This is a genomic window from Shewanella sp. Shew256 (assembly GCF_002196695.1).
Classification (GTDB): domain Bacteria; phylum Pseudomonadota; class Gammaproteobacteria; order Enterobacterales; family Shewanellaceae; genus Shewanella; species Shewanella mangrovisoli.
Window position 1 is genome coordinate 173,015 of the sequence record NZ_NAJR01000001.1, and the last position, 57,671, is coordinate 230,685.

General features: G+C 48.2%; 44 protein-coding genes and 1 pseudogene (2 of these 45 running past the window's edge). 29 read left to right on the plus strand and 16 right to left on the minus strand.

Annotation, left to right across the window (positions count from 1 at the left end; all coding sequences use genetic code 11):
- Positions 1-1,268: the 3' portion of a DUF4397 domain-containing protein gene (locus tag B5P39_RS00770; RefSeq protein WP_088210095.1), read on the plus strand. It extends 106 nt beyond the left edge of the window; the window shows 1,268 of its 1,374 coding nt (coding positions 107-1,374); the start codon falls outside the window, past its left edge; the stop codon is at positions 1,266-1,268.
- A 75-nt stretch (positions 1,269-1,343) separates the two neighbouring features.
- Here the strand turns inward: B5P39_RS00770 and B5P39_RS00775 are convergent, their stop codons facing one another.
- Positions 1,344-2,768, minus strand: coding sequence for a LysM peptidoglycan-binding domain-containing protein (locus B5P39_RS00775; RefSeq protein ID WP_088210096.1), 1,425 nt, complete (start codon positions 2,766-2,768; stop codon positions 1,344-1,346).
- Between the two features lie 168 nt (positions 2,769-2,936).
- Between B5P39_RS00775 and B5P39_RS00780 the strand changes: the two genes are divergently transcribed.
- From B5P39_RS00780 to B5P39_RS00795, 4 genes are all read left to right on the plus strand, one after another.
- On the plus strand, positions 2,937-4,295 hold the full coding sequence (locus B5P39_RS00780; protein WP_088210097.1) for a leucine-rich repeat-containing protein kinase family protein: 1,359 nt from the start codon (positions 2,937-2,939) through the stop codon (positions 4,293-4,295).
- Between the two features lie 93 nt (positions 4,296-4,388).
- The gene (locus B5P39_RS00785) at positions 4,389-6,161 is read left to right on the plus strand and encodes a sel1 repeat family protein (protein ID WP_088210098.1); all 1,773 of its coding nucleotides are present in this window, start codon (positions 4,389-4,391) and stop codon (positions 6,159-6,161) included.
- Between the two features lie 175 nt (positions 6,162-6,336).
- Positions 6,337-7,335, plus strand: a complete 999-nt coding sequence (locus B5P39_RS00790; protein WP_088210099.1) for an NAD(P)H-quinone oxidoreductase — start codon at positions 6,337-6,339, stop codon at positions 7,333-7,335.
- A gap of 321 nt (positions 7,336-7,656) precedes the next feature.
- The gene (locus tag B5P39_RS00795) at positions 7,657-8,061 is read left to right on the plus strand and encodes a hypothetical protein (protein WP_088210100.1); all 405 of its coding nucleotides are present in this window, start codon (positions 7,657-7,659) and stop codon (positions 8,059-8,061) included.
- A 101-nt stretch (positions 8,062-8,162) separates the two neighbouring features.
- On the opposite strand, the gene B5P39_RS00800 is transcribed toward B5P39_RS00795, so the two are convergent.
- From B5P39_RS00800 to cutA, 5 genes are all read right to left on the minus strand, one after another.
- The gene (locus B5P39_RS00800; RefSeq protein WP_055647538.1) at positions 8,163-9,194 is read right to left on the minus strand and encodes an aldose epimerase family protein; all 1,032 of its coding nucleotides are present in this window, start codon (positions 9,192-9,194) and stop codon (positions 8,163-8,165) included.
- Positions 9,195-9,316: 122 nt separating this feature from the next.
- Positions 9,317-10,462: a galactokinase gene (gene galK, locus B5P39_RS00805; RefSeq protein WP_055647537.1), complete on the minus strand. Its 1,146-nt coding sequence runs from the start codon at positions 10,460-10,462 to the stop codon at positions 9,317-9,319.
- 298 nt (positions 10,463-10,760) lie between these two features.
- The gene (locus B5P39_RS00810) at positions 10,761-12,401 is read right to left on the minus strand and encodes a cation:proton antiporter family protein (protein WP_088210101.1); all 1,641 of its coding nucleotides are present in this window, start codon (positions 12,399-12,401) and stop codon (positions 10,761-10,763) included.
- A gap of 151 nt (positions 12,402-12,552) precedes the next feature.
- Positions 12,553-14,394: a protein-disulfide reductase DsbD gene (locus tag B5P39_RS00815; protein WP_088210102.1), complete on the minus strand. Its 1,842-nt coding sequence runs from the start codon at positions 14,392-14,394 to the stop codon at positions 12,553-12,555.
- Positions 14,391-14,714 (minus strand): divalent-cation tolerance protein CutA, encoded by a 324-nt coding sequence (gene cutA, locus B5P39_RS00820; RefSeq protein WP_088210103.1) that lies wholly within the window; start codon positions 14,712-14,714, stop codon positions 14,391-14,393. The genes B5P39_RS00815 and cutA overlap by 4 nt, the downstream gene beginning before the upstream one ends.
- Before the next feature lie 223 nt (positions 14,715-14,937).
- Here cutA and B5P39_RS00825 point away from each other — a divergent pair, with 223 nt between their 5' ends.
- Both B5P39_RS00825 and B5P39_RS00830 read left to right on the plus strand, forming a co-directional pair.
- The gene (locus B5P39_RS00825; RefSeq protein WP_088210104.1) at positions 14,938-15,558 is read left to right on the plus strand and encodes an FxsA family protein; all 621 of its coding nucleotides are present in this window, start codon (positions 14,938-14,940) and stop codon (positions 15,556-15,558) included.
- Between the two features lie 187 nt (positions 15,559-15,745).
- Positions 15,746-16,141: a hypothetical protein gene (locus B5P39_RS00830; RefSeq protein ID WP_088210105.1), complete on the plus strand. Its 396-nt coding sequence runs from the start codon at positions 15,746-15,748 to the stop codon at positions 16,139-16,141.
- Positions 16,142-16,316: 175 nt separating this feature from the next.
- Here B5P39_RS00830 and B5P39_RS00835 read toward each other — a convergent pair whose 3' ends face one another.
- Both B5P39_RS00835 and B5P39_RS00840 read right to left on the minus strand, forming a co-directional pair.
- Positions 16,317-19,397, minus strand: coding sequence for an efflux RND transporter permease subunit (locus B5P39_RS00835; RefSeq protein ID WP_088210106.1), 3,081 nt, complete (start codon positions 19,395-19,397; stop codon positions 16,317-16,319).
- Positions 19,398-19,400: 3 nt separating this feature from the next.
- Positions 19,401-20,483: an efflux RND transporter periplasmic adaptor subunit gene (locus tag B5P39_RS00840; RefSeq protein WP_086902162.1), complete on the minus strand. Its 1,083-nt coding sequence runs from the start codon at positions 20,481-20,483 to the stop codon at positions 19,401-19,403.
- 129 nt (positions 20,484-20,612) lie between these two features.
- Between B5P39_RS00840 and B5P39_RS00845 the strand changes: the two genes are divergently transcribed.
- Positions 20,613-21,608, plus strand: a complete 996-nt coding sequence (locus B5P39_RS00845) for a LysR family transcriptional regulator (RefSeq protein WP_086902161.1) — start codon at positions 20,613-20,615, stop codon at positions 21,606-21,608.
- Positions 21,609-21,826: 218 nt separating this feature from the next.
- Here the strand turns inward: B5P39_RS00845 and B5P39_RS00850 are convergent, their stop codons facing one another.
- On the minus strand, positions 21,827-23,185 hold the full coding sequence (locus B5P39_RS00850; protein WP_086902160.1) for an MATE family efflux transporter: 1,359 nt from the start codon (positions 23,183-23,185) through the stop codon (positions 21,827-21,829).
- Positions 23,186-23,412: 227 nt separating this feature from the next.
- Here B5P39_RS00850 and B5P39_RS00855 point away from each other — a divergent pair, with 227 nt between their 5' ends.
- The 4 genes from B5P39_RS00855 (at position 23,413) to B5P39_RS00875 (ending at position 30,424) form a co-directional block, all read left to right on the plus strand.
- Complete coding sequence (locus B5P39_RS00855) at positions 23,413-23,703, plus strand: co-chaperone GroES (protein WP_011071021.1); 291 nt, start codon at positions 23,413-23,415, stop codon at positions 23,701-23,703.
- A 57-nt stretch (positions 23,704-23,760) separates the two neighbouring features.
- Complete coding sequence (gene groL, locus B5P39_RS00860; RefSeq protein ID WP_011718348.1) at positions 23,761-25,398, plus strand: chaperonin GroEL; 1,638 nt, start codon at positions 23,761-23,763, stop codon at positions 25,396-25,398.
- 785 nt (positions 25,399-26,183) lie between these two features.
- Positions 26,184-26,780: a hypothetical protein gene (locus B5P39_RS00870; protein ID WP_088210108.1), complete on the plus strand. Its 597-nt coding sequence runs from the start codon at positions 26,184-26,186 to the stop codon at positions 26,778-26,780.
- Positions 26,777-30,424 carry an Ig-like domain-containing protein gene (locus tag B5P39_RS00875; protein ID WP_088210109.1) on the plus strand — a complete coding sequence of 1,216 codons (3,648 nt, stop codon included), beginning with the start codon at positions 26,777-26,779 and terminating at the stop codon, positions 30,422-30,424. Before B5P39_RS00870 ends, B5P39_RS00875 begins: the two co-directional genes overlap by 4 nt.
- A gap of 161 nt (positions 30,425-30,585) precedes the next feature.
- On the opposite strand, the gene B5P39_RS00880 is transcribed toward B5P39_RS00875, so the two are convergent.
- On the minus strand, positions 30,586-31,431 hold the full coding sequence (locus B5P39_RS00880) for a LysR family transcriptional regulator (protein ID WP_088210110.1): 846 nt from the start codon (positions 31,429-31,431) through the stop codon (positions 30,586-30,588).
- A gap of 158 nt (positions 31,432-31,589) precedes the next feature.
- On the opposite strand from B5P39_RS00880, the pseudogene B5P39_RS00885 reads away from it, so the two are divergent.
- From B5P39_RS00885 to B5P39_RS00930, 10 genes and pseudogenes are all read left to right on the plus strand, one after another.
- Positions 31,590-33,115: pseudogene (locus tag B5P39_RS00885) on the plus strand (arylsulfatase).
- Positions 33,116-33,174: 59 nt separating this feature from the next.
- Positions 33,175-34,485, plus strand: coding sequence for an anaerobic sulfatase maturase (locus B5P39_RS00890; RefSeq protein ID WP_088210111.1), 1,311 nt, complete (start codon positions 33,175-33,177; stop codon positions 34,483-34,485).
- Positions 34,469-35,470 carry an AAA family ATPase gene (locus tag B5P39_RS00895; RefSeq protein WP_088210112.1) on the plus strand — a complete coding sequence of 334 codons (1,002 nt, stop codon included), beginning with the start codon at positions 34,469-34,471 and terminating at the stop codon, positions 35,468-35,470. The genes B5P39_RS00890 and B5P39_RS00895 overlap by 17 nt, the downstream gene beginning before the upstream one ends.
- 5 nt (positions 35,471-35,475) lie before the next feature.
- On the plus strand, positions 35,476-36,468 hold the full coding sequence (locus B5P39_RS00900; protein WP_088210113.1) for a DUF58 domain-containing protein: 993 nt from the start codon (positions 35,476-35,478) through the stop codon (positions 36,466-36,468).
- Positions 36,465-36,983 carry a DUF4381 domain-containing protein gene (locus B5P39_RS00905; RefSeq protein ID WP_088210114.1) on the plus strand — a complete coding sequence of 173 codons (519 nt, stop codon included), beginning with the start codon at positions 36,465-36,467 and terminating at the stop codon, positions 36,981-36,983. Before B5P39_RS00900 ends, B5P39_RS00905 begins: the two co-directional genes overlap by 4 nt.
- Positions 36,970-37,977 (plus strand): VWA domain-containing protein, encoded by a 1,008-nt coding sequence (locus tag B5P39_RS00910; protein WP_088210115.1) that lies wholly within the window; start codon positions 36,970-36,972, stop codon positions 37,975-37,977. The genes B5P39_RS00905 and B5P39_RS00910 overlap by 14 nt, the downstream gene beginning before the upstream one ends.
- Positions 37,970-39,691 carry a VWA domain-containing protein gene (locus B5P39_RS00915; RefSeq protein ID WP_088210116.1) on the plus strand — a complete coding sequence of 574 codons (1,722 nt, stop codon included), beginning with the start codon at positions 37,970-37,972 and terminating at the stop codon, positions 39,689-39,691. Before B5P39_RS00910 ends, B5P39_RS00915 begins: the two co-directional genes overlap by 8 nt.
- Complete coding sequence (locus tag B5P39_RS00920) at positions 39,688-41,112, plus strand: BatD family protein (RefSeq protein ID WP_088210117.1); 1,425 nt, start codon at positions 39,688-39,690, stop codon at positions 41,110-41,112. The genes B5P39_RS00915 and B5P39_RS00920 overlap by 4 nt, the downstream gene beginning before the upstream one ends.
- A 34-nt stretch (positions 41,113-41,146) precedes the next feature.
- Entirely contained in the window at positions 41,147-42,130 is a 984-nt protein-coding gene (locus B5P39_RS00925) for an HAD family hydrolase (protein WP_088210118.1), read from the plus strand.
- A 195-nt stretch (positions 42,131-42,325) separates the two neighbouring features.
- Positions 42,326-42,730 (plus strand): carboxymuconolactone decarboxylase family protein, encoded by a 405-nt coding sequence (locus tag B5P39_RS00930; protein WP_088210119.1) that lies wholly within the window; start codon positions 42,326-42,328, stop codon positions 42,728-42,730.
- 178 nt (positions 42,731-42,908) lie between these two features.
- On the opposite strand, the gene B5P39_RS00935 is transcribed toward B5P39_RS00930, so the two are convergent.
- Both B5P39_RS00935 and B5P39_RS00940 read right to left on the minus strand, forming a co-directional pair.
- Positions 42,909-43,439 (minus strand): hypothetical protein, encoded by a 531-nt coding sequence (locus tag B5P39_RS00935; protein WP_088210120.1) that lies wholly within the window; start codon positions 43,437-43,439, stop codon positions 42,909-42,911.
- 169 nt (positions 43,440-43,608) lie between these two features.
- Positions 43,609-43,860: a DUF2999 family protein gene (locus B5P39_RS00940; RefSeq protein ID WP_088210121.1), complete on the minus strand. Its 252-nt coding sequence runs from the start codon at positions 43,858-43,860 to the stop codon at positions 43,609-43,611.
- Positions 43,861-44,242: 382 nt separating this feature from the next.
- Here B5P39_RS00940 and katG point away from each other — a divergent pair, with 382 nt between their 5' ends.
- From katG to B5P39_RS00965, 5 genes are all read left to right on the plus strand, one after another.
- The gene (katG, locus tag B5P39_RS00945; protein ID WP_088210122.1) at positions 44,243-46,462 is read left to right on the plus strand and encodes a catalase/peroxidase HPI; all 2,220 of its coding nucleotides are present in this window, start codon (positions 44,243-44,245) and stop codon (positions 46,460-46,462) included.
- A 204-nt stretch (positions 46,463-46,666) separates the two neighbouring features.
- Positions 46,667-47,407, plus strand: a complete 741-nt coding sequence (locus B5P39_RS00950) for an arginine N-succinyltransferase (RefSeq protein ID WP_088210123.1) — start codon at positions 46,667-46,669, stop codon at positions 47,405-47,407.
- Between the two features lie 97 nt (positions 47,408-47,504).
- On the plus strand, positions 47,505-48,995 hold the full coding sequence (locus tag B5P39_RS00955; RefSeq protein ID WP_088210124.1) for an ATP-binding cassette domain-containing protein: 1,491 nt from the start codon (positions 47,505-47,507) through the stop codon (positions 48,993-48,995).
- A 176-nt stretch (positions 48,996-49,171) separates the two neighbouring features.
- Entirely contained in the window at positions 49,172-49,468 is a 297-nt protein-coding gene (locus B5P39_RS00960) for a DUF134 domain-containing protein (protein WP_088210125.1), read from the plus strand.
- Complete coding sequence (locus B5P39_RS00965; RefSeq protein WP_088210126.1) at positions 49,465-49,977, plus strand: NifB/NifX family molybdenum-iron cluster-binding protein; 513 nt, start codon at positions 49,465-49,467, stop codon at positions 49,975-49,977. The genes B5P39_RS00960 and B5P39_RS00965 overlap by 4 nt, the downstream gene beginning before the upstream one ends.
- A gap of 7 nt (positions 49,978-49,984) precedes the next feature.
- On the opposite strand, the gene B5P39_RS00970 is transcribed toward B5P39_RS00965, so the two are convergent.
- The 4 genes from B5P39_RS00970 to B5P39_RS00985 form a co-directional block, all read right to left on the minus strand.
- On the minus strand, positions 49,985-50,338 hold the full coding sequence (locus tag B5P39_RS00970; RefSeq protein ID WP_088210127.1) for a thioredoxin family protein: 354 nt from the start codon (positions 50,336-50,338) through the stop codon (positions 49,985-49,987).
- Between the two features lie 182 nt (positions 50,339-50,520).
- Positions 50,521-51,105 (minus strand): excalibur calcium-binding domain-containing protein, encoded by a 585-nt coding sequence (locus tag B5P39_RS00975; protein ID WP_088210128.1) that lies wholly within the window; start codon positions 51,103-51,105, stop codon positions 50,521-50,523.
- A gap of 85 nt (positions 51,106-51,190) precedes the next feature.
- A complete protein-coding gene (locus B5P39_RS00980) occupies positions 51,191-53,170 on the minus strand; it encodes a sensor domain-containing diguanylate cyclase (protein ID WP_088210129.1) in 1,980 nt (659 codons plus the stop codon).
- Positions 53,171-53,415: 245 nt separating this feature from the next.
- A complete protein-coding gene (locus B5P39_RS00985; RefSeq protein ID WP_088210130.1) occupies positions 53,416-54,246 on the minus strand; it encodes a substrate-binding periplasmic protein in 831 nt (276 codons plus the stop codon).
- A 312-nt stretch (positions 54,247-54,558) separates the two neighbouring features.
- Between B5P39_RS00985 and B5P39_RS00990 the strand changes: the two genes are divergently transcribed.
- Positions 54,559-56,637, plus strand: a complete 2,079-nt coding sequence (locus B5P39_RS00990; RefSeq protein ID WP_088210131.1) for a TonB-dependent receptor domain-containing protein — start codon at positions 54,559-54,561, stop codon at positions 56,635-56,637.
- Between the two features lie 235 nt (positions 56,638-56,872).
- Positions 56,873-57,671 carry the 5' portion of an alkaline phosphatase gene (locus B5P39_RS00995; protein WP_088210392.1) on the plus strand. 698 nt of this gene lie beyond the right edge of the window, so the window shows 799 of its 1,497 coding nt (coding positions 1-799); its start codon is at positions 56,873-56,875; its stop codon lies beyond the right edge, outside the window.

The window sequence follows — 57,671 nt, forward strand, 5'->3', positions numbered from 1 at the left end:
CCGATACCTATGTGCAATTTTACAATGCTTCGGCTGGAAGTACGGCTACCGCACTGAAGATTGGTGATAAAACCTATGAGAGCGTGAGCTACGCCGATGCGATGCCAAGGTTCACTTCAACGCCAGGCGTCAGTGCCGTCGAGGTGATGGGTAAAGATGCGTCGAACAAAGATATCTCGCTCTATAAAGAGGATATCGATTTAAAAACCGCGACAGACCATTTCTTTGTCTTGCATGGGGATTTTGCCTCGCCATCGCTGCTGAATATTAATTACTCCCGCACTGAGTTAGATAAGCAAAACGCCGAAGCGGACAAGAGTAAAATGCAATTATTGATCGCCCATACGGCGATGAATGCGCCCGCCTACGATGCCTATATTGCCAAAGCCGATCAAAGCTTTGCCGATGCGGTGATGCTTGGTAGTGTCTCCTACGGTGAGGTCTCAACCCCGCAGATTTTGGACACTGGGGATTACAAGGTTTACCTCGCTCCCGCGGGAACCACTAATGTGAGCTACACCACGGCAAGCATTAACTTTAAGACTAAGGTGCCCTATAAGTTGATTTTAAGGGAAAGCTTTGGTGCTTCGAATGCCAAAATCAGCTTAGATAGCGTCGATTCGACCACCAATGTGCGTAATCATGTTGCCCTCGAAAGCAGCGTCGATTTTAGGGTATTCAATGGTTTGGCAACGCACAATGTCGATGTCAAAGTGGTGAGCAATAAACAAGAAGCCCTATTTAGCAATGTGGCACCCTTTGGCGTGACTGCTTATCAAGGCGCTGAGTTTAATGACTTTGGCGTGAGCGTTTTTGACCATACTAGCCAAGCTAAATTGCTCGACAATGTGTTGATTACCCTTAATCAGGACGATATCAAAACCATCTTCATCTATGAGCAAACTACCGAAGAAGGTAGCCAAGTGAAGGCGATGGAGATGAAGCAAACGCAAACGCCGAGTCCCTACAGCTTTAAGTTTGATATCGTCAGTTTTGCCGACAAGAGTAACCTGACGTTGTACTTCTTAAAGGCGAACGACACCATCGAAACTGCAGCCTATAAGATCAGTGCGGTTAATCCAACGGCGCCACAGTCGTTAGTGGTGCCAAAAGGTGAGTATTCTATCAAGGTGATCGCGGTGGAAAATGGCACTAAAACCGTGGTTTATGCATCAGAGATGATGGATTTTAATAACGAAGATAATGTTACTATGGTGCTGAATAAGGACGCTTCAACCAGCTTTGGCTATAACCTCGTTAAGCTTTAATCGCTTAGGCTGGGTTCAATAAATTGGGCAATAAAAAAGCACTACCTTGGTAGTGCTTTTTCGTATTATGCGGCGTTATTCCGACAGTTTTAGCTCTTGGCCAGGCTTAATAATGCTCTTGGCATTCAGTTGGTTCCACTTCATTAAATCCGCGAGTTTCACTTTGTTTTTACGCGCGATTTTATCTAACGAGTCACCGGACTTCACCTTGTATGTGCTGGCTTTCACGGCTGGCTTATCTGCGGTTTTACTGCTGGTTTTAGCCTTCGCCGATTGAGACGTTGTTTGAGCTTTGCTCTGTTTTGGTGTTTCGGTCGAGGCGTTATCTTCGCTGCTCATCGGCGTTAACAGGGTTAACTCTTGGCCGATTTTAATTCTATCGGAGCTGAGGTTGTTTGCCTGCTTTAACTCTTTGACTGAAATGTCAAATTTCGCGGCAATTGTACCTAGGCTATCGCCGGATTTCACAATATAGCTCTGGCTGTCGTAACGTTTTTGCGCGGACAGCTGGTGCTGATTCTCTTGATATTGGCCGATGTTTTCAATCGGCAGGGCGATTTGGTATTTTCCCTTACTTGGGATCACGCTTTGACGATAACCTGGGTTATAGGTTTTAAACTCCGCCTTAGTGATCCCTGCGGCATTGGCGATTTGGCTTATTTCAACGCCATTGGGAGCAGGTAAACGCTCTAGAAATGGGCGATTGGCAATCGGCATCACCTTGAGATTGTAATGGCTTGGGGCGCGGATAATTTGGATAAATGCCAGCCATTTAGGTACGGTTTGTACTTGGCGAGCTGGAATATTCAGCGACCAGAAATCCGTGGGTTTGCCCTTAGCTTTGTTTCTATCGATAGCGGCTTTGATCACTAGCTCGCCACTGTTATAACCAGCAACGGCGTTGATCCAGTCGTTACCTAAGGTGTCGTGCAAGTGCTGTAAATAGTCGAGTACGGCATCGGTCGAGGCCAGTGCATCTTTACGGCCATCGTAGGCCGAGTTGATGGTGAGACCAAAATTACGTCCCGTGGCAGGGATCATTTGCCAGAGTCCTGCTGGACCATTTGCCTGAGCAAGTGGGTTATAGCCACTTTCGACAATTGGCAGGAGTGCCAGTTCGAGTGGCATATTACGGGCTTCGAGCTGGCTGACAATATAGTATAAAAATGGCTCTGCGCGCTGGGTCACCTGAGTCATAAACTTTTGCTTATCATCGAAAAAGTTACGCTGCTTGCGGACTTCGGCATCGTCATGCACATCAATGGTGCGTGCGTGTTGGATTTTTTCCCACACATCGGTATAGCGCTCGTCGATAACGTCCTTTTCAACATGCTGAGGTTGTGTAATGTGTTCGCTATTGCCTTCGGCTTCTGGCAAGGCTGCGGCGTATTCCGTAGGCGAAGTTTGCGCCGACGTGGTTGCGCAGCCGCTGAGCTGGCCCATGAAGATGGCGACCACGAGTGCAGCTAAGGCAGTGGGTTGGCGAAAGGTTTTCCGCATGATTGTCCTGTAATCTGTGATGACTTGGTATTCCATGATTTGGCACATGCTAATCTGTTTTCGCATTTGTGAATAGCTTTGCTGGAAATTTGACCACCTAGGTCACATTTAGATTTAGCCTCAAATGGGCTAAGATAGCGGTGATTTTTCATAGCAGTGGATTACAGAGTGCAGACGTTAGCGCAGTTAAAAGCGGGACAATTACAAGGGATTACTCGTTTACAATTGGTTGAAAACTTAACCGAATTTCCGCGGGAGATCTTCGACTTAGCCGATACGCTTGAGATCCTCGACTTATCCAATAACCAGCTTAGTTCACTGCCCGAAGATTTACCTCGCTTAACCCATTTGAAGATTTTGTTTGCTTCCAATAACCGCTTTGAAGTGCTGCCAGAGGTGTTAGGCCAGTGTCCGAAACTGGAGATGATCGGCTTTAAAGCCAATCAAATTCATTCGGTACCTGAGGCCTCATTACCCTTGCATACCCGTTGGTTGATCTTAACGGATAACCAAATTACCGCCTTGCCGGAACGTATGGGGCAGTTGCATCGTCTGCAAAAATTAGCCTTAGCGGGCAATCGCTTAACTTCGCTGCCAGCATCCATGGCCCAATGCCATAACTTAGAGTTAGTGCGTTTGTCGGCAAATGCCTTAGCCGCGCTGCCGAGTTGGTTGCTTAAGCTACCCAAACTTACTTGGCTGGCGTTTGCGGGTAATCCCTTTAGTCATACGCTGGTCGATCCCCATGCCGATGTGGCCAGTGTGCCCAATGTGACGCTAGCGGACATTGAACTCGGAGAAAAACTCGGTGAAGGTGCTTCCGGTATTATTTACCAAGGACGTTGGTTAAATCCTGCAATGGTGGCTGCCACTGGGAGCGAGCATATTGCTGTTAAGTTATTTAAGGGGGAGGTGACCAGTGACGGTTATCCTGCCGATGAATTGGATTGTTGTTTAACCACGGGTGAGCATCCAAATCTTATCAAGGTCTTAGCGCATATCAGCCAACAGGATCAGCTAGGGCTAGTGATGGCGTTAATTCCCCAAGGATTTTATAACTTAGGTTTACCGCCTTCCCTTGAAACCTGCACCCGCGATACCTTTAAGGCGGGGACCGAATTCTGCCTTAAGGACATAGTTAAGATAGCCTTGCAGTTGGCCGAGACTCTCGCGCATATGCACGCCCAGCATATCAGCCATGGGGATGTGTATGCGCACAATATGATGATTAATCAACAAATGTCACTGCTGTTCGGTGACTTCGGTGCCGCCTCAAACTTAGCAAAATTATCTACATCGGAGCGTAGTGCCATGCAAGCCATTGAGGTGCGGGCCCTAGGCTGTTTGATTGATGACTTATTGCCCTTTGCTGGCGCCGATAGAGCCGATAGAGCCTACGCGCTGCGAGTTCAACTGCGGCAGTTAACAGAGCTATGTATGCAACCTGAGTTATCTTGCCGTCCAGCTTTTAGCGATATCGCGAAGTTATTAGCCAGATTGTGGCAAGCTCAAGCATGCGAAGTGTAGGAAAACTCAAGGGGTGGTTCCATTGGTGAAAACCGATGCAGGGACATTACAGCAAGAGCGACTTAATCTCATCAGCAATGGAGAGCTGGCATTATGAGTTCGATTTCAAAACTGTTTTGGCTAAGCCTATGCTTAAGCGCGTTGCTCTCTGTATCTGTTTGGTTGGGATTTTCGGATAAGTTATGGCAGCAGGAATTGCCCGCCGACCAAACTACGCCGCCCAACACAGCGCAGCGTTTCGAGTTTACAGGGACTTTACCCGCCCACACTCAGCTCGAATTAGTGGGTTATTACACTTCCTCCGTGTGTACCCGCAAAGAAATCCGTTTTCCGAGTGGTATTGCTAACCCCTATCGCGCTACGCTGAATAAGAGTTCGGTTCTGCGACAATCCCTCGATACGACCGGTAATACCAAGCTTTTCAGCCTGACTTTAGCCCTGCAAGGCGGTGGAGATTGCGATTGGCAATTGGAGGATTTAGTCCTCGACCTGACCCTGCTGCCAAGTCATCCCATCTGGCAAAAGGTTAAGTCATTAAAAGATGACTATTTACATACGTCACCGCTATTAACATCGGGCGAACCCGCGACCAAAGCCTCACCCCATGATGGGTTTTATTTGAGTCAGGAGCTGACCATCGAGCCCGTGCTTGCTGGCAGCGAAGAGGATACCAATCTGGTTGCGGGATTGCCGCTTAGCCTCAATCCCGTGTATTACCCTGTAGTGATTTACAGCCCTAAGACCGATAGCCCCTTTGAGGTGAAGCTTAAGAGTAATCTGCAGTCGAGCAGCCGTTTATGGTCGAGCACTGTGACGCAAATGGTGCGTTTCGATAAGGAGGTCGTGCTGCGGGTGCAGTTTAATCCTGAAATTCTATCTGATTATCAAGTGAATGTGTGGCGACAGCCTGAGCAGATCTCGGTTCATTATCCCGATGGCACTGAGTATCGTTATCCACGTGGGGATGTGCACCTCTATGCCTATGGTAAGCCTGAATCTATGCTCAATACCTTAAGCACAAGCACCAAGGCCGAAGATAAGCGATTGTTAGCACAAATTTATTGGGCAGGTAATGCGCTGGCGAAGGATGAAGAAAAAGCGCGCAAATTCTACCGAGAGGCGGCCGAGGGCGATGACTTGATTGCTATTCAGTGGATGCAATCACAGGCAGCCTATGCGGGCGAGGTTGAGCAGAGCCGTTATTGGCTACAACGCGCGGCAAGGCTTGGAAATATGGAAGCTAAACTGGAGCTTATTCGTCAACCACTTGAGATTATCCTGCGTGGTAAATTGAATACAGCCGAAGCAAAAAGCGCGGAAGTTAAGGCTTGGGAACAATTAAATGTATTAGTTAATCAAGGGATACCCGAGGCCATAAGTATGATGGCGCTGTACCAAGCATTGCCTTGGTCGCCCTACCATGATGCAACGGCTGCATTAACTCACTATCGTATGAGTGTGCAGGCTGATCCGGCCTTAGCCCATAGCGCGGCCAGTGATTACTATTATTTGCTCGAGGATTTTGCGCAAAGTCAGGAGTTTTGGCTGATTGCCGCCGAGCGCGATCTCTATGTCGCCGCCGAGTATGCGGATATTCTGTTGAAACCCGATACACGCGATGCGTACCAAGCGCGTATCTGGCTCGAAAAAGTGGTTTTGCAGGGTGATAAACAAGGCATGCAGCGGGACGTGTTGGGTCGTGCCTATTTTCAGCTTGCGAGCCTACTCGATGTGGGCGAAGGGGGTAGCGTTGAGCCAGAGCGTGCCCTTGCGCTCTATCAGCACAGCATTGAACTGGCCAAATCCTTTACGAATGATTACGAAGCTAAGGCCAAGGCTAGAGTACAAGCGCTTGAAAAGCTTTGAGAGTCATGTCTGTTTTAGTGTTTGAACTTGGGATAGTCTAGCACTATCGAAGCTTTGATTATCGTTTATCCCCATGTCCAGCTATGCCTGAAATGGCCGCTAACCCGTGCAATCTAGACTACTTTGTTAGCGGCAGTATTCTATTCTATCGATAAGACCCGACTAGGAGCCCGTTATGTCCGAATTACCCCATGATTACACGCATATTTATCTTGAGCAGCCCGGTGAGCCGGAGGTGATGCAGCTGACACGCTCTCCATTGCCCGTGCCGAGCGCTGGCCAAGTCTTAATTCGTAACCGCGCCGCCGGGGTGAATGGACCCGATATCAAACAAAGGATGGGAGTGTATCCGCCACCACCTGGGGCATCGCCGATTATTGGACTGGAAGTCGCAGGGGAAATCTGTGCCTTAGGCGACGGCGTGACCCAATGGCAGCTGGGGGATAAGGTTTGCGCCTTAGTGCCCGGCGGCGGCTATGGCGAGTACACTTTAACCTATGCCGAGCATTGTTTACCTATCCCACAGGGCTTTTCTGAGGTGCAAGCGGCGGCGCTGCCCGAAACCTTTTTCACCGTGTGGGGCAACCTCTTTATGCGCGCGGGACTCAAGGCGGGTGAAACCGTGTTGATCCACGGCGGTTCTGGTGGCATTGGCAGCACGGCGATTTCCCTCGCTAAGCACCTTGGTGCGACCGTGATTGCGACTACGGGACAAGATGCCAAGCGCGACTATTGCGCCGGATTAGGTGCCCATCTTGTCGTCAATTACAACACTCAGAATTTTGTCGAAGAAATCATGAGCTTTACGCAGGGTAAAGGCGTTAATGTGGTATTTGATATCGCGGGTGGCGATTTTATTAACCTCAATTTGCAAGCACTCGCGTTGGATGGACGTATGGTGTCGGTTTCAACTCAACGTAGTCCTAAAGCTGAGGTTAATATTCTCCAGCTGATGGCTAAGCGAATTGTCTGGACAGGTTCAACCCTAAGACCACAAACGGTTGAAGCCAAAGCTGAAATCGCAAGGCAATTACACGAACGTGTTTGGCCATTACTTGATAGCCAGCAAATCGTGCCACATATTTTTGCAACGTACCCATTGAACGATGCGCCTAAGGCCCATAGATTAATGCAGTCGGGCGAACATAGGGGCAAAGTGGTATTAACATTTTGAATTAACTCAGCTACAAGCTGTAACCTCTTATCGCTTCAATAATTTAATGGTTATAGGTGCATAATTAAAACTTGATGTGATGTTTTTTTAGACTAAAGTCGTTAGTGACAAATTTTTTTAGAGACTTTGGCCGAAATTAATGCGTAATAAGTGAAAATTTCATGGTTTGAGGCATTGATTATCGAAAATATTCTGTAAAAATACCCAGTTGAAAACGTCAGAGACTTTCCGGCGCTATTCGTGGATCAAAGCAAGCGTCGCTTCGCTTATTCAGACTAAAAAACTCATAGTGTATGTGTTGATTTAAGGGTATTGGCATATATGTATAACACAGCAAAGAAACAGGTTTGGTATGGTGAGCTGAGAACATCGAAGGGCAATGCGATTGTCGTCCACGACAACCAGCTGCCAGAGGCTTCCCCTGGACGAATTTACCTCTACAATACCGACCGTGATGCCATTGTTGAGTATGTAGAAGACATAGTAAAAGTGAACCTATACGACTTAGATGAGGCCGCATTAAAAGCTGCTGAGGCTAAGTTTAGCGTTGCATGGAAAGCGGCTCGCGCTCAATTTATGAGCAAGCATCAAGCTCGTATTGATCTGAACAACGTTAAGGATTCTGGCCCAGTACGTAAGGCTAAACCTGAGGTTGAGCCTGAAATCGAAACCGATGCAATTGGTGCTGATTTCGATGAAGATTGGGGCGATGATTTCGACGATTAATATCCAATTTGCTTCGGCAACATTGGATAAAGGTAAGGAATGAAACGACTTTATTCCTTACCAGCCTTTCTTTTTAATTCCTACAGATGCTCATTTCAACTTTAGTCAACAATATCAAATTGATATCGACTAATATGATGATAGATTTTCCCTGGTACTAACCAGGCATCATCACCCAATTGCGGTTGATTGGGCGAGTCAGGCAGCTTTTGCGGTTCAATACACACGCCCTGATGTTGGTGCAAACTTTGTTGGTTTCGTCCCACGGTTCCCGCTAAAAAGTTAGCGCAGTAGAGTTGTACGCTAGGCTGATTGGTAAATACCGTCATGGCGCGGCCGCTGACAGGACTGCTTAAACAACCAAAGCGGCGTAGTGAACCATCGGGGTTATCCATCAAATAGCAATGATCATAACCTTGGGTGCTTGTTAGTTCGGGAGCGTGAAGTTTTTCGCCAAGGGAAACACTTTGAGTTAAATCGAAAATACTATCTTTAACCTCAGCAATTCCTGTCGGGATGCCGACTTCATTCATCGTCAAATAGCGTGTCGCATCGATTTGCATCTGGTGCTGATAATTATTGCTCGTACCATCCAGATTAAAATAGCTGTGCTGCGTTAGGCTCACCGGACAAGGTTTATCTACGGAGGCCAGCATTTCTACATAGAGATTATTGGCGGCAAGGCGATAGTCTAATTGCACCGTGCAATTACCGGGGAAGCCCATATCGCCATCTGGACTCACTAAGGTTAATCTTACCCCATCGGGAAGCGGGCCTAAGTGCCAGTTCTTTCTGTTAAAACCTTCGCGGCCACCATGTAAGCAGTTGCTAGCCTGATTGATATCCAGTTGATAGGTTTGCCCCTGATATTGCAGCTTGCCAAGGGCGATACGATTGGCAAAGCGGCCTGCAATGGCGCCAAGGTGGGCATTTTGAGTCAGGTAATCTTCGGCACTGTCGCAGCCTAGAACGATATTGGCGCGCTCACCCTGTTTATCGGGCGTCCAAAGCGCGCGAATAATGCCGCCTAAACTGAGCACTTCCAAGGCGATGATGCCATTGTCTATCCGCACGCGTTCAATTTCGCTGCCGCGGGGATCGGTCCAAGGATCTAATACACTGAAACGCACCATTTAGTTTCCCTCATGTGTCATTTAACCGTTTGATTTTGCCTCTTAAAAATGACAAATACCACACAATTCATGGTTGAATTCGTATGGTATTAGTGGCGGAGTTAGCTGGTGCGATTAAGTGTTTAGCTGTCGATACGGCCCGCGCCAGCACTCGCTGAACAGAGATAAACGGTTGCGTCTATCCCTGTTTGCTCGAAAAATGTCTGTTCGACCGCAGAAACTACCGCATCGGTAAGCTCATGGTCGACGAGCGCGACCACGCAGCCATCGGTCATGCGTATGCCACCGCGTTCGCCAATCACTTGGCTAACAATATCCACCAAAGTGTCAAATTCCGGTAGTGTTACCTCAAAATCATCCCGCAATGATTGATGAGACTGAGCCATTAATAGGCTGAATTTAGAAATATTATTTTGCTCTAGTGCCCGAGCTGCACTCTGAGTGCGTTTATTCTCGGTGACTACGTGTTTGGCGCGGCGATAAAGGGTTTCATCCAATTTATCCTTGGCACTTTCAAGCTGACGCAGTTCAAGATGGCGCAGAGCGTCTAAACCAAAAAATTCGGCAGCTTGAGCGCATTCCTCACGTCGCTGCTGGCTAATCGCCGCTAATCGTTGTTTCTCAATATGCGCATCAATGATGATCAGGCTGAGATTCTCAGGGATTGCAATCGCTTCGCTATCAAGGTCAAGGCAGTCGATGAGCAGGGCATGATCCGGCTCGCCCATCGCGCAAACCATGTGATCCATAATGCTGCAAGCCGATGCGACGTACCGATATTCGCCACGTTGGGCCAATTGTGCCACTGCCATCGGTGAGAGATGCAATTGGCTGCTGTCACTAATGGCTGTGCCAAAGGCGACGACCAAGGCGCCAGAGGAAGATAATCCTGCTGCGAGCGGTACATCGCCTACCACGGCTAAATCTAAGCCCTTGGCAATGAGCCCTGTGTTGGCCATCGCCGCGGTGAACCCTTTTAAATAATTTACCCAACCGTCCTCGGGATGGATTTCGGTTTCTTTGCCGAAGGTCCATTCTTTAATTTGCCCGGGAAAGGCATCAGCAACGGCGCGAAACTTATTGTCTTCACGGCGTTTAACGGCAATCACCGTATGAAAATTAATGGCGGCAGGCAAAACAAAGCCGTCGTTGTAATCCGTGTATTCACCGATCAGATTTACTCGACCTGGGGCTTGATATAAATCATCGGCTTTAGTGCCAAAGGTTTGGACAAATAACTTGGTGGCGCGCTGCGCAGGGTTCGACATGCTGAGAAGACTTCCAAAAAAGCTGGGCTAATTTCGTTCTTGTCTTCGATTTATATCACGACTAAGTCGGCGATGTAACTGAGATTTTCTATGGCATTGACGATAAGCTTGTCAGAGAAAACCGATAGTCAAAAACGCCGCAATGTTTGAGCGTGTGTAAGTGCGTTAAGGTGATTGATTTTTAGTGGTTTTTATAGGTTTTATCGGGTGAGGTAATGACTCAGGTTAATCCCTTTCCTGAGTCATTTTTAGCCTAAATAGGATGAGTTTTATTCATGATAACAAACGTAAACACGCCTTAAACCGCGGCAGAATGTTGTTTGTTGTCATCGTCTACGTCGGCAACTGCCTTCATTTCAGAGTCTGGTAATAACTCATGAACTACATGGTCGACAAAACCCGCACCCGCCGCTTCGTATAGGTTGTAAACGCTATGCACACCAGAACTTCTGAGTGATGCAGCATCCTCACCATATTGTACGATTGCACTTAGTTTACCTTGATAATTCAGCTTTTTAAGTTGCTCAACGGCGAAGAGATTTCCCGCATGATGCGGCATTGCTAGCAGCACTAATTCAAGATTGGGCGCTTTATCAAGCTTCTCCCAAAAGTCGGTATCGGAAGCATCCCCTTGCACTACATTACGGCCTTTAGCGCGGTGTAAATCGACCAGGTCTTGCTTATGCTCAATCCCGAGGATCTCACCGTCGAACCGGGCACGCAGTTCATCGTAGGCTCCACTACCAATACGCCCCATCCCTAGGATTAAAAAGCGTGGATTACCAATGGCAATGGGGCGATCTTCTGGGTGCAATGGGCGTTTTTCTAACCTAACGAGTCGCTGTTGGAAGCGTTGGTAAATATTTCCGACCGTAGCATTGAGCGGCGCTGCTAATAAAAAGCTAAAGCTTAAGGCCACGGCAATAATCACCAACCATTGTGACGGTAGCCAGCCTTTGCTGGTGGCGACCGCAGCGACAATCAGACCAAACTCGGAGAAGTTACCTAGGTTAAAGGAACCTAACATCGAGGTGCGAGAACGTAATTTAAAGCGAGTAAGAATATAGACAAACAATAAGATTTTTAGCGGTACTAACAGTACTAATAATGTAGCCAGCACGATATCCGAAATCGTGGGTAAGCCATTGAGACCAATGGTTAAGAAGAAGGCGACAAGAAAGAGTTCTTTAAAATAGAACAATGATTTAGCCAGCTCAGAGGCTTTTTTATGTCCTGCGAGCAGAATACCAATAACTAATGCGCCGAGATCCGGTTTTAAGCCAACGGATTCAAATAACCAAGCGCCGACAACCAGTGCCATTACTAATCCAAATAGCACTAATAATTCACCGTGGCCAACACGGTCAAAGGCTTTATAAATCAGTGGTTTTGCCAGAGGTAATAACAATAACGCAAATGCCCACACTGAAGGCACATCGCCCTTAGAAATGGTTAAAAAGAGTACGGCAAAAATATCCTGCATAATCAGGATACCAATAGCAACACGGCCATACAGGGATTGCATATCCCCTTTATCTTCTAAGACCTTTACCGCAAAAACGGTACTGGAGAAGCTTAACGCAAATGCCAGTAAGGTTAACTGCTCAATCCCTAAACTGGTCAGTTGAGATAATCCTAATAACCCTAATATTTTGAGAATAGGGACGAATACTAGGATCGATAGCATCAAATGCACACTCGACCCCGCCCACACTTCAGCCTTAAATAGGCTACGAATATCGAGTTTTAAACCAATCGCAAACAGCAGTAGCGTAACCCCTAAATTGGCGAGTTCTTGCAGCAGTGGCAGGCTTTCTTTTTCAATACCTAATACAAAGAGTACAAAGCCCGCCACTAAGTAGCCGATGAGTGGGGGCAGTCCTATACGGCTAACGAGCATGCCGCAAATAAGGGTGATAATGAGGATAGCTGGTTCCATAATGCTCCAATCTAAAAAGTCCACGATAAACAAGGATTGTATAAGAAATCGATGACAGCGCGATAAAAAAGCGGACTTTTCATGAAAAAAGTCCGCTTTTTGTTGATTTTACGCTAAAACGCCGCAGAGGAGTGTTAGCGTTTAGTCGAGATTATTTCACCAAGTGATCTAAATGAGCTGCAAACTCCTTGGGACCCATAAAGCCGGTTACCCTTAAATCTTCTCGCTGTTCACCTTGCTCGTTAAACATCAATAATGTCGGTAAACCGAGGACATTGTATTTTTCAAGCAGAGCGACATCCACAGCATCACTCTTAGTGACATCCGCTTGCAGCAGCACGATTTTGTTCATTCGCGCTAATACTTCGGCGTCTTTAAAGGTAATGGCTTCAAACTCTTTACAAGCCACACACCAGTCAGCGTAGAGATCCAGCATCACAGGCTTACCAACTGCCGTGGCAGCAGCAATTTCGCGGTCCAAATCTTCAATGGATTTTATCCGTTTAAAGCCATGGGCTTGCTCAGTCGTTGTCGCAGTCGCAACCGGACTGTGGCTAAAGCCAAAGTGACCCATCACGGCTTGGAAGCCATAGGAGAAACTTGCCAGCAGGGTTAAGGTGAGTAGCACTGAGCGTACGGTTTGTTTCCAGTTAAAGGCGCTGAGCTTATTTTGGTGCATCAGGTAACCGGTGAAGCTAATGCCCCAAAGCGACCAAAGCACATCGGAAACCACGCCCGTCCAAATACGGCCAAGCATCACAATCGATACCGCAATCAGCAGGAAGCCAAACACAGTTTTAATGATATTCATCCAAGCGCCAGCGCGAGGCAGTAACTTACCACCCGAGGTGCCGATGATAAGTAGTGGTACGCCCATGCCCATACTCAGCACATACAGCGCGAGGAAGCCTTGTAATAAATCCCCGGTTTGCGCCACATAGACTAAGGCGCCAGAAAGTGGAGCCGTGGTGCAAGGCGAGGCGACCAATCCTGAGATCACTCCCATCAAAAATACGCCAATTAGATTGCCGCCTTTTTGATTGTTGGAAATGGAGTTCATCTTCTCCTGCCAGCTTGAAGGCAGTTTGAGATCGTACAAGCCAAACATGGATAAACTGAGTACAAAGAACAGGATAGCTAAAAAGATCAGCACGGCGGGATGCTGTAGCGCCGCTTGGTATTTCATCCCCGCAGAGGCAACCACTAGACCTAAAATCGAGTAGGTGATCGCCATACCTTGCACATAGGCCATCGACAGGGTGAAGGCCTTAGCGGTTGATAGTTTTTGCCCTTGGCCTACAATAATGCCCGATAGGATAGGGTACATAGGGAAGACGCAAGGCGTGAGCGCCAGACCAATCCCTAGGCCGAAGAAGATCACTAAGGTCCAGAGTAAACTGTCGTTAGACAGCATCTGGCTTAGGCTGTCCTGCTGAGTAATAGGTTGGCTTGGGGCGCTGCTAGTTTGCTTAGCGTCAGCAGAGGCGGCAGGTTCAGTCGTTTCGTTGCTGTCTGCGCCAGTTGCAATATTCCCATCATTGGCCGCGACAGCCTTTAGGGTCACGTCCCGCTTGGTCGGTGGATAACAGAGTTTACCCTCGGCGCAGCCCATAAAGGTCACGGTTAAGGTGCCGTTATCATCGGCTTGTTTCAGGCCAACGGGAATATCGATATAGGTGTAGTAAACCTCTTGCTCACCGAAATATTCGTCGTTGTGGGGCTTACCCTTTGGCAGGTCGATGGTGCCAAGTTCGGCGCCATTGACGCTAAATTTGAGCTTATCCCGATACATATAGTAGCCGTCGGCAATGACCCAATTGAGGGTGACCTTATTACCTTCTTGCTTAAAATCGAAGGCAAAGGCTTGATCGACAGGCATTAACTCGGGTTCGCTTTTTAGAAAACCAAAGCTATTGGCGAAGGCGTTGCCACTTAGGGTGAGAGGCGTAAAGAGCAGTAACGCGGTGAAAACAAGGCTAAGTAGTTTTTTCATGGCTGAGTGTTATCTTTTATCCAATCTAAGTAGGCTGGTAGCCCGTGAGTCACGGGTACGGCAATAATTTCAGGCACTTGATAAGGGTGGAGTTGAAGCACAAGCTGTTCTAACTCGGCATAGCGGCTTTGTAAACATTTAATGTGTAAGCTAATTTCTTGCTCCTCACAGATTTTTCCTTCCCATGCATAAATGGAGCGGATCGGCGCCGAAATATGTACACAGGCGGCGATGCGCGCTTCCACTAAGGCACGTGCAATGCGCTTTGCTTGAACTTCATCTGGGCAACTGGTGCTGACCACAAGATATTGAGCTTGCATGGTGTGAGGTATCGTCCCTTAACAATCTTAAACTTCGCTTAAGCCTATTAGGCTAAGCTACTTTACGTGTTTTTATGGTCTCATACATTAACCGGGTAATAAAAGAGTGAGCTAAATATCAGAAGTTTCACTCCCTTACCGACAGCGCCAGCCAAGAGACTTGAATTAAGACCGGATAGCCCCCATTTAGTTTTCAAGTAAGCGAGATAAATCTGAGGTCGGTATGTTTTTAATCCTGTTTTTATTATTTGTGCTGATCCCAGTTATCGAACTGTCAGTGTTAATTCGCGTGGGCGAGGTGCTCGGCACTTGGACCACTATTGGTCTGGTGTTATTTACCGCCGTGTTGGGTGTGTCCCTCGTGCGTAGCCAAGGGCTGAGCACGCTGATGCAAGTGCAGCAAAAACTCACGCGAGGCGAGGCGCCAGGGCAGGAAATTGTCGAAGGCATGATGTTAGCCATGGCGGGTGTATTGCTGGTTATCCCTGGCTTTGTGACTGATTTTATTGGCCTATTATTACTCACACCCTTAACGCGCCGCCCGATTGCCGCCTTAGTGTTTAAGCGTATGCAGCTGCGCGTGGTGTCTGGTTTACAGGGCGGAATGCGCGGCGGTTTTGGTACGGGTCCATTTGGACCTCATTCAGGCTCACAGTCGAATCCATTTGGCCAATCCCCCTTTGAGCAACATACTCACTCCGACGGCAATGTGTATGAAGGGGACTTTGAGCATAAGGCTGATCCGAGCGATAAACGCCCCGAGAGTCATCAATTGATCGACCAAGACCTTGATGCGAAAGCGAATGAGCCTAAAGACGCTCAGCCAAAAGATCCAAAACCTTAGTTACATATCCCGACAGCTAAGCTGTACTCAGGCATTATTCTGCAAGCTCCCATGGGTAACCCTCTGGGAGCTTGTTTTTATTTGGGCTTTGTCGCAATAGTCTGCGGTGGATCACTTGCCTCACCTTTGCTTCGATTTAGGGGCGTACTATAGTAAACCTCGAACATATTATTCATGGAGGTTGAATATGCACTTAACTAAGTTAAAGCTGATGTCGGGATTGTTGTCTGTCGTAACTTGCTCGCTGATCACCTATAGCGCCGTGGCAGGGCCTTTAGATCCAAATTGCGACCCTGAAAAAGTTGCCAAGAATGCCGCGGTCAAGGCTACTACTGGCGTGAGTGGTCGCTGTACTCCCGAGAAAGCCGCCGAGCGTACGGCGAAAGATGCCAAGGATGCCGTTGGGGATGCTAAGGATAAAGTGACGGATTCGGTCAGTGATAAGGTCGATGATATTAAACCCGACGATAAGCTATCCGACAAAGCCTCCGATGCGCTAAAGCAAGATAAGCACGAACACGACAAGCACGATAAGAAAGAGGGTGTCGATGCTAAGAAAGTCGTGAAAAAGGTCGTCAATTAACGCCGGGCTCGATAGTCATTCACTCTTACCGCGCCTAGATTTTATGCTAACCAAGCTGAAATCTAGGCGTTTTTGTATTCGGCTTAAGTGGATAATCAAGAGAAGGAAAGGGCCAATCGATGAGCAATACTACATCGATCGGCCACGCCGGGAAGCGTTTAGGGAGAGTGACGTGCTAGTTGGTGCTCGCCACTGCATTCGGTTTGATGTTAAAGGCCAAACTGTACATCACTGGCAGCACTATCAGGGTCAGTAATGAGGCAAAACCTAAACCAAAGATGATAGTGATCGCCATCGAGCCGAAAAAGGCGTCGGGGATCAGCGGGATCATCCCGAGCATAGTAGTGATCGCCGCCATTAATACGGGGCGCACACGACTCACACTCGAATCGACAAGGGCGGCATAGGCGGGTTTACCTTCACCGAGCTCGAGGTTGATTTGATCAACCAACACAATGCCGTTTTTAATCACCATGCCCGAGAGGCTCAGCAGGCCTAGCAGCGCCATAAAGCTAAAGGGGGCATCGAAAATCAATAATCCCGCCGAGACACCAATCAAGGCCAGTGGCACGGTAAACCAAATCACTAAGGGCTGACGCACAGAGTTAAACAGGAACACTGTGATTAAAAACATCGCCAAGTAACCCATAGGAATCGAGCTAAATACCGCGGTTTGGGCTTCGCCTGCAGTCTCATACTCGCCGCCCCATTCGAGGTGGTAACCAGCGGGAAGACTGATGGCTTCAACCTTATCCTTCACTTTACGCAGCACAGAATCGGCTGTCTCATCGCTGCCAAGCTTTGGATCGGCCAGAACCGCTAACATCCGCATCCGGTCGCGACGCTTCACCAACGGGTTTTCCCACTGGGTTTCGAACTGGCTCACCACTTGGGTGGCTGGCACGAAGGTGTTGTGCTCGGTACTCCAAATTTGCAGTTTCCACAGGCTGTCGGCCTGTAAGCGCTCTTCGGCGGGCGCACGGGCAACGATAGGCAGCAAATGGCTGGTTTCACGGTACAGGCCAATCTGTTTGCCGCTAAAGTTGATGAGCAGTGCGTTATCCAGATCTTGCTTACTGATCCCGGTTTCCCTCGCCTGAGCATTTTGCAGCTGCGGGCGGATCAGCGGCACTTGATTGCGCCAGTCATGGCGAACACCGTCCATCGTTGGTTCTGCATGGAAAATCGCTTCGGCCTGCGCGCCTAATGCACGCAGCACTTCGGGGTCATCACCGTAGAAACGAGCCTCAATCTTCGCGGCGGGAGACGGGCCGTTTTCCATATTCTTGAATCGATATTGCGCCTGCGGGAATCGTTTATTTAACTGTCCTTCTAACTCAGACATATAGACTTTGAGCGACGCTAAATCCTCCATCTCGATGATCAACTGGGCAAAGGCGGGGTAGCCTTTCTCGGGTTGATAGGGCAGGACGAAACGCTGCGCACCTTGGCCAATCACTGTGGTTAAGTGTTTTAGGCCGCTGTGTTGTTCCTCGGCTTGCTTGAGTAGCATCTGCTCAATATCGGCGGTAAAGCGTTCTGTGCCTTTGATATCCGTGCCTTCAGGCATCCAAATATCCACAAAGAAGATTGGCGTATTTGACGCTGGGAAGAACACATTTTTGATATGCCCAAAGCCAATTACCGCAGTAACGAGCATGGCACCGACCAAGAGAATACTGGTGAGCCTAAAACGCAGGGCAAAGGTTAAACTCGCGCGGTATAAGCTAAAGAACCAGCCCTTGTATGGGTCCTGTTCTTCATCGTCTGCTGGTGCATCTTTAAAGAGCAAGTGGCAGAAGAAAGGTGTCAGGGTGATCGCAGTAATCCAACTGATAAATAAGGAGATCATTAACACTTGGAACAGGGAGCGACAAAACTCACCGGCGGCATTTTGTGATAAACCAATCGGCGCAAAGGCGATAATCGCGATCACTGTGGCGCCAAGTAGCGGCCACTGGGTTTGCGACACAATTTGTTTTGCGGCTTCGAGGCGAGTCTTACCCCGGCGCAGGCCAATCAGAATACCTTCCGTCACCACAATGGCGTTATCGACCAGCATACCAAGCGCGATGATCAGGGCGCCGAGGGAGATGAGTTGCAGCTCAATGCCCAGTACTTTCATCACGATAAAAGTGCCGAGAATGGTCAGCAGCAGGATTAATCCCATCAGTAAGCCAGAGCGTAAGCCCATAAACAGCAATAGCACGGCAATAACGATGGCAATCGATTCTAATAGGTTGATTAAAAAGCCATTAACTGTGTCATCTACCGCCAGACTCTGGTTATAAACCGTGTCTAGGTTCATCCCAATCGGCCGCTGTGATTCTAGCTCGGAAAGGCGCTGGCTAACGCTTTTACCCACTTCAACCACGTTAACGCCGCTTGAGAAGGAAATCCCCAGTGATAAAGCTGTCTCGCCACGGTTGTGATAGAGCACACTCGGGGTCTCGTCGTAATCTTTCTCAATATTGGCAATATCCCCTAAATAAATGAGTTCGGTGCTACCCGGTGGGCTGACAATCAGACGCGCCAGATCCTGCACACTGCTGAATTCACCCGTAGGGTGGATACGAATGCGATTATCGCCAACGACTAAACTCCCGGCGTTGGATACTACGTTTTGGTTGTTGATAAGACCGTAGATATAGTTTTGATCTAGCCCCAGTGCCGAGAGTTTTTGCTGTGATATTTCAATCACCACTTGCTCGGTTACACTGCCCGCGACTGAGACTTTTTTCACCCCTGGCACTAGCACTAATTCGCGGCGCAAATAGTCGGCATAGTTGGTTAATTCGCGGTTGCTGTAATCCGGGCCTGAGAGGTTAAACAAAATCCCATAGACGTCGCCAAAGTCGTCATAGACCTTGGGCGAGGTGCTGCCGGGGGGCAGTTGTCCTGCGGTATCGTTAACCTTACGGCGCACTTCATCCCACACCTGTGGCAGGCTGGTTTTGTCGTAGGTTTCTTTAATCTCAATTTGGATCTGCGACAGGCCTGCACTGTTGATTGAGGTCACGTGCTTAACCGCATCGAGCTGCTGTAATGCATCTTCGAGGGGCAGGGTCACCTCCTCTTCGACTTGCTCGGGGGATGCGCCCGGGTAAGCGGTGATCACTAGGGCTTCTTTAATGGTAAATTCGGGAAATTCTAATTGCCCAAGGCCCGTAAAACTGACGCCGCCACCCACGAGTAGCAGCAACACAAACATCCAGCTGATGACTTTGTGGCGAATGGAATACTCAGCAATATTCATGAATTACACTCCGCGCTGCCAGCGTAGTGGTTTGACTTTCATCCCGTCGGATAACTGGGAAACTCCTGCACTCACAATCAAGTCGCCCTTGTTGATGCCGCCTAAGACTTCGATGCCTTGAGTAGTGACACGCCCTAAGGTGACGGCTGTGGGTTTCACTTCACCCGACTGAGACTGATACACCCACACTTGAACTTGGCCGTCTTGGTCGCGTTTATCGATGGCGGTGACTGGCACTATGGCCGACGCGGTTTGATCTGGTGTTTTTACTAAGGCGAGGGTTAACTCGGCGCTCATGCCAGGAAGTAACTGAATATCTTTAGGTTGCGGTAACGAAAACACCACTTCATAGGCCTGAGTACCCGGGGTCACTTGGGTCGAGTATTCTTTGAATTTCGCATCAAACTCCATGTCTGCTAATGCGCTAAAACGCACCTTAGCGGTAAAGTTTTGCTGCTGAATATAGTTGTTTAGGCTCGCCGCCATCGCTTCGGGGACTTGAATGCTGACATCAAGCAAACTGTTGTTTTGCAGCGTTAAAATCCCTTGGTTGGCCTGCACAATTTGGTGGTTATCCACTAAACGTTTGGCCACAGTGCCACTAAAGGGAGCGATAAGCTTGGTATAACTTAACTGGTCACGGGCGGCGGCTAAGGCGGCTTTGGCCGATTTAAGTTGCGCTTGGGCGCTATCAAACTCGGCTTGAGAGATTAATTTGCGTTTGAGGAGTTCGGTTTTACGCTGAAAATCCGCCTCTAAGAGCTCATGATCCGCTTCGCGGGTCATTAAATTGTTATAGGCATCCCTGTCATCGAGTTTAGCCAACAGGCTACCTTGACGGATCTGTTGTCCTTCCACTAATGCCAGAACCGTCAGTTCGCCGGAAATTCTAAAGGATAATTCAGCGCGGCTATTAGCACTGACGCGCGCCGGAAACGTCCTTAAATTTCCCCCTTCGAGTTGCTCAACTTCAAAGAGTTTTACTGGACGAATGGCACTCGCCTGTACCGAGCTTTCCGCTGGAGTGCAAGCTGTGAGCACGGCTGGCAATAAAGCCGCTAGGGGAAGCAGTCGATATGATTTCATGGTCAGGGAGTCCTCGATAACAATTTATCAGCATTTTAGGGACGCGAAGATAACAGCTAAATTTGTTGCAATAAACGGGATACTTTGGGATTATGAGTCCCACATAATGAGATTGAAATTAAGTTAAAAATGAAGACAGAGGACTTAGCGTTATTTCACCGCATAGCCGAAACTGGTAGTTTGATCGAAGCTGCTGATTTGCTTAACTTACCTAAATCGACCGTGAGCCGCCGTTTACAGGCGTTGGAAGATGAACTGAATATCAAGCTATTCCACCGCCAGAGTCGCTCGATGACGCTGACCTCAGCGGGAAGCCATTTTTACCATAGATCGCAAAACATTTTGGCGCAGCTCGACGAAACCCTGTTTGAGATGACTAACGAAGATGCTGAGATCAGTGGCCATCTTCGCATTCAAATGTTTCCTATCCACAGCATGAATGTACTGATGCACGCCATTTTCCGCTTTATGGATCTGCACCCTAAGTTGACCGTTGAAGTGATCAACAGCGCTGAATCCGTGGATATGGTGAAGAATAACCTCGATGTGGCCTTTGTGGTCGAGCCTGCATTGGACACCTTAGACCTAGTAGTGCGCCCCATCTTCACCACAGATCTGCGCTTTTATGCCAGTCCCCAATACCTCGCCGAGCACGGTACGCCGCGGACGCCACAGGAGATTGAGTCCCATAACGTGGCCTTGTTTAGGCTATCGAACGGCAAAATCTTCAATGAGTTATGGATTGGTGCCGAAGAAGAAGTGCGGGTCAGAGGCAATTTCTGCTCTAACAGTGTCGAAGTGGCGGTGGAGTTTGCTCTACAAGGCCGAGGCATAGTGTATGCCCCGACCGAAGTGGTGGTCGAGCATGTGTCTAACGGCCAATTAGTCACCCTGTTACCCGAGATTGACCCACATCCCGGGGAATGTTATTTGGCTTATCCTTCAAGACGTTATGTTAGTCTTGCCTGTCGCCGCTTTATCGACTTTATCATGCAAGAGTTGGCGCCAGAGGGCGTGCCGACCAATATGAGTGCCGAAGGTAATTTGGGGCGTCGCTCCTGCAAACCCTCGGAAGAACCGTTCCCGCCGAATGATGTCCGTTTTCGCCTGAAACACGCGGTGTAATCAGGCGTCTCTCAATGGCTAAGTTACCGCGGATACTGTGGCAGTGTGTGCAGTATGTGTGGCCACTTAGCCAGCGCCAGTGGCGCAGCAAATCGTCGCCGTTTGTGCCTTGATATGAGCCTGTTTTTCTTAACTTTCCTTAACGGCCGCGACCTTAGCTGCGGCCTTTTACGCTAAATCTTGCAGAGTTAGATCTTGCAGAGTTAGATCTTGCAGAGTTAGATTGCGTCGGCGGTTGTGACCTTGGTCGGCTCGCAAATACGCTGCGCAAGATAGTAACAGGCAATCCCCATCAAGAGATTCGTTATCGGCAGCGCCAGCAATAAGCCTTTCACGCCATCGATATAGGATCCCAGCGCCGCCAGTGGCAGCATCAGCAGCACTAAACGGCACAGGTTAATCACTAACGAACTCATGGGTCTGTGGTACGCATTGAGCGCCGTGGCAAAGATAATCACTATGCCCAAGGGGCCGTATGCGCAGGGCAGCACCAGAATATAAAAGCTTAACCACTCTAGTACCTGCGGATCGGTGCTGAATAAATGGGCGATAGGCTGAGCCAAAAACGCCAGCGGAATATAGAGTAAGGTTTGGAATACTAAGATAAATTTCAGCGATAACAGCAGTGCCTGTTTGGCCCTTTGCGGCTGCCCAGCACCGAGGTTTTGCGCGATAAACGGCATTAAGCTCGACGAGAGCGCCATCACTACAATCAAGAGCACCGACTCTAAGCGCGTGCCCGCACCAAAGGCAGCGACGGCGCTGTGGTCGATATGCGCCAGCATTGCCATAATCACCGCATTGGCGAGTGGATTGATTAAATTCATCAGAGCCGCTGGCTGGGCGATATGGGCGAGCTTACTCCAGTTGGCGCGCATTCTATCGATATCAAATGCCGCCCACTCCAACATATTGCGCTTAATAATCAACAAATAACCCGAGAGCGATAGGGCTACCAGCCAGGAGCACAGTGTCGCTATTGCTGCGCCTTGGATCTCTAAGCGCGGAAAAGGCCCGATACCGAAGATTAATAAAGGGTCGAGAATTAAGTTGATGATCGCCGCCAGCGCCATAATCATCGCGGGGGAGCGGGTATCTCCGGTCGAGCGTAATCCCTGATTCCCCACCATCAATAACACTAACAGTGGCGCACCCACATACCAATACACCATATAGTCGTGGATCAGCGGCAGGCTGGTGTCATTGGCGCCAAGCAAGCTAAACAGTGGCTTAATAAAAATGCTACCCAGGGCGGATAAACTGGCGATCAGGATAAAGGTCAGCAGAAGCGCATCGTGCAAAAACACTTTGGCACGTGGGGCATTGCCCGAGCCAATCAGCCTGCCAAGGTTGGTCGATACGCCAGCGCCAATCCCAATCGCAATGCTGGAAATAATCAAGGTCACTGGAAAGGTAAAACTGATCGCCGCTAAGGCTTCTGTTCCTAACTGGCTGATAAAAAAAGTGTCAGCGAGGCTAAAACCCAGAATGGTCATAATGCCAATCAAGTTAGGGAGGCTCATGTTGAGCAGTACACGACCAATTGGCGCGCTAAGCAGCCCGTGTCTGTCTTGCATGGGGAAAATAGTGCCTTGTTTGCGAGCGGAGGCCGAATTCTAGCAGGATTGTGCTCGCTTGAAAAAACTGACATCAAAAATTTGAATTTTTTTTTGTAAAGGCACTTGGATCTGACGCGGGCTAACCCCATATCACAGACATCAAAGGGGAGGGCGAAAACGCTTCCTCTTTTTCATCACAAAATCGCCTCGATTGTTGGGCATTAAATCATTAGGAGAGTTCATAGATGAATATTCGTCCATTACATGACCGCGTAATCGTTAAGCGTTTAGAAGTTGAATCAACTTCAGCGGGTGGCATTGTATTAACCGGTAGCGCCGCTGAAAAATCGACTCGCGGAGAAGTACTGGCAGTAGGCAACGGCCGTATTCTCGAAAATGGCACTGTAAGACCACTGGATGTGAAAGTAGGTGATGTAGTGATCTTCAATGAAGGTTACGGTGTGAAGAAAGAAAAAATCGACGGTCAAGAAGTCTTGATCCTGTCAGAAGCTGACCTGATGGCCATCGTAGGTTAATCCACGACATCAATTCGACATTCCAATTAATCATCAAAAATTTAAAGGATACTCAATATGGCAGCTAAAGAAGTTGTATTTGGTAATGACGCACGCGTAAAAATGCTGGCTGGTGTAAACATTCTGGCTAACGCAGTAAAAGTGACCTTAGGCCCTAAAGGCCGTAACGTGGTATTAGACAAGAGCTTTGGCTCACCACTGATCACTAAAGACGGTGTGTCTGTTGCAAAAGAAATCGAATTAGAAGACAAGTTCGAAAACATGGGCGCGCAAATGGTGAAAGAAGTTGCTTCTAAAGCCAACGACGCCGCCGGTGACGGTACCACTACTGCAACCGTTCTGGCACAAGCCATTGTGACTGAAGGTTTAAAAGCCGTTGCAGCGGGTATGAACCCAATGGATTTAAAACGCGGTATCGATAAAGCTGTTGCTGCAGCCGTTATCGAGCTGAAAAACCTTTCTCAAGATTGCGCCGACTCAAAAGCTATCGCTCAAGTAGGTACTATCTCTGCTAACTCTGACGAGTCAATCGGCCAAATCATTGCTACTGCAATGGAAAAAGTCGGTAAAGAAGGCGTGATCACCGTTGAAGAAGGTCAAGCACTGGAAAACGAACTGGACGTAGTAGAAGGTATGCAGTTCGACCGTGGTTACCTGTCTCCATACTTCATCAACAAGCCAGAAACTGGCAGCGTTGAATTAGATCACCCATTCGTGCTGTTAGTAGACAAGAAAATCTCTAACATTCGCGAACTGTTACCAATCCTTGAAGGTCTGGCAAAAACTGGTAAGCCATTACTGATCGTTGCCGAAGATGTTGAAGGCGAAGCATTAGCAACACTCGTTGTGAACAACATGCGCGGTATCGTGAAAGTAGCTGCGGTTAAAGCGCCAGGCTTTGGTGACCGTCGTAAGGCAATGCTGCAAGACGTGGCGATTTTAACTGGCGGTACTGTAATCGCTGAAGAAATCGGCTTAGAGCTTGAAAAAGCAACCTTAGAAGACTTAGGTACTGCTAAACGTGTTGTGATCACTAAAGACAACACCACCATCATCGATGGTAACGGTGAGCAAGCGCAAATCGAAGCGCGTGTTAGCCAAATCAAGCAACAAATCGAAGAATCAACTTCAGACTACGACAAAGAAAAACTGCAAGAGCGTATGGCTAAACTCGCTGGCGGTGTTGCGGTCATCAAAGTCGGTGCAGCGACCGAAGTTGAAATGAAAGAGAAAAAAGCTCGCGTAGAAGACGCGCTGCACGCAACTCGTGCTGCGGTTGAAGAAGGCGTGGTACCAGGCGGCGGTGTAGCGCTGGTACGTGTAGCTTCTAAGATTGCTGACGTTGAAGTGGCTAACGAAGACCAAAAACACGGTGTGGTTATTGCCCTACGTGCAATGGAAGCGCCACTGCGTCAAATCGCAACCAACGCAGGCGAAGAAGCCTCTGTTGTGGCTAACACTGTGAAGAACGGCAGCGGTAACTACGGTTACAACGCGGGTAACGACACCTACGGTGATATGTTAGAAATGGGTATCCTTGACCCAACTAAAGTGACCCGTAGCGCACTGCAATTCGCAGCGTCTATCGCAGGCCTGATGATCACCACCGAAGCTATGGTCGCTGAACTGCCAAAAGCTGATGCGCCAGATATGGGCGGAATGGGTGGAATGGGCGGAATGGGCGGCATGATGTGATCCTAGCTGGTTAAAATCGTTTATAGCTGCGTTACTTTGTTACTCGTGTAGAAAAACACTACACGTCGCAACAAAAAGCCTTGCTCTAAAACGATTTTTCCTGCGCTAGATTAGCAAAAGCATCTGTGGTCTTTAGCTTATCGCTTAAAACCCAAATAGTGATAAAAGAAAATGAAAACCCCGATACTGGCAACAGTATCGGGGTTTTGTTTTTGGCGCTGACAGCGTCAGAGTGCCTGATAATTTCTTTTTGTATTTGTGTTGCTAATAACGTGCAGCATCGCTGCTAAGTTCAATATTTCCTAATTGCCTGCCGCAGGCTTTTGCACTGTTACACCAGTGACACGCCGTACTGATGTTTAAACAAGAGTCTCCCTGTAGGTTCTACTAAAACATTCATGTTTTAGAAGGTCAATGGTGCAAAAATGCTATATCTGGTGCAACGGTTTAGATTAGTTTTTGCATCCGAAGCGGGGAGAAGAGTTAAATCAAAGTCGTGGGGCTTCACCCCTGATTATTTATCAAGAGTCGACCAAGGAGGACTGCTCGTCCTATCCTTCTTGCCTATTGTTTTCACATTAGCCAAGACGCAACTAGCGAAGTTACATGCAGGGCTTAGTGCTTATTCGAAAAGAGCTATATTTAGTTATCAAAAATTAATGGCGATCAAATTCTATAAATGCAAACAGCTTTAAATTTTTATGAATATGCTAAAAAACATACAAAAGTTTTTTATTTTTTGTTAGCATTGAGTGTAGATTTTTAGGACGAGTAAGTATTCACGGATGATACGAAAGATTACCCTTCTTTTGGTTATGGTGCTGTCTGTATTTTGTGGTGCAGTGCAAGCAAAAGCCATCTATAGATTTAACTCATCTTTGGATATTCAGCGTCAATACACGACTCAGATTATTCGTGAACTCAGTGAGAGTGAAATCGAAGTCATTGTATTTGATTCCAATTTGCAGCTTTTGTCACATAAGATTGTGACTGGAAATATGCCCGCAAATCTTTGTGCAGACAAGATTCTCACTGAAGACGTGACACGTTTTGGTCATGCTTATAAGTATTGGTTTAGCGAGCAGTTGCAGTACTGTGAAATTGACCCGAAAGCATTCCCCTATTCATATAATGCTGTCATTTCTGAACAAGATATTGAACCCAGCATTATTGTTTTACATATTCCAAATGATATTGCCGCAGATCTTGAATTACCTGAGGGACAACTCATTCAGTATATTTTTCAGCTAATACCTATAGCTGAATTTTCGTCTTTATACCCTGCAATTTCAACACGGTTAACGAAGAACGGAACACTCGTTGTGAAAGAGGGTAAATACACCTTCCAACTATTATTACTTTCTAAAGGAGATATGAAGTGATACAGGAAAATAAACTAAGCAAGGTCGCAATCTGTGTAGGATTCGCTTTAACATCCAGTTCTGCTATGGCTGCAAACAGCTGGTTATCACGTGTAAACACTGTTACTGAACAGCAAGAAAAATCCATTGTTTCTGCTAATCATATGCAAGCTGTTTCAGCAATGAGTTCTGATTCATCGAATGCTGTTTTCGATATTACTGTATCTTTGCACAATAATCCCAAAGGTAATGAGCAGAAGGCTTACGAAGAGATTTTAGGTTATTTTGCAGATGGGGTATGTGAGCAATCCAATGGTGAGCATAAGCTCGGAAAAATAAGTATCTTCAGAGAAAATAAGCATAGATCTAAGTCGGATATTATTTGGGGCGATCGTGAATGGCCGCGTGCCAATACAGCGGGTTTTGGCGCCAATGGTATGCATATTTGGTTTGGTGATGTGTTCCCTAATGGGGCGGGACAAGGTAAAGACCACAACATGCTCACCGATCCCCTCGGAGCTGGCTATACCTTAGCGCATGAGTGGGGACACTATGCCTACGGTGTATATGATGAATATAAAGGTAATGCTGTTTCTGGGGCGGCAAATGCAACGCTCAGCACAGATATTGCCACTGATTCCATTATGAGTAATCAATGGCAAGCGAGAAACGGTGATATGAAATGGTTGAATCATTCGACCGCCAACAATATTGGTGATGTTAACCGTACCGCACAGGGGCGAGTCTATGGAAAGAGCGCTTGGGAAGTACTCACTCAGGATGTGAAAGATGACCCTAAATCTGGTCGAAAAACAGCCCAGCCCACTCGCACTCGATACACCACGTTAGCGAATAATGCACCCGATGCTAGCAACCCAGTCAAAACTGAGTTACCTGCAGCTCAGTCTAGCTGCCGTGATCAGCTGAAGTTTGTGTGGGTGGAAGGTGATATCGATATGCAGATCGTGATGGACAGATCGGGTAGCATGTATGGTTCGCCGATTAATAACGCAATTCAAGCGGCGAAAACACTTGTAGATGCTACCGCAGAAGGCAGTACTGCGATGGGATTGGTGTCCTTCTCCAGTCGCTCAAGCGTGAAGCAAGATTTTGCTGTGCAACAAATTCCTAAGCCGGATACTGGTATTAAACAAGCTCTGAAAGCCGCAATTGATAATATCTATGCCAGCGGTTCAACTGCACTATTCGATGGTAGCTCCCTTGCTCTTGATAATTTAATGACTTACCAAACCGCTGCTGCTAGTGGTGCTCCCGGTGTTGTTTTCGTACTCGCTGATGGTGACGACAATGACTCCATCAAAACAGAAGCTTCAGTCATCACTGCCTATCAAAATGCGAATGTGCCTATCTTTAGTTTTGGTTATGGTTCAGCTTCGCCTACAGGTCCTTTAGTGACTATGGCGAATGCAACGGGTGGGAAATACTTTTCTTCACCTACGACACTTGCGGAAATTATCGATGCGTTTTTACAAGCAAATGCCATCGCCACTGATAATCAAAACTTAGTGTCATCAACGGTTAATGTGGCAAATAATGCGAGCGCTACTCAGGGGATTCATATCGATTCTGGTTTAGATAATGTGAACATTTTCGTAAACCATAAAGGTAATGCCTCAGACCTACAACTCATGCTAAAAGACGCCTCAGGCAATCATGTAGCTGGAGTGTCGTTTGAGTGCGTGACGGTATCAGGCGGACAGTCTTGTAATGTCAATGTGCCTAATAGCGTTATTGCTTCGCTCGGTCATGGTGAATGGCAACTTGAGTTGAGCAATACAAATATCAATCGTTCACTGGACGCGACAGTCAATGTGAGTGCAGAACCTAGTCTTGCGGGGAGTTATACCGTATCAGTTGAAGGTTTTGCAGGTAATGCAGTTACTTATCCAAGTCCGATGATTTTAACGACGGCGCTAACCAAGGATAAACTGATCACTGGTGCTAACGTTCTGGCGACCATCAAGGATCCGATGGGCAACACGACAAATCTGGAAATGTTTGATAATGGGCAAGGAGGTGATGCGGTCGCTGGTGACGGTATTTACTCAGCAGTTGCGCCATACAATCAGAATGGTATTTACCAAGTCGAAGTGAATGTTGATAACAAGGATAGCAAGGCGAGATATACCGCCACAGGCTTATTTACACCAACATTGGACGGCTCAGAGCCAGTCCAAGAAGCGCTACCAACCATCACAGAGAACTTTGTACGTATTGCGAAAACTTCATTAGTTGTTAGCGACGTGCCCTATTATGACAGTGATGACAGTCATCATACTGCAATAAAACTCGAGACGACGAATGCTGGCATCAATGGAGTGATTGACCGTGCTGGTGACCTTGATTTCTATGTCTTAGAAAACATCGATATGAGTAAAGATCTCGTGGTGCGCGTGACTGATGCTAGCTTAGGTATGAAGCCTAAATTAACTGTGTACAAATCAGACGCGTCTACGGCAATAGTGGATAATGTCACCCTAGCAACAAATCCATCCGCGACAAATTATGTGTTCTCAAAGTTAGCTAAGTCTGAATTGGAATCGACTCTATATGTTGTTGTTAGCCATGAAGATGACACTGCGGCTACGGGGGGATATCAAGTCAGTGCGGGTGAACCGTTAAACACTGACGTTCCGCCAAATAATGCGCCAGTGGCTAATTCAGATACAGTGACTATTTGGTCTGGCCAAAAAGTGACTATTTCACCATTGGCCAATGATACCGATGCTGATGGCGATACTGTTGTTATCGAGAGCGTGACGACGGGAGCAACTAAGGGAGCTGTTGCGATTTCAGGTAATGTTATCAACTATGACTCAGGTAGTGCTTTTGCAAATGAAACACCCGGTTCAACTGTATTAGACAGTTTTGGCTATATCATTACCGACAATAAAGGTGGCTTTGCAGAATCAACCGTTGATATCACCATCAAAATTAATACACCACCCACAGCGATGGCTGATGCTGTCAGTGTGAATGAGAATGCAACTGTTACCATCTCCCCATTAACCAATGATACTGATGCTGACGGTCATACTTTTACCCTCACAGCTAAACAAGCTAGTTTGAAAGGTAAACTGACAGATAATGGCGATGGTACGTTTGTCTATGATCCTAATGGTCAGTTTAACGGCTTGGCAAAAGGTGAAACAGCCAACGAAGTATTTAGTTACACCATCACCGATGAAATTGGTGCAACAAGCACGACGGAAGTGACCATTAGTGTTGTGGGTATTAATGAAGCACCTGTTGCTGTTGCTGACACAGCAGTAACGACTAAGTCAGGGAACATACAAATTGCCTTACTTGCAAATGACACTGATGCTGATGGGGATACGCTTACTATCACAGCAATCAATGTTGGCGCGTTAAAGGGTAAAGTTACCAATAACAATGATGGCACAGTGACTTACAGCCCTAATGGACAGTTTGGTAACTTATATCAAGGGCAATCTGCAACAGAGACTTTTACTTATACTATCTCTGATGGGGATGCTGAAATGACAGCCTCTGTAACGGTAACTATTAATGGTGAAGGCCAAGCGCCGGTAGAACCCGAAAAAGAAGGTTCATCAGGTGGTAGCTTGCCGTGGTTTGTATTACTGCTCGCCCCATTAGCATTCATGCGTCGTCGCGTTAAATAACACGTTTTAGTACGCCGTCAAAAGCAAGCTTAATCGCTTGCTTTTTTATTGCCTGAAATATGATGTTTGGGTTCGGATCTAATTTCAAACTATAGGCTGCGAGTCTCATGCCACTCGGCGTCAGAGGTTTAATCGAGCCATAGTGACTGATGATGAATACACTATTGCTGAGATAGGGCCTTTATCTTAGCTTTTATTTCTTCTCTGATTTTTTTGTGATAGGGATTTTTAATTTCCCGTTTGTGATACACCAAATGATAGGGAATAAAGTCGGTCTTAAAGGGGCAGGTTAATATTTGCAGGTTTAATTTATCGGCCCATTGCTCGGCAAATGTGCGTGCGATAACGGCGATAGAATCACTCTGAGCAATATTGAGCGCAATGCTGGCGATGGAGTGACAAATTAATGCAATTTTGCGTTCTTCAATCGGTTCATTGGCAAAGAGTTCGAAGGCGCGAATTTTATCCCAAGTACCACTATAAAGTGCATGTTCTTCGTTATAAAAAGCCTCTTTAGTAATGCTGTGCTGAATTCGTGGATGGTCACGACGGCAAATAACAACCAAGGGTTCTAAGTAAATTTCCTCCACCATAAAGGCGCTATCTCGGGTCAGAAAACTGTCGACTATGATGTCGGTTTTCTCGTGGCGCAGGTGTTCAAACAGATGGTTTTTCTCTGGTGGCGATTCTTGCAAGCTAATGTTTTCAATTGGAAATAGTGCGCTTATCAGCGACTCGTTGCAGCAAACATTAAATTGGGTACGCATGTTCATCGCATTTTCGATGATGCTGAGGGCTTGGCGAAATGCGGGGATCAATTGTTGCCCTTTACTGGAGAGTTCGATTCCTCGTCCTTGCTTGATAAAAAGGTTTTCGCCATAGCGATTTTCTAAGCGTTTAATTGCGGCGCTGATTGCGGGTTGCGTTAATTGTAAATGTTCAGCGGCTTTAGTGTAGGACTGGCATTCGGCCACGACTAAAAAGGTGCGCACTAAATTTAAATCCATAAATTTAAACCCATAATCTTCAATTCATAAATTTGATTTATGTATCTTAAAACATTTTGATGATTGTTTCTTGAACGTTTTGGGCCTAGTCTTAAAAACGATGTATTTAGTATGGATGGACATTTTCAAACCAACTAACCCGTGTTAATGGAGTCGTTATGAGTACAGGAAAGCAAAAACGTTTAAATAAGTTCATGCTAAATGCATGTACACTTGCTTTGGGGGCGGCATCCCTTTCGGCTTATGCTGCTGACAAGCCCAATATTGTTGTTATTTTGGTGATGATGTGGGTTACTGGAATCTCAGCACCTATAGTCAAGGAATGATGGGGTATAAAACTCCAAATATCGACCGTATCGCTAACGAAGGAGCGAAATTTACAGATTATTATGCACAACAGAGTTCTACTGCGGGGCGGGCGGCATTTATAACAGGACAGATGCCAGTGCGTACAGGTTTAACTAAAGTGGGGTTACCTGGTTCAGATCTTGGTATTTCTGCTGAAGATCCTACATTAGCCACTATGTTAAAGCAGTTAGGTTATGCTACTGGTCAATTTGGTAAAAACCATTTAGGAGATAAGGATGAGTTTTTACCTACGAAACATGGTTTTGATGAGTTTTTTGGTAATCTGTACCATTTAAATGCTGAAGAGCAACCGGAAAACCCTGATTGGCCAAAAGATCCTGAATTTAGCAAAAAATTTGCCCCTCGAGGTGTCATTCATTCTACTGCAGATGGAAAAGTCGAAGACACTGGTTCATTAACTCGAAAGCGTATGGAAACTGTTGATGATGAGTTTCTCGATTCTGCGATGACATTTATTGATAAAAATGTAAAAGCAGATAAACCTTTCTTCACTTGGATCAATACCACTCGGATGCATAATAAAACCCACATAGCTGATAAGTGGGTTGGTAAAACAGGGTTAGGTGATTATGCCGATGGCATGATTGAGCATGATAATCAGGTCAAACGAGTGTTAGATAAGCTTGATGAGTTAAAAATTACTGACAACACTATTGTTGTGTATACCACGGATAATGGTCCAATGGTTATGTCTTGGCCTGATGCCGGTATGACTCCCTTCCGTAGTGAAAAAAATACTGGTTGGGAAGGCGGTTTCCGTGTGCCAGCGATGATTCGTTGGCCTGGTCACATTAAGCCTGGGACAGTGGTGAATGATATTTTTGCCGGAGAAGATTGGTTCCCCACTTTACTGGGAGCTGTTGGTCAATCGAATGTCAAAGACGAATTGCTCAAAGGAAAGAAAATACAAGGGCATAATTATAAAGTGCACCTTGATGGCTACAATCAAATGCCATTCCTAACTGGTAAAGAAAACAAAGGCCGCCGCGATTGGTTTGCATACTGGAGTGACGATGGTGACTTACTTGCGGTTCGAAAAGATCGTTGGAAATTCCATTTCCAAATTCAGCAGCAAGAAACGGGATGGGGAGTTTGGGAACACCCATTTACTAAACTTCGCGTGCCTAAATTATTTGATTTAAAAATGGATCCTTTTGAGCGTGGCGATACAAGTGATTTCTATGGTCCTTGGCAATATGACCGCCAGTTTATTATTTCTGGTATAGGGGTGCCTACGGCTATGGATGTGTTATCCACCTTTAAACAATTCCCTCCGCGTCAAAAACCCGCTAGCTTTACTGTTGGCATAGAATAGAACTCTCAGAATTAAAACAGCAGAGTGTTAAGACGCTCTGTTGTTTTAGTGAGGTATAAATGGATAAAGTGAGTATTAGGGATTCTACACAAATAGAAGTTGTTCCGTTAAAGACCGCCTATAAAGATCTCAGCGATAGTAAATCAGCTTACCAACGTCGTTTCCACGTGATGGCTAAGCCCGGTGGGGCGAAATGTAACATCGATTGCCAATATTGTTTTTATCTGCATAAAGAAGGCTTATTGCATCAGCCTAAGCAACCTGAGATGGATGATGCGACCCTCGAGGCCTTTGTTAAAGGTTATATCGAAAGCCAAGATGGCGACGAAATCGTATTCTCATGGCAGGGGGGCGAGCCGACCCTGTTAGGCGTGGACTATTTTCGCAAGGTAGTTCAGCTACAGAAAAAATATCGGCCCCTAGGCGTTAAGATTGAAAACGATCTGCAAACCAACGGCATTCTATTAAACGATGAGTGGTGCCAATTTCTTGCCGAGCATAATTTCCTCGTGGGGTTATCCATCGACGGTCCCGAAGAACTCCATAACAAATATCGTGTGACCCGCAGCGGCAAGCCTACCTTTCATTTAGTGATGGCCGCGGTCGAAAAACTCAAACAATACAAGGTGCGTTTTAACGCCTTAGTGACGGTTAACCGCCACAATGTAAAGTATCCGCTCGAAGTTTACCGCTTTGTCACCAAAGAGTTGGGTGCGACCTATATCCAGTTTAATCCTGTGGTCGAACCTAGCGATTTTAAAACCACGGCGCCACAGTTTTGGAACAGCAGCATGATACCCACGGTCGGCAGTGAGCTGGCGAAACCTGGGCATCCTATGTCTGTGGTGACGGATTGGTCAGTCGATGCCGATGATTGGGGCAAGTTCCTAATCGTCACCTTTGAAGAGTGGATCAACAACGATCTTGGCAGAGTGCTGGTTAACCTGTTTGAGACGGCGGTCGCCCAAGTGATGGGTAAACCGGCGCAGCTTTGTATTACCGCTGAGTTTTGCGGTAAGGGCTTAGCCATTGAGCATAATGGCGATGTCTTTAGCTGTGACCATTATGTTTACCCCGAATATAAGATTGCCAATGTGCACGAGCGCCCCTTAAATGAAATGGCGTTCTCGACCCGACAATTAACCTTCGGCTTAGCCAAGCGAGATTCGTTACCCCAATACTGTAAGCAGTGCCCGTATTTAAAACTCTGTTGGGGCGAATGCCCTAAAAATCGCCTGCTGAAAACCCCAGATGGGGAAGAAGGGCTCAATTATCTGTGTCCAGGGATTAAAGCATTTTTCGATTATTCGTTGCCGATTCTCACGGGATTGGCCGTATTGCTAGGACAACCACATGGAACCAATGGCTAACACACAAACGCGTGCCCACGGGGATATTCTCGCCTTAATTGAACAGGTTGAATCTCAAGTCGTTGGGCAACGCACAGTGATCCGCAGTCTGATTTTAGGCTTACTGTGCAGCGGCCATGTGCTGCTCGAAGGTTTGCCCGGAACGGCAAAAACCCGCTCGGTTAAAGCCTTGGCCAATGCCTTGGCGATTTCCTTTGGCCGGATCCAGTTTACGCCGGATCTCTTGCCCTCCGATGTGACGGGCACTGAGGTGCTCCACGAGGCTGAGGGTAAATCGACACTCAGGTTTCAGCCGGGGCCAGTATTTAACCAAATTGTGCTGGCCGATGAAATTAACCGTGCCCCAGCCAAAGTGCAGGCGGCGCTGTTAGAGGCCATGGCCGAAGGCACTATTACTGTGGCAGGGCAAACCCATGTGCTGCCTGAACTCTTTATGGTACTGGCGACACAAAACCCCATTGAGCAGGAAGGCACTTATCCGCTGCCCGAAGCGCAGATGGACCGTTTCCTGATCAAAGCGTCGGTGGAATACCCCACAAAAGAAGCAGAGCGTGACATAGTACGTCTCGTCCGCAGTGAGGAAAACGGCGTGTTTAGCGCCGACAAACCCCAAACTATCACCATAGATCCCGCCAGTATTCTCAAGGCGCGGCAGCAAATTGCGGCCGTGACGCTATCGGATATGGTGGAGAACTATATTATCGATTTAGTGATGGCGACGCGCCAGCCGGAACAATATCCCCATTCCAAGTTAGCCAGTTGGCTGATGATTGGCGCCAGCCCACGGGCATCGATTGCGTTGGACAAATGTGCCCGCGCCTTGGCTTGGCTCAATGGCCGCGACCATGTGCTGGTGGACGATGTGCGTGAGGTGGCGATTTTAGTGTTGGGCCATAGGTTGAGCCTCTCCTACGAGGCATTAGCGGACGGGGTCAATCAGCGCGATCTGGTGCATGAACTGCTCGATGTGGTCAGTATTGGATAACGGCTATGGCGCTCGCATCTCTTGCCGCATCCGCTCGATCTCAGTCGTCCCTATCTTCAGCTAAGCAAGAGGATCCCCGTATCTATGCCAGTTTGCAGCAACTGGTGCGATTGCAGGGGCAGACGACGCAAATCAAACTGCTTAGCCTGCGTTACTCTCGGGCGCACCTTTCTGGGCGTTATCAATCACATCAACGGGGACGCGGGCTGAACTTTGAGGAGCTGCGCCACTACCAACTGGGTGATGATATTCGCCAAATGGATTGGAAAGTCACCCTGCGCACGGGTAAGCCCCATGTGCGCAGTTACACCGAAGAGAAAGATCGCCAAGTGATCCTCTGTGTCGACCAACGTAGCTCCATGTATTTTGGCTCGGTGAGCCATATGAAATCCGTCGTGGCCGCCGAAATTGCGGCCTTAATGGGCTGGCTCGCGCTGGCCAATAACGACAGGGTTGGGCTGTTGATATCCGCAACTCAGCAGCTGCATTGGTGCTCGGCAAAGCGTGGTACGGCACATTTTTTATTGGGATTAGATAGACTTATCCAAGCCAATCATTCCCTGAGTGCGGCGAGCCGAGATAGCAAACGGGTAAGTTTCGCCCAGTGGATGCAAATTTTAAGTCAGCGCCGACTCAAGGCCGCAACGCTAGTGATTGTCAGCGACTTTGCCGATGCCGATAACCAATCCCTCAAACAGTTAAAGTACCTGCAGCAGCATAATGATGTGCTGTGTATTTTTATTTCTGATCCGATGGAAACCCATGTGCCCGAGGACAGTGTCAGCAGCACTTGGGTGGTGGGTGATGGCCAATATCAGTTGGCATTACAGAAGGGGCAACAAACGGCCGAGGTGAATAAGGCGCTGCAAAAACAATATCTTGAAAAACAAACCCAACTCAAAAATCTGATGGCGATGCAGCGTATGCCCTTTATTGAAATCGGCACCCAAGGCGATCATCTGCTGCAACTGGCTCGTACCCTGAGTGATATCCAATGATGGAAATCTTACTGCTTGGCGCAACTCAGTCTCCTCCCAGTAGCTACATGCTGAGGGAGTTAAAAGATGTGGCTCAGCCCGATCCTGTGAGCTGGTGGCCACAGACTCTGGGCTGGCAGATATTGCTGCTGGCATTGCTGCTGTATCTGGGTTATCGCCTGTATCTCAAGGGGATTTTCTGGTGGCGAAACCGTTACCGCCAGGAGGCGATTACGGCCTTGCTGAGTCTGTCGGCGGAGGACCCACATTGGCCGACGCAGATGATGAAGATTATTAAAATCGTGATGGTCTACTTGGAGCCGAAAAACGCCTCCCTCTACGGTGCTCCCTTGCTTGAGCAGATGGGGCGCTACCATACGAAGGCTAGTCTAGCGAGCGATGAATCGTTTCAGCAGTGGCTAAAATGCCTTGAAGATCCTCATGCCACTCGTCCCGAGTTTAGCGCTGTGCGCCAAGGGCTAAGCCAGTGGTTAAGTGGGCATCAAGTGCCGGAGGCTCGCCATGGATCAGCTTGAGTTTGCCTATCCTTGGGCGTTTATCCTGTTGCCGCTGCCCGTGCTGGTGTACTGGTTTGTGCCCGCATATCGTAGCCGCGAAGATGCGATCAAAGTGCCGTTCTTTACCGAAATCCTTCGGGCATTGAACGAGACTCCCAAAGTTGCCGCTGGCCTGCTCAGCCCGAAACATTGGCAGCGGGGCATGCTGATCCTCTCTTGGCTATTGATTGTCACCGCATTGGCTAAGCCCAGTATCCTAGGTGAAGTGCAAACCCGCGAAGCCTTCGGGCGGGACGTCCTGATGTTGGTCGACTTGTCTGGCTCCATGGATGAGGCGGATTTTACCACCGCCGATGGCAATACCTTAACCCGCTTAAATGCGGCGAAAAACGTCTTAAAAACATTTATCGCCAAACGCAGTGGCGACAGGTTTGGACTGATTTTATTTGGGGATGCCGCCTTTATCCAAACGCCATTTACCGCCGATCAGCAGGTGTGGTTAAGCTTGCTAGAGGAGGCGCAAACGGGGATGGCGGGGCAGAGTACCCATCTTGGCGATGCGATTGGTCTTGGCATTAAAGTGTTCGAGCAAAATCCGCAGCCATCGGAGCAGCAGGTGATGATAGTGCTGACCGATGGTAACGATACCGGCAGTTTTGTCGAACCCGTGGATGCCGCCAAGATTGCCGCCGCTAGAGGCATCAAGATTTACACCATCGCCATGGGCGATCCAACCCATGTGGGCGAACAGCCAATGGATATGGAGGTGGTCCAAAGGGTGTCGCAGCTCACTCAGGCGCGCGCCTTTATCGCCATCGACCAAGCGGAATTGGATAAGGCGTATCAGCTGATCGATAAGCTGGAGCCACAGCAATACAGCAGTGCCAGTTTCCGCCCGAAAATTACCCTGCATTACTACCTGATTGCCATCGTACTCGCCCTGCACTTGTTGATTTTCAGTTGGATGACGCTGCGGCAAATGTTTAGCAGCGCCGAGGTGGCCAATGAATGATTGGCATTTAGAACTGCAAATGTTGGCGCAGTTTCATTTTATTCGGCCACTTTGGTTATTAACCCTCATTCCACTCGCCATTGTGCTGATGCTGCGTTGGCGCCGGGATGATGTGCAGCAGCGGCTGGTGTTTTTTCCCAATCATTTACGCAGTGCGCTCACGCTGAATCAAGGCAGTTGGCGTAGTCAGTTACCTTTGAAAATCTTAATGTTATTGCTGTTATTGGCAGTGATTATCTGTGCGGGACCGACCTGGGAGCGCGAAGCGTCGCCCTTCGGCGAGGACGATGCCGCGCTGATGGTGTTACTCGACAGCAGTGAGAGTATGAAACAGCAGGACGTGGCGCCGGATAGACTCAGCCGCGCTAAACATAAGATCTTAGATTTAATCGCGGCGCGAAGCGGCGGTAAGACGGGGTTGATGGTGTTTGCGGGCAGCGCCCATGTGGCTATGCCAGTCACCAGCGACGCTAAGGTGTTGCAGCCTTACCTTGAGGCGATCAGCCCTGAGGTGATGCCGTTATCGGGCAAGGCGGCGCAAACAGCATTGAGTCAGCTCGCTGAGCAATTACCCGCGAATGCGGGCAACAGTGTCTTACTGCTCACCGATGGCGTTGACCAACTCACTATCGATGCGTTTGAGCGGTATTTTACCGAGCAGTTTGAACAGCCTCCCTATCAACTGTTGATCTTGGCGATCGGCGATCCCGATGTTCAATCGCAGGTGCCGGTGGATTTTGACTCCCTTGCCAACTTGGCCGATAGCACGGGCGGTAGTCTGTATCGCATGACAATAGATGATGCGGATATTCAGGCGCTTGAGCGCAAAATTGAGCGCTTTAGCATGCTCAATAATGACTCCAGCATGCCTTGGTTAGATGAAGGCTATTGGTTGCTTTGGCCCTTAGCCCTGCTCAGTTTGCTGTGGTTTCGCCGGGGCTGGTTAGTGAAGTGGAGCCTAGTGTTAGCGTTAACGCTACCAAGTATTGCGCCGCAACAGGTCTATGCCGAAATCACCGTTTCTAAGGCGGCCACCGAGACCCAAGTGACACAAGTCAGCTTTGCCGAGCGGAGTTGGCAATGGTGGTTGGATCTGTGGTTAACGCCGGATCAACAGGGCGCATTCTGGTTTAATCAGGGCGAATTTGCCAAGGCGGCAGCGGCTTACCATTCGGTGCTCAACAAGGGCATCGCCTACTACTATGGCGGCGAGTATAAGCTCGCCCACTCGGCCTTTATGCAGGTCCAAACCGATCTCGGCGCCTATTACGCCGCCAGCGCATTAGCGCGGCAGCGGGAATATATCGCGGCGCGTAAGCTCTTGAGGACGCTGGCGAAAAAGCAAGATATTGCTCCCGAGCTAAAAGCCGATATCGAGCATAATCTTAAGGTTATTGAGGGGCTTATCGATGAAATCAATCAAGCGAGTGCCTCCCAAGCCAACAGTATGGACGATCAGGAAACCTCCATCGAGTTGCCGGACGATCAGCCGCAGACCGCCGAAGGCGCCGATGAACAAACCTCACAGGATAAAATGCAGTCGCAAAACCTGACGGCGGAGCAGATGTTGGGCGATCCTAAATTGGCTGAAGTCTGGCTAAAGCGAGTCGAGGCTAATCCTGAACAATTTTTACGGGCGAAGTTTCAGCTGCAAAACCTGCAACCTAAGGGCGAGCAGAGCACCGATAACGCCAAGGGAGGGTTGCAGCCATGAGTCATGCAATCAGTGCACTGCGCTGCGACAAAACACTCTTTGGCGGCAGAGTGCGAGTGCCGATAAGGCCAGTCGTCAAAGGTGCGAGATTGATGGCCAGAAGAGTTATCGCTTCGATGTTCATCAGCTTAGTATTGAATGGTTTGCTGCTCGTAACCCATGCGCAGGCGGACGATGCCCTACCAACTGAGCCCGCCACCGCGGTCAAAGTGAAGGCGTGGTTGGGTGACAAACCGGATGCAAATCCCGATGGAACTGAAAAGCTATGGGCGCCGACGGAGCAGATACTGTTGCAGATTGAGGTGTCGACCAACCGCTGGTTTACCTCGGGCACTCAGATAAAGGGCATTGAAATCCCCAATGTGTTAGTGAAGCAACGCAATACCTTTGCCGTTAACTATACCGAGCAGGAAGACGGCCAGACTTGGTCGCGGCAGCGCTGGGAAATCGCCCTCTATCCACAAACCAGCGGTGACTTTAACGTGCCAGAAGCCACAGTCATTACTCAGGTTGCTGGCGTCAATGGCGACAAACAAGCTGTCACGCTTACAACCCCTGCGATGGGATTTCGGGTGGCTCTGCCCAGTGCCGAGCTTGCCAGCACAAAGGCTTGGTTTGCGGCATCGGACGTCAAAGTGCAGCAGGAGTGGAGCCCAAATGAGGCTGAGGTGCTCAAGGTGGGGGATAGCCTAGTGCGCACCATAGACATTGAGGCCAATGATTCACTATCTGTGCTGCTGCCCAATCTTATGCTGGCGCAAGCTTCTCCCGATTGGAAGCTGTATCCCAGTTCTCCCGAGCTTGCGGATAAACAAAGCCGTGAAGGTTATGTGTCGAGCCGAATCGATAGCCAAACCTATGTACTGCAACATGGCGGCGATGTGAGTTGGCCCGAGTATCGACTCTGGTGGTGGAACACCCAAAGTGGCCAGTTGGAGCAGATAGTGCTGGAAGGGAAGACGATTAAGGTCAAGCATACCCTGAGTTCTTGGTTGAAGTACCACGCATGGACATTGTTAACCCTGCTGTTAAGCGCGGCGATATTGGGGTTATTGATGCGCTGGGGGAAAGCGTATTACCAAACCCATCCCATTCCTGTGTGGTTAGTGTTTTACCGCGCTCTGCGCCGCGGTGAGTGGCAAACCTGTCGAGCACTCTTGTACCGACGCTTACGTCGGCGCAAACACTTACTGGCGATGACATCGGTATCGACAGAGCCAGATTGGCAAGCTGCGGCCCTGAGGCTACAAACCCATTCGACTCGTCGGGCGGATTTTATCTACCTCTGGAAGCGCATTAAGCGAGCCAGAATGGGGTTAGCCTTACCTAAGGCGCTCGTCGCATTAGAGAAACAACCCTTACTAACCGAAAAAGTACCAGCTGGAAAAGCGTTATCTGAACCCAAAGCCTCTGAGTCATAGAGGGATATTACAGATAGTAATAAGGAGATACCCTGTGAGAATCATACGACTATACCGTAATTGGATATTGTTACTCGTTAGTATGTTGCTGGTGGGGCAAGCTTACGCGGCCCAGAGTGACCCTTTGGCATCCTGGAACGATGGCAAGGCCAAGGCGGCCATTATGGAGTTTGTGCAGCAAGTGACGGATAAAAACTCTCCACATTTTGTGCCAGAAGCCGAGCGGATCGCGACCTTCGACAACGACGGCACCCTATGGTCAGAGCAACCTATGTATTTTCAGGTGTTGTTTGCCCTTGATCGCCTCAAAACGCTGGCCCCAAGCCATCCCGAATGGCAAACCGAGGAGCCTTACGCCAGCGTGCTTAAGGGCGATGTGAGTAAGCAGCATACCGAAGATCTGATTAAGATACTCTATGCGACTCATACGGGCATGACTACGGATGAGTTCGATGCCATTGTGAAGGACTGGATTGCGACGGCCAAGCACCCGACAACAGGGAAAAAGTACACCGAAATGGTGTTCCAACCTATGTTAGAACTGCTGGATTACCTGCGTGCTAACGGCTTTAAGACCTTTATTGTCTCCGGCGGCGGTACTGGTTTTATGCGGGCTTGGGTGGAAGGCGTTTACCATATTCCCCCAGAGCAAGTGGTGGGGAGCACCTTTGAGACCGAGTTCAGCTTGGTCGACGGTAAGCCGACATTAAAACGCATGCCAAATTTCTTGGTTAACGACGATAAAGAAATGAAAGTGCAGGAAATATATGAGCGTATAGGCCGCAGACCCATAGCCGCCTTTGGTAACTCGGATGGCGACCTAGCCATGTTGCAATGGACCGCCGCTGGTGACGGCTTACGCTTACCTATGTATATCCACCATACCGATGACAAGCGTGAGTGGAAATATGACCGTGACTCCCATATTGGTCAGTTAAACAAAGGCTTAGATGAGGCTGCGGCCAAAAGCTGGCCCATGGTCGATATGAAAGCCGATTGGAAGCGTATTTATCCCTAACGCCTCAGATTGGCAGATGGGTTCTTAAACTCATCGCTTGAAAAAGTTCGCATTGAATGGGTTCATCCTATCGGAATAAACCCATTGTTATTTTTGCGTCAGTGATTTCGAGCATCCACCTAAGGAGTATGGCGCGAGCGCGCTATCTTCCCTAGAGTAGGCTAGCTGAGATTGGATAACACAGGGATTGAATTGATGAACGATGAACAATACGAGAAAGGGTTAGAAGTGCGCCGCGCTGTGATGGGCGATAGCTTCGTCGATAAGGCCTTGAGCAGTGCCACGGATTTTACGCGTCCATTACAGGAGTTGGTGACGGCGAACTGTTGGGGCGAGGTTTGGGTGCGTGAGGGGCTTTCTCGGCAAACTCGCAGTCTAGTGACTATAGCGACCCTCGCCGCATTAAAAGCGTCGACCGAATTAAAAGGCCATGTGCGCGGCGCATTGCGTAACGGTTGCACTGTGGAGGAAATCCAAGAAGTGCTTTTACATTCAACCCTGTATTGCGGTATGCCATCGGGCATTGAGGCCTTTCGGGCGGCAAAAGAAGTGATTGAAGAGTGGCAGGCTGAGCAGGCCAAGGTGTCGGGTCAGTCTTAATGTGACCCGTTTGGCATGTATACTTTGAAGAGCCAGGCATGGATCCATCGCCTTATCTGTGCGTACTTAGGAGACCCTGCCTGAACGAGGGGATGCCATTTGTTCGATGTTAGATGTTCAATCAGTTTGGCCTGAGTTTTTGGGTGTCGATTGTGACTCAAACTCAGGCCAACGCTTGTTAGAGTCGTGGATCCGCCGATTGACTCTCCACTTGGCCGATAACTGTGATGTCACTCAAACTCGACAGTGTACCCCACTGCTGAATGGTCATCATGCCTGTGATTTCCTGCGCGGTGAAACTGAGGCGTAATCCGTCTTTGCGGTAGTCCTGCGGCAGATTTTTCGGCAAGATTTTCTGACCGTTGTCGGCGATGATGCCCCAGAATCCACCTTCTAAATTCATATATCTCACAGTGCCTTGCAGCATTACGCCTTCTCCTTGTGGTGAAATACTTGGCTTGATAAAACCTTTGTCGGCAGAACTATGAAGCTGCGGACTATCGCGCTTATCCACAGTGGCCGCCTTTTCTTCGGTGGTCACTTTTTGGGGCGTGTCAGTTTGAGCGGCACTTGTTTGTGCAGTGTCCGTTTTGGCAGAGCTTTGCGCGGCGGGTTCCACACTCGGCGGATTTTGCGCCTGAGTCTGCTCTTGGCAACCGAGCAACAATACGGGCAATAGTAGTGCTAATAGGGGAGTATGTGGGCGCATCTTGCTTCCTCGTTGTCACTTTTAGCCACTATGGCATGTCACAACACTCTAGCAAAGATTGTCCGCGAGGGACGATAAGGTTTTTATATCTTTATGTAACAGCGTGGGATAGGAGATAAAGGTAAAGCGAATGTCGCTTTACCTTTTTAAGCCATAGGCTGGAGCAGCATTATTTTTGTAGCTTCGCCTTGGCGGCTTCAACCTTAGCGAAATCGAGACCTAGCTCGAGTACGGCTTCTTTGATTAACGCAGGATTTTGCATTACCAACGCCATCAGTTGCTGCAGTTTTTCGGGCGGGATCCCAAGCTGACCAATAATGCCCATCGCCATGAGAGGATTATCGGTTAACGCTTGAAAAAGCTCGTTAATTTTTGCATCAGTGACATTGTGTTCTTTTAAGATGGCAATAATGGGATTCATTGCAATACCTTGTCGAAGTTAACAGAAAACGGCGGCCATTTTATCACAGTTACGCCTCAGTGGTGGTACGGCCGTAAAGTTACGGCTTAATTGCTGTTTACCCCGATACCGCATGGATTGCCCTAAACCGGTATTTTGATAATGCTTTCATAAATTAACAATCGTTAATCTATTTTGGCGATTCCAATCATCGATTTTAATTATTTCATATAGTTAGCGCGCATCACTACACTTTCTGACATCGATTGTGGTGACGGTTTCATGCATTACCCGAGATTTACACAACGAGACATGGGGTTGATGTTTGCCCTAATGCAGCAAACAAACGACACACATCTGTGCAGGCAGATATGTCCTTAACGAGAAGAAATAGGTAATTATCATGAAGAAAAGCACTATTCCAAGCTTGTCAGCGCTGACTTTGGCTATGTCGTTGGCATTTGGTGGCACCGCTATCGCACAAGAGCAAGTCACGGGTAATCAATTTTGGTGGCCTGAACAGCTAAATTTAAGCCCGCTACGTCAAAATGCAGTTGAATCAAATCCTTATGGTAGTGATTATCACTACGCCGAAGCCTTTAAATCCTTAGACCTCGACGCCGTTAAAAAAGACATCAAAGCCCTGATGACAGAATCTCAGGATTGGTGGCCATCAGACTATGGTCATTATGGTCCTTTCTTTATTCGTATGGCGTGGCACAGCGCGGGTGTTTATCGGATTTTTGATGGCCGCGGTGGTGCCGCAGGTGGTCAGCAACGTTTCGAGCCATTAAATAGCTGGCCAGATAACGTGAACTTAGATAAGGCGCGTCGCCTACTGTGGCCTATCAAACAAAAATACGGTAGCAAGATTTCGTGGGGCGACTTAATGGTGCTTACGGGTAACGTGGCGCTGGAGTCTATGGGCTTTAAAACCTTTGGTTTTGCCGGTGGTCGTGTCGACGACTGGGAAGCGGAACAGGTGAACTGGGGTTCAGAGAAAGCCTGGCTAGATAGCAAACGCCGCAATGAAAAGGGCGAACTGGCTAAGCCAATGGGCGCGACCCAAATGGGCTTAATTTATGTTAACCCTGAAGGCCCGAATGGTGTGCCAGATCCATTAGCCTCGGCGAAGGAAATTCGTGACACCTTTGGCCGTATGGCGATGAATGATGAGGAAACCGTGGCGCTGATCGCGGGTGGTCACACCTTTGGTAAGGCACACGGGGCGCATGATCCCTCTAAATGTGTCGGTGCCGATCCCGCCGCTTCCGGTGTTGAGGCACAAGGTTTAGGTTGGAAAAACAAGTGCGGTAAAGGTCACTCGGAAGATACAGTTACCAGCGGTTTAGAAGGCGCTTGGTCTGTTAATCCAACGGCGTGGACCATGCAGTATTTAGAAAACCTCTATGGTTTCGATTGGGTACAAACTAAGAGCCCAGCAGGCCATATTCAGTGGATCCCTAAAGATGGCAAAGGGGCTAACTTAGTACCGGATGCCCATGATAAATCCAAGCGCCATGCGCCAATTATGTTCACTAGCGATATCGCGCTGAAGGAAGATCCAAGCTATCGCGAAATCACCACTCGTTTCCTTAAAAATCCAAAAGAGTTTGAGCTGGCCTTCGCTAAGGCGTGGTTTAAGCTAACTCACCGCGATATGGGACCCAAGGCAAGATACTTAGGTGCCGATGTACCAGCGGAAATGTTGATTTGGCAGGATCCGATCCCAGCCCTTGATCACCCTGTAATCGATAACGCCGATATCAAAGCCTTAGGTAACAAAATCTTGGCTTCTGGCTTAACGGTCCCCGAATTGGTGAGAACCGCATGGGCGTCGGCCAGCAGCTTCCGCGGTACCGATATGCGTGGTGGTGCAAACGGCGCACGCATTCGTTTAGAGCCAATGATGAACTGGCAGGCGAACAATCCTAAAGAGTTAGCTAAGGTGCTGGCTAAATTGGAGAAAGTTCAAAAGGATTTCAACGGTTCACTGAAAGGTGGCAAGAAGGTTTCGCTGGCCGATGTGATTGTTCTCGGTGGTAGCGTGGCGGTCGAAAAGGCTGCGAAAGAGGCGGGTGTGACTGTTTCTGTGCCATTTACTCCAGGACGTATGGATGCGACTCAGGCGCAAACCGATGTGTCATCCTTCGCGGTACTTGAGCCAACGGCCGATGGTTTCCGTAACTATTATTCGAAGGACAGCAGCCATTCTCCCGCCGAGATGCTGATTGAACGTGCGAACATGCTTAATCTGACCGTGCCGGAAATGACAGTGCTGGTGGGTGGTCTGCGTGCCTTAGATGCCAATAGTGCAGGCGTGAAACACGGGGTGTTTACCGATAAACCTGGCACCTTAAGCAATGACTTCTTCGTTAACTTGCTCGATATGTCGACCAAGTGGAGCAAGTCAGAGAAGCAAGAAGGCATCTACGAAGGGCAAGATCGTAAGAGCGGTAAACTGAAATGGACCGCAACTCCCGTCGATTTAGTCTTTGGCTCGCACTCAGAGCTGCGCGCCGTGTCTGAAGTGTACGGCGCCCAAGATGGACAAGACAGATTCGTGCAAGACTTTATCAAAGCCTGGAATAAGGTGATGAACGCCGATCGCTTCGATATCTAAGCGGCATTACTCTGGGTTTTATCACCCGTGAGTTCAGCTCTCGTAAGTCCATCCGTGCCCTGTGCATGGGTGGACTTTTATCTTTCTATCCTCACTCAACTTGAAATGAGTTTTCGCTGAAGACCTCGCTTGTTGGCCTTAGGCGTTTCCTTATGCCGCTTAGCCAAGTAGTATCGGGGGAAATCTCTTTACAGCGAAACGAATATGCTCTCAACATCTCGCCCCCATTTGGCAAGGCCAGAGTACCGCTCACGTAAGCCCATTAGTTTGGGGCTGTGGCAACAGGGTTTTACCGGTGTTCAAGTCTTGTTGATGATACTGGTGACCATAGTACTCACCGTGGGGATTACCTTTTTTGTAGTTCGCAGTTATATCTTCCCTAAACCGTTGACGCCTGTGAGTTTATCAACCAAAGAAGAGGCCAAGCTTGAGGATAAACTGAGTCAGTTAGGTTGGCAGCCAGAGCGTAAGGCCTCGACTCAGGCAAAGGCTCCGACTAAGTCGTCCTCGAGTGACGATTTACAACCCGAACCCTACCACGAGCGCGCTGAAGATCGGCAAGTGAGTTTTAGCGAGCGTGAAGTCAATGCCATCATTGGCCGTAATCCCGACTTTGCCCAGCGTATTGCCATTGATTTTTCAGATAATTTAGCCAGTGCCAAAATCCTCGTGCCGATCCCAAGGGACTTTCCTGTGATGGCGGGGGAGATTTTACGGGTCAATGCTGGGCTCGATATCCATCTCGATGCCAATCGTCGTCCGAGTGTGTCTTTGGTGGGCGTAAGCTTGATGGGCGTACCTATTCCTAATGCTTGGTTAGGCAATATGAAGAATGTCAATCTTGTCAGTGAGTTTGGCGACAGAGGCTTTTGGAATGCCTTTGCCGACGGCGTCGAAGATATTCAAATTCGCGAGGGCGAGTTGTATATAAAATTACGCCCCTGATCCCTGTTTATATCTGTCCCTTTGCATAAAGTCGAAGGGACAAAAACGATAACAGCTTGTTAGACTTGGATAAAAATCATCCCAAAGGACGTATTCAATGCAGTATCACACCACAGACTCTCAGGCGATAGCCGTTAAGGGATTACGCTACGGCCGCGGCAATGAATTGTTAGTGGTTGAAGATTGGCAGTTAATGCCTGCGCAGCATTGGGCGATTTTTGCGACCGACAGCTATAGCGGCTCACTGCTTGGGCGAATATTGGCGGGGGATATTCAGCCCGATGCGGGACAAATTACCGGCTTGCCCGCGCGAATTGGCTGGGTGTCACTCGGTTTGCAACAGGCGCTGCTGGAGCGGGAATTAGAAAAGGATGAACTCGATTACGGTTCGACGGTCGAGTCACTGGTGCAGGAATGCTGCCTTCACGATGAACACTTGGCACTTATTTTACAGAAAGTCGAATTAACGCATTTAAAGCATCGCGGGTTTCGGCAGTTATCGACCGGTGAAACCCGGCGGGTGATGTTGGCGCGGGCGCTGGCAACTGAGCCCAACTTACTGATTTTAGATGACCCCTACGCAGGGCTTGATATAGAACATCAACTTAGCCTGTCGCAGCTGTTGGTGGAGGTTGCTAAACATACGCAGCTACTCATTATCACCTCACGCCAAGAAGAATTGCCGCCCTGTATTAGCCATGTGGCGCTGTTTAATAGCGATATGCTCAAATCGGGTCAGCATGTGCATCAACTGAGCGCGCCCATGTCGATTGAGCAGTGGCATACACATCCTGTAATGGCGCAACTTAATGCGCTTTCGGCCAGCCGCAGCGCCGAACTTTTGGCATTGATGGAGCGTCAACGCCACAATGCCGAGGCGTTTGATCCCATAGTCGACATTAAAAACGGCAAGGTTGAATATGTCAGCGGCTTGATTTTTAAAGGGGTGAATTGGCGGATTCGTGCGGGCCAGCATTGGCAAGTGCGAGGACCCAATGGCTGTGGCAAGAGCACTCTGCTCGGGCTGATTTTGGGTGACCACCCACAGTGCTACAGCAACGACATTACCCTCTTTGGCCGACCCCGAGGCAGCGGCGAGAGCATATGGCAGATTAAACAACGGATTGGCATAGTGTCGTCGGCATTACATTTACAGTATCGCGTCAGTTGCTCGGCGCTCGATGTCTTGTTGTCGGGCTTTTACGATTCCATCGGCCTGTATCACAAGCCCACTAAGCCCCAATTGGATCTGGCCAAGGAATGGTTGGCGATATTGCATATGAGTGAGTTTGCTAGCACCGGCTTTAAAAAACTGGATTACGGTCAACAGCGGCTATTGCTCATAGGCCGAGCCTTGATTAAACAGCCGTTATTATTGATTTTGGATGAGCCATATCAAGGGCTCGACTTTATCAATCGCACCTTAGTGATGCGGGCTTTGGATATGATTGCCGAGCACCATCTTAGCCAATTGCTCTATGTTTCCCACCATAGGGAAGATGCCTTGCCCGCCATCAAAAACTTTGTCGATTTTATCAAACAGGATGAAGGTTATTCGGTGGCGGTGAGTTATGGAGCTGATTCATAAGCGATTTCATCTTTCGAACTAAAACTTATCATTTCTATGAACAAAACTGTGATGACTCCCTCGGTATAGATGCCCTAAATGACAATAATAGTTTTTGGCGTACGCCAGAAACTATTCGAGGTGAACAGACTATTATTTTCTGTGCACCGACATTTGCCCCTGAGGTGCAATCACAGATGCCAAGACCCAAAAAGTGTCGCCAATTATCGAGTTGCGTGCCCTGTAGCTTATTTAAACCCAATGGCATACCGGCGGCTAATTTATCCCAAATCCTTTTAGCTGCCGATGAGTTCGAAGCTCTAGAACTTGGCGATGTTCAGCGTCTGAGTCAGCTTGAGGCCGCAGCGCAAATGGGGATCTCACGGCAAACCTTTGGTTATCTACTCGCTAGTGCCCGTAAAAAAGTGGCGACCGCTGTCACTCAAGGGCTGGTGCTGAAGTTACCTGTTTCAAACGATAAGGACCCAGTATGATTATCGCCCTTCCTATTAGTCGTGGACGGCTTGCCAGCCATTTTACTAAGGCGCAGCAAGTGAGCTTTTACGATGAAAATCATCAGCTTTTACTTTCTATCCCTAATCCCGCCCTTGGCGGCAATTGCCAAGATAAAAAAGCCTTGTTAGATGCCATTCGCGCCCAGAAAACCGATATTGTGGTGGTGCAACATATTGGCGAGCGGATGTTAGGTAAATTGCTTGATGCCGGGATCAGCGTTAGCCAAGGGGATAATCAACTCTCGATAGTGGCTCTGCTCGCCCAGAGTCGGGACGTGAACTTGCGTTTAACTGCGGCATCACAGGGGCGTGCATCCCTAAAACATCTAGCCAAGGGCGGATGCTGTGGTACTAAAGGGGGCTGTGGTTGCAGCGGTAAAACCACTAACGCTAAGTTAAGTCCGGCAACGATGGGATTATCTTGCTTGACGCCGACAATCTCTGGCTCGCCCATTCAGTACAGCGGCTTTAGACAGTTACAAAAATAGCGCTAACCTAAGGCTGGTTCTCATCGATTAATCCATAGGGGCGGGCAATCGCCCCTTTGAGCTCGCCGAGGGAAAACACCTTCGAAAAACGCCCAAAGCTTTTGCCGTAAAATACCGTTTCTACCACCGGCAAACTAAAGACATGGTAGCTGGCGGCAATCTCACCTTGGGCTTCACAATCGATATACGCTAGCACCATTTTGGGAAACTCCCTCGCCAACAAATCCGCAATCTGAGGCTTAAGGGCTTGACACACACCACAGCTTGGCGCCCCAAAGAGGAGTAAAACTGCTGCATGTTGCTTTAGTAGAGTGTTGAGTTGCTCGGACGTTTCAATGTTATGGATTTGGGCGTTAGGCATGGAGTGTCCTGTGGAATACCGCTTACAAACTGATGGGATAACCATTCCAAGGTTACTACACTACAACGGCTAAATATACTCAGAGCTGACAGGTGAAGCATAAGCCGTGCTGAGCTTTTCAACTCTGCGGATTAGTTTTTATTTGGTGTTGAGTCAGAGCCAGTACATCGCCTTCATGGATATTAAAACAAAGACTTACTACACCATTGGCGCTCGCAGGGGATCCCATCGCCATCACCGTCCATTTGGGTATTCGGACAGTTCTTGATGTAAAACGTGGCTTCGGCGCAGGAGCTCATATGGCTGCAATGGGTTTTACCTGCCTCGCAGCGAAACTGAGCCTGAGGTGCTGACTGAGGCTGAGTTTGAGGCTCATACAGGGGCGTTGTTTCTATCTCTGTGTTATTAGGTGCCTGAGCTATCTCAAATTCGGTATATTTTTTAAAACCAAATATCCCGATGCCAAAGATTAATAACAGTGGCAGCAGGGTATTTGATAGGGAGCGACTCGGGGGATTTGTATTGCGGCGTGGGCTTTTACTGGTGTTAGCTAAGACGGCGACCCCTTCGATAGAGGCCTTGATGGCTTTCACTTTGCCATCATTTTGTACTTCGGTGCGATACAGAATGCTATCGCCAACCTGAGGTTTTCTCGCCATGTGCTTAAGCACGGTAATATGGATAAAGACGTCTTTACCCTGTTGTTCCGGTTGAATAAACCCGAATCCTTTTTCATCGTTCCAACGAACTAAAATGCCTCTTTCCATGAGTTTGCTCTAAGTGCTTAATTTACGTTCTTTATATGTGGGATTGACCTTAAGGTCAATGGTGATATTTGGGATGTGACAGAGATTATTGCACCAGCTTGTTGGCTTTTTTAACCACATACATGGCTTGATCCGCATAGTTGATCAGGCTCTTGGCATCGGTGCCGTGGCAGGGATAAATGGCCGAGCCTATGCTCACTCCGATGTGCAATTTATGTTTATGGATAATGTAGGGTGCCGTGAGTGCTTGGGTGATTTTGCGGATCAAAATGGGCACACTTTCCTCATTGGGTAAGTGTTCCAACAGAATTACAAACTCATCTCCGCCGAGACGAGTGATAGTATCGATTTGCCGAATGTTACTGGTAAGCCGTTTCGCCACTTCCTGCAATAACTTATCGCCGACATCGTGGCCAAATTCATCGTTGACTGGTTTGAAGTTATCTAAGTCGAGAAACAGAATGGCAAAGATCCCATCGGATCGCTGCGCATGGACGATCGCCTGCTCCAATTTGGTATGGAATAACACCCGATTAGGAAGATTGGTGAGGGCATCGTGGTGGGCAATGTGGCGTAAATGTTCTTCTTCGGCTTTGCGCTCCGAAATATCGGTTATCACAATCACGAAGTGAGTCAGTCGGTTATGCTCATTCCTTACCGTGTTTATCCGCACACTTAAGGGCAGATAACCCGATTCGGTTTCCTTGATTAGTTCACCCTGCCATTGCTCCCCCTGTTGTAACAGATTGCACATGGCCTGATAGGCATCTTCATTCGGATGCCCCGTATTGATAAAGCGTGAGGCATCTTGATGTAAACTCTGCTCAGTCAACCCGGTTATATCGGTAAATGCCTGATTGATAGAGATAATACTCATCAGCGGGTCTGTGATTATGATGCCGTCCGTGCTGGCATTAAACACGGTTGCGGCCAGTCTCAGTTTATCTTCGGCCTGCTTACTGCTGGTCAAATCCATAAAATAGGCGACCCCTTCCTGGGTGCTGCTATTTAAAAAGCTTGCACCAAGCATGACTGGCACATGGGCACCCGTTTTGCTAATAAGCTGTTTTTCATACTGATGACAGTGGCCAAGTTCGATAAGCTCGGCGATCGCGATGTTATCCCTCGCCTCAAACTCTGGTGGCGTGAGTGAGCGCCAGTTGATCAGACCCGCGGCTAAGTCTTCACGGTCAAAACCTAACATATGGAGAAAATGATCATTGGCATCGTGGATGGTGCCATCGAGCTGCCATGAAATAATGCCGATGGTGTCGGAGTTTTTAAGGCTGCTAAATCGTGACTCACTGATTAATAGCTGTTTTTCAGATTTTGCAATGTTACGGATGATCTGCCTGCTGGCCAAAATACCTATGGTGATAAAGAGTAAGACGACTCCTAAGCTGATTAGCCAGGTAATGCGTTTTACCCAGCGAGCGCCTTCGCTAAGCACTAAGGAGAATTCAATTTCTAAACTGAGTAGTTCTTCATTTAACTGGATAAGCTGCTGGCGATATTGACTAAGGTCTGGTGGACTGCCACCAAATTGGGAAACCTCATTGTGCATCGAGTCTGCCAATAACATCATAGTGCTAAATCTTTCGTCGGCGAGGGTCCAAATCTCTACAGCCCGTTGCATATAGTGAGTGCGGTTAAAATGCCGAAAAAACCAAATTAAAGATTCAGTATCCCTTTCATCATTCAAACCTTGGATAAAGCCTTCTTTGGCCTTTAACTCATCGATTGGCGAGGCGAGTAGGGCCTCGCGAGCTTGCCTGTCGCCTAGCATCACAGCCGTTGCTGCAAGATAACGCTGATAGTCGACTTCGTTTTTGTTGTAGGAATAGTGGATAAGGTAAAACGTGGCATCTTTTTGCGCTTTCGCCCAGAGTCCTTCGCCCCTGACATAGGTGCGCACACCATCGAAAATATTGCCCTGAATATAGACTAGGACGACGAGGGTGATGCAGATCCCGATAAACATGCCAATAATCAACAGTACCTTAGCGACGGTAGAGCGCGACTGTTGCTGCAATGTACCTATGAGTTGCTTTAACTTGCCACTCATCCAGAACTCCTAGCGCCACGGCTAGGTTGGCGAGGAAAAGATAGGCGCATGTTAAGTTGAAGATGGTTATTAACCTGTTGGTTTTTCATCTGTTCCTTGGATAGTCTTTATCGCAGTAGGCGATAGTGGTCCCCATAATTAACTAATTTTGTCTCCCTATTTCGTAGAATTAAGTATGACTGTAGCAAAGGCTAAAGCACTTTCAAGTTAACCAAATGAAATACTGTAATTTATAAGCGAGTTATCTATTGTTCGTGGGCAATGCTTTGGTCGATTTCAGTATGGGCCTGCTGTTTGTAGCGTTCGAACAGACCTTCCTGCTTCATTTGTTTGAGGGTCGCGCTGAGTTTCACTGCCAATGCTTTATGGCGCTTATGCAGGTAACCGAAACTGATGAGCTCCTCCAACTCACCCACGGGATGAATTTTACTGTGTTGGAATTCAGCATGTTGCAATACGTTTTCCCCAATCGCTTCGGTATCTATGTAGATATCGATTCTGTCTCGCTGCATACGACGAAAGGAATTGATGGGGGAAGAGGAAGTGGTCAGCCGATCCGCTGGTACTAGTCCTTCAAGTTTCTGCTCGATATAGAAAATTCCTCGATAATATTCAATTCGGTAAGGATGGTTGAGCAGTGAGCCCCAGTCAGTTAGTTGGATATTGGGGGTGATGGCATAGGCGGTGAGTTTACTTTCGAGTATGGGTTCTTCTACACGAATTAAATTCTTATATTTCAACCCGTAGGCAAATACTCTGGCGGGTTCCCCATCGACTTTCCCTGTATCGGCCATCATGCTGGCGCGTATGGGCGGAACCACTTGATAACGAAATTGATAACCTAGGCGAGCAAAGGCTTCGGTATAAATTAATTCGCCCCAGCGAAAATACAGGTTATCGGAGGGATCTTCATAAAACGCCATGGTGATAGTGGGCAGATTGCCTGTGGTGAGTGTCTCGGTGTTGGTGTTGTCGTTCGCCTTAATTGGCAAGCACAAGGCTAGACTCAATGATATCCCCAGCAGCATCTTTAACAGATAAGCCATGTTTCCCTCGGCGTGACTAGGTGTCTCCATACGGCATCCTTAACCTTTTTAATTGCTTAAAGTATAGCTAGTCCTACTTTTTCGGTTCAGGGATTTTTACCTCTTGTCGATTGCCTCCATGGCCGAAGCAATGGCGCGAGTGGCGCGAAGCAGGTAATAACTGTGATCTCGATACGGACATTTTGTCCTTTTGCTCATAATAACGTGCGATGTGGCACATAAATTTGAAACATAACTGCTGGTGGTGATTTTTTATTCAGCAGAGTTTGAGCTCGATCTGCTTTTTATCTGTGAAGACAGCGTTAAATCCGCGTCATCAATTCGTTGACTCGGGAAGGAAAAATGAAGTCGCTCCAGACAGTAGCAGGAAAGCGAGCCAAGGTTTATTTATCAGGTATTTGGTTATTACCCCTCTGTGGTTTATCAAACCTAGCCATGGCCGACAGCGCGGATAATATTGAGCGTTTAGAAGTGCGTGGCAGGCAAATTAATACCTTAGGCCATAGTACTTCGGCGTCGGAAGGGATAGTGGGTGCGGCGGAAATCGAGAGTCGCCCGCTACTGCGCACGGGGGAGATCCTCGAGTTTGTCCCAGGGATGATAGTTACTCAGCACAGTGGTTCGGGTAAGGCGAATCAGTATTTTCTGCGCGGCTTTAACTTAGACCATGGCACAGATTTTAATACCCGTGTCGAAGGTATGCCGGTCAATATGCGGACTCACGGCCATGGTCAAGGTTATACGGATCTTAACTTTTTAATCCCTGAGCTATTAGGGGAAATCCGTTATGCCAAAGGGGCTTATTATCCTGAAGTGGCGGACTTTTCCGGCGCGGGTGCGGCGCAAATTTTGCTCGCCGATGAACTCGCTTATCGCCAAGTTGGGGTGACCTTAGGGGAATACGGTTATCAACGGCTGGTGGCCACTCAGGATATGAAGACCGAGGTCGGCCGATTTATTTTAGGAACAGAGTTGCAGGCTTACGATGGCCCTTGGAGTGATATTAAGGAAGATGTTAGCAAAATCAATGTGGTAGGCCGCTATCTTGCCAAGCTTAATGGCGGGGACTTTAGCCTCACTATGATGGCCTACGACAATAGCTGGAATTCGGCGGATCAAATTCCGGCGCGGGCGGTGGAGTCTGGGCTGATTGATTTTTACGGTTCACTCGACACCGATGTGGGCGGTGATGCCAGTCGCTATAGCATTTCGGCGAATTATGACGCCGGTAACTGGCAGGCCAATGCCTATGCCATACGCTCGACCATGGATCTGTTTTCAAACTTTACCTACTTCTTAAACGATCCCATCAATGGCGATGAATTTGAGCAGGTCGATGAGCGCACCATTTGGGGCGGCGATATTAAACGCGACTGGCAGATGAGTCGGGCGGGGACACAAATCTATTACAGTCTAGGTGCCGATGTGCGCTACGACGATATTGGTGCCGTGGGTTTATATAACACTAAAGCACGGGAACGCCTTAGCACTGTGAGGCTCGATGAAGTGCAGGAGCTCTCCACGGGATTGTTTGGCAAGCTGGAATGGTTACCAACTGACCAATGGCGTTTAAATTTAGGCTTGAGATACGACTATTTCGATGTGCAGGTCGATAGTGATAATCCCCTCAATAGCGGTGATGCTTCCGATGGCATGTTGAGCTTAAAGGCGGGCGCTTCCTACCTAGTGAACGATAATCTGGAACTCTATATGAATGCGGGGCAGGGATTGCATTCTAACGATGCCCGCGGTGCAACCATTAAGGTTGACCCTGTTACGGGCGATCCGGTTGAAAAGGTCGATTTGTTAGTGCGCTCCAATGGCGGCGAGTTTGGGGTCAAATACTATGATCGCGACTTTATTAACTTCTCGGCGGCGCTTTGGTATTTGGAACTCGACTCTGAACTACTCTTCGTCGGCGATGCGGGCAATACCGAACCCAGCCGCGCCTCTGAGCGTTACGGCGTTGAAGTTACAGCCTATTATTGGCTTAACGATGATTTGAGTTTAGATATGGAACTGGCCTGGACCCGTGCCCGTTTTACCGAAAATGAACTCGATGAAGGCAAATATGTCGATGGCGCAGTGCCCTTTGTTGGCAGTGCGGGCATTACCTATCGTCCCGATGGCGATGGTTGGTATACCAGTGTCAGGCTGAGATATTTAGGTGAGCGAATTCTCGATAGTTTTGATGAACATAAAGCCGATGACACAACCTTAGTGAACCTTGCCCTTGGTTATCAGTTATCGGGCTTCGATACTAAACTCGAGCTATTGAATATATTTGATAGCAAAGACCACGATATCGATTATTTCTACGAGTCTCGCTTAGCGGGTGAGCCTGCTGAAGGCGTGGAGGACTTGCATTATCATCCCGTGGAGCCGCGTATGGTGCGGGTGAGTGTCAGTTATCGTTTCTAACTTGAGTGACCATTCTCGAGTGACCATTGCTAGCACCAGTCTATACGCTAAGCTTATTCCGTAACTTGGATAAGCTTAGCGTTTTCTATTCTGTTTACTGCAATCATTTCGACATCTTGCTGCAATAAAAACGCCATTAAAATCACGCCAGTTCGTCATATAAAGCATTGAAAATGTGGGCGCCTCTTAAGGGAATACCCTCATACACTCAATAATAAAATCGGTGATGAACGTGATGAATATTAAACGGATCGCTGCAGCTATCTCCTGCAGTTTAATGACGGTTGTAGCCCACGCTGCAGTCTTACCCGCAACCCAAACTGACAGTCAGTGGTTTAAAGACAGTGCAGCCAATGTTGCGGCTAAAGCGCAGGTTGAAACCAAGAAAACAGCTAAAAACGTGATTCTTTTTGTCGGTGACGGCATGAGTATTTCAACCTTAACTGCCGCCCGTATTCTGCAAGGACAGCAGCAAACGGGTAACCAAGGCGGTGAAGAAAACTTCTTAAGTTTCGAGCAGTTTCCTCACACGGCGTTAGTGAAAACCTATAACACTAACCAGCAAACGCCCGACTCCGCAGGTACCATGACCGCCATGGCGACCGGGGTAAAAACCAAAGCCGGTATCATCTCGATTTCTGACACCAGTTTACGTGGTAACTGTTTGTCTTCGAAAGGTAATGAACTTGTTTCTCTGGTTGACCTTGCCAATGCTAAAGGCTTATCGACTGGGATTGTCACGACTGCCCGTTTAACTCACGCGACGCCTGCTGCGACTTACGCAAAATCACCAGAGCGTGATTGGGAAGGCGACTTTAACCTGCCAGCCGAAGCCGTTGCGAATGGCTGTACCGATATCGCCAGCCAATTGGTGATGCGCGATGAGGCCAACTCACTCAGCGTGGCACTGGGTGGCGGTCGCAGCTACTTCTTGCCAAAAGAAGTCACTGACGGTGAGAACAAAGCCGGTAAACGTAAAGATGGCAAAGATCTGACTAAAGCCTGGGTCGAAAACTTCAGCAAAGCGGCTTACG

Excerpts from the sequence above, each read along its gene's own strand:
- B5P39_RS00840 (WP_086902162.1), bottom strand. The coding sequence starts at position 20,483 with ATGAAATCATATCGACTGCTTCCCCTAGCGGCTTTATTGCCAGCCGTG.
- B5P39_RS00950 (WP_088210123.1), top strand. The coding sequence starts at position 46,667 with ATGCTCTCAACATCTCGCCCCCATTTGGCAAGGCCAGAGTACCGCTCA.
- B5P39_RS00940 (WP_088210121.1), bottom strand. The coding sequence starts at position 43,860 with ATGAATCCCATTATTGCCATCTTAAAAGAACACAATGTCACTGATGCA.
- B5P39_RS00985 (WP_088210130.1), bottom strand. The coding sequence starts at position 54,246 with ATGGAGACACCTAGTCACGCCGAGGGAAACATGGCTTATCTGTTAAAG.
- B5P39_RS00905 (WP_088210114.1), top strand. The coding sequence starts at position 36,465 with ATGATGGAAATCTTACTGCTTGGCGCAACTCAGTCTCCTCCCAGTAGC.
- B5P39_RS00910 (WP_088210115.1), top strand. The coding sequence starts at position 36,970 with ATGGATCAGCTTGAGTTTGCCTATCCTTGGGCGTTTATCCTGTTGCCG.
- B5P39_RS00930 (WP_088210119.1), top strand. The coding sequence starts at position 42,326 with ATGAACGATGAACAATACGAGAAAGGGTTAGAAGTGCGCCGCGCTGTG.
- B5P39_RS00915 (WP_088210116.1), top strand. The coding sequence starts at position 37,970 with ATGAATGATTGGCATTTAGAACTGCAAATGTTGGCGCAGTTTCATTTT.
- B5P39_RS00815 (WP_088210102.1), bottom strand. The coding sequence starts at position 14,394 with ATGAAAAAACTACTTAGCCTTGTTTTCACCGCGTTACTGCTCTTTACG.
- katG (WP_088210122.1), top strand. The coding sequence starts at position 44,243 with ATGAAGAAAAGCACTATTCCAAGCTTGTCAGCGCTGACTTTGGCTATG.
- B5P39_RS00795 (WP_088210100.1), top strand. The coding sequence starts at position 7,657 with ATGTATAACACAGCAAAGAAACAGGTTTGGTATGGTGAGCTGAGAACA.
- B5P39_RS00965 (WP_088210126.1), top strand. The coding sequence starts at position 49,465 with ATGATTATCGCCCTTCCTATTAGTCGTGGACGGCTTGCCAGCCATTTT.
- B5P39_RS00980 (WP_088210129.1), bottom strand. The coding sequence starts at position 53,170 with ATGAGTGGCAAGTTAAAGCAACTCATAGGTACATTGCAGCAACAGTCG.
- B5P39_RS00935 (WP_088210120.1), bottom strand. The coding sequence starts at position 43,439 with ATGCGCCCACATACTCCCCTATTAGCACTACTATTGCCCGTATTGTTG.
- B5P39_RS00975 (WP_088210128.1), bottom strand. The coding sequence starts at position 51,105 with ATGGAAAGAGGCATTTTAGTTCGTTGGAACGATGAAAAAGGATTCGGG.
- B5P39_RS00970 (WP_088210127.1), bottom strand. The coding sequence starts at position 50,338 with ATGCCTAACGCCCAAATCCATAACATTGAAACGTCCGAGCAACTCAAC.
- B5P39_RS00920 (WP_088210117.1), top strand. The coding sequence starts at position 39,688 with ATGAGTCATGCAATCAGTGCACTGCGCTGCGACAAAACACTCTTTGGC.
- B5P39_RS00845 (WP_086902161.1), top strand. The coding sequence starts at position 20,613 with ATGAAGACAGAGGACTTAGCGTTATTTCACCGCATAGCCGAAACTGGT.
- B5P39_RS00960 (WP_088210125.1), top strand. The coding sequence starts at position 49,172 with ATGCCAAGACCCAAAAAGTGTCGCCAATTATCGAGTTGCGTGCCCTGT.
- B5P39_RS00870 (WP_088210108.1), top strand. The coding sequence starts at position 26,184 with ATGATACGAAAGATTACCCTTCTTTTGGTTATGGTGCTGTCTGTATTT.
- B5P39_RS00955 (WP_088210124.1), top strand. The coding sequence starts at position 47,505 with ATGCAGTATCACACCACAGACTCTCAGGCGATAGCCGTTAAGGGATTA.
- B5P39_RS00790 (WP_088210099.1), top strand. The coding sequence starts at position 6,337 with ATGTCCGAATTACCCCATGATTACACGCATATTTATCTTGAGCAGCCC.
- B5P39_RS00810 (WP_088210101.1), bottom strand. The coding sequence starts at position 12,401 with ATGGAACCAGCTATCCTCATTATCACCCTTATTTGCGGCATGCTCGTT.
- B5P39_RS00895 (WP_088210112.1), top strand. The coding sequence starts at position 34,469 with ATGGAACCAATGGCTAACACACAAACGCGTGCCCACGGGGATATTCTC.
- groL (WP_011718348.1), top strand. The coding sequence starts at position 23,761 with ATGGCAGCTAAAGAAGTTGTATTTGGTAATGACGCACGCGTAAAAATG.
- cutA (WP_088210103.1), bottom strand. The coding sequence starts at position 14,714 with ATGCAAGCTCAATATCTTGTGGTCAGCACCAGTTGCCCAGATGAAGTT.
- B5P39_RS00785 (WP_088210098.1), top strand. The coding sequence starts at position 4,389 with ATGAGTTCGATTTCAAAACTGTTTTGGCTAAGCCTATGCTTAAGCGCG.
- B5P39_RS00830 (WP_088210105.1), top strand. The coding sequence starts at position 15,746 with ATGCACTTAACTAAGTTAAAGCTGATGTCGGGATTGTTGTCTGTCGTA.
- B5P39_RS00825 (WP_088210104.1), top strand. The coding sequence starts at position 14,938 with ATGTTTTTAATCCTGTTTTTATTATTTGTGCTGATCCCAGTTATCGAA.
- galK (WP_055647537.1), bottom strand. The coding sequence starts at position 10,462 with ATGTCGAACCCTGCGCAGCGCGCCACCAAGTTATTTGTCCAAACCTTT.
- B5P39_RS00835 (WP_088210106.1), bottom strand. The coding sequence starts at position 19,397 with ATGAATATTGCTGAGTATTCCATTCGCCACAAAGTCATCAGCTGGATG.
- B5P39_RS00800 (WP_055647538.1), bottom strand. The coding sequence starts at position 9,194 with ATGGTGCGTTTCAGTGTATTAGATCCTTGGACCGATCCCCGCGGCAGC.
- B5P39_RS00890 (WP_088210111.1), top strand. The coding sequence starts at position 33,175 with ATGGATAAAGTGAGTATTAGGGATTCTACACAAATAGAAGTTGTTCCG.
- B5P39_RS00850 (WP_086902160.1), bottom strand. The coding sequence starts at position 23,185 with ATGCAAGACAGACACGGGCTGCTTAGCGCGCCAATTGGTCGTGTACTG.
- B5P39_RS00990 (WP_088210131.1), top strand. The coding sequence starts at position 54,559 with ATGAAGTCGCTCCAGACAGTAGCAGGAAAGCGAGCCAAGGTTTATTTA.
- B5P39_RS00775 (WP_088210096.1), bottom strand. The coding sequence starts at position 2,768 with ATGCGGAAAACCTTTCGCCAACCCACTGCCTTAGCTGCACTCGTGGTC.
- B5P39_RS00855 (WP_011071021.1), top strand. The coding sequence starts at position 23,413 with ATGAATATTCGTCCATTACATGACCGCGTAATCGTTAAGCGTTTAGAA.
- B5P39_RS00900 (WP_088210113.1), top strand. The coding sequence starts at position 35,476 with ATGGCGCTCGCATCTCTTGCCGCATCCGCTCGATCTCAGTCGTCCCTA.
- B5P39_RS00880 (WP_088210110.1), bottom strand. The coding sequence starts at position 31,431 with ATGGATTTAAATTTAGTGCGCACCTTTTTAGTCGTGGCCGAATGCCAG.